The sequence below is a fragment of the Labilibaculum sp. genome (assembly GCF_041595635.1).
Taxonomy (GTDB): Bacteria; Bacteroidota; Bacteroidia; order Bacteroidales; family Marinifilaceae; genus Labilibaculum.
The window spans coordinates 1-45,385 of record NZ_JBFHJW010000032.1 but is presented as its reverse complement, the minus strand read 5'-3'; the positions used below and the strand labels follow the sequence as shown (position 1 = coordinate 45,385).

Sequence of the window (45,385 nt, the reverse complement as noted above, 5' to 3'; positions counted from 1 at the left end):
TACAAATACATGCTTTGATTTTTAATTTTCTTGCAAGCCAAGTTTGGGTTACATACTTTTACGCAAAATTTTTAGAATGAGAATCGATATACTTACTGTTGTTCCAGAGCTACTGGAAAGTCCACTTAACCATTCCATTATTCAACGAGCAAAGAATAATGGCATTGCTGAAATTCACATTCATAACATCCGTGATTATTCTGAAGACAAACACAAAAAAGTAGATGACTATGCTTTTAGTGGTGGTGCAGGAATGGTAATGCGCTTAGAACCTATCGTAAAAGCAATTGAATCACTAACAGATCAAAGAAACTACGATGAGATTATATTTACTAGTCCTGACGGTGATCAATACGATCAAAAAACAGCCAACACCTTATCGATAAAAGAAAACATAATGATTCTTTGCGGACATTACAAAGGAATTGACCAAAGAATTAGAGATCACTTTATCACAAAAGAAATATCCATTGGCGATTTTGTACTAACAGGAGGTGAACTTGCGGCAGCAATAATCGCAGATAGCGTAATCCGCTTAATTCCAGGAGCAATGGGCGACGAGACTTCTGCCTTAACTGATTCGTTTCAAGATGATTTACTCTCTCCTCCTCTTTACACCCGACCTGCAGAATTTAGAGGTTGGAAAGTCCCAGACATCCTACTTTCTGGAGATCATAAAAAAATAGCGAAATGGCAGGAAGAACAAGCTTTCGAAAGAACCAAGCGATTGCGCCCTAAATTATTAGACAAATAAAAAAGAGGCTCTTACGAGCCTCTTTTTTATTATTTTGAAATACTAGCTTCAACTAGTAATTTTCACTTTTAATTTCGAAATAAGCCTGAGGATGCTCGCATGCTGGACAATTTTTAGGAGCTTTTTTCCCTACATGTACATATCCACAATTACGGCAATACCACTCTTGTTCCTCTTCTTTTTCAAAAACAGAATCTTCTTCAAGGCTTTTCAATAGCTTCAAATAACGTTCCTCATGCACTTTCTCCACTTTAGCAATCAATTTGAAAGCTGATGCTATCTTTTTGAAGCCTTCTTCTTCAGCAACACGCGCAAACTCAGGATACAATTCGGTATATTCCTCATTTTCACCACAAGCTGCTGCCTTAAGATTTTCTGCTGTTGTTGCTATAGTACCAGCAGGATAAGATGCTGTGATCTCCACTTCTCCACCTTCTAAAAAACGAAAGAATCGTTTTGCATGTTGCATTTCCTGCTCAGCTGTCTCCAAAAATAAAGCAGCAATTTGCTCATATCCTTCCTTCTTTGCTTGCTTAGCAAAATAAGTATATCGTCCTCTAGCTTGAGATTCTCCAGCAAAAGATTTCAACAAATTCTTCTCTGTTTGAGTTCCTTTAATTGATTGTTCCATTATTTATATTTATTGAATTTGATTTAACTGTACGAATATCCTGATTTTTATTAAGACATAAAATAAGCATTCAATAAAAAGTTCCTAATTTATAATCAATAAAAAATAAGACTAGCTAAAAACCAGCAATCTAAAACACCCCTCATTTAAAACCTTTGCATAAAAAAACATACATTTTTTATACATATGCCCCTATTTTCAATAGCATAATTGAATATTTTTTATACTTTTGAATCGGGCCCCCATGAATATTTAGGGTTAGAATAAAAATTAGTTGATTCAAGCAAACATGCCCCCTTCCTAAAAGGGAGTATGTTTGCCTTTTTTTAAAGAAACAGAAACCACTCTTTATATAAAATTAAGTATTAACCATATTTATTAACCTAAAATCTATTACTATGTTAAAAGCAAGAAAATTTTTCGCACTACTTCTATGTATTCTTGCAGTAAGCGGAAACCTATTTGCACAAGAATCAGAATCTGGTGAAATTTCCTTTGGTGCGGATCTTATGAACAGATACGTATGGAGAGGAACTCAATTTTCAACGGGTCCTGTCATCCAACCTGGAGTAGAATACAGCAAAGGCGGATTTGTGATTGGAGCTTGGGGTTCTTACGCGCAAGATGGTTCTGACGGTGCTGAAGCAGACCTTTACGCATCCTATACCTTTGCTGATGATTTATTTACTGCCACTGTTACCGATTATTTTTTCCCTACAGATGGTATTGCAGTAAACAACAGCTATTTTGATTATAAAAAAGAATCTACCGGACATATCATGGAAGCTACTATCGCTTATAATGGGAGTGACGGATTTCCAATTAGCATTTTAGCAGCCATGAATTTCTGGGGTGCCGACCAAGATGCTGATGGCGATCAACAAAACTCTCTTTACATTGAACTTGGTTACGGATTCACATACAATGATGTTGCCATCGATCTGTTTGCAGGATTTACTCCAATTGATGCCGACGAAAACGAAGGCGAATCAGGATTTTATGGTGATACTGCCGGCTTTGTAAACATGGGATTTACAGCCTCAAAAGAAGTTGCCATTACCGATAAATTTTCCCTACCACTTTCAGCTTCACTAATTGCTAACCCAATGGCTGAAAATCTATTTATTGTATTTGGAGTTTCTTTCTAAGCATAAGAAACTACCACAACACACTCTACCATTTTATTCAGTAAAAAGGCATTCGGAAATTCTGAGTGTCTTTTTTTATTCCACAAAAAAACTGAACCTGATAAAGATTCAGTTTCTGTGTATTATTTTGATTTATTTCTAGGGAATTCGCATAAATTTATGAGCCTGTAGGGAAATATTCCATTTAGGATTGTTCTTTACATACTCAACAATCGGCTTTACATTGTGTACATATCTACTCCATTCCGATTGCAAATACAACAAACAATCATCTCCTACATTCTTAGCTAGCTCCTCGGCCCATTCTAAATCTTTTTCCAGATCGTAAATTATCACCTTCAACTCATTTGCTTTTTCATAAGAAGATGGAACAGGTAATTTATTTCGTTTTGGCGATAAACAAATCCAATCCCACTCTCCGGTTAATTCGTAAGCTCCAGATGTTTCTAGAAAATTCTCGATATTGTGCTTCTTCAACTCAGTACACAAAGGTTCCAGATTGTATAAGGAAGGCTCACCTCCAGTTACAACAACTGCCTTAGCAGGCGATTCAACCGCTTTTCGAACCACTTCTTCCACCGAAATTAAGCGATGCTCATCGGGATTCCACGAAATTTTACTATCGCACCACCTACAACCTATATCACATCCGCCAATGCGAATAAAATAAGCAGGTTTTCCCGTATGGTACCCTTCCCCTTGTATGGTATAGAAATCCTCAACCAGAGGTAAATCTGTTCCTTTATCGAATATTTCTTTGTACTTGTCCTTCAATTCCGTCTTCTTTACAGTGATACAATCCGAAAACTTGGTTGTTCAGCAAATTGGATTGCAAAACTACAAGCTTTTTAATGATTTCAAAATCAAATGCTAAGATTATTACACTGGCGTATTTAAATTGCAGACCAAAACAATGGTGAGTTAAACAATTACCAAATATTAACCTATTAAAGAAGATAGCTAAAACACTTCCCCAAATCACCAATACCAAAGGAACTTATCAACGAATTCACAATTGTGCTATATTCAAAATAAGTTCAAATGATTCAAAAAAATCAAAATTTAGTTCACATACACTCCCAACCGATAAAGAGACATAGAATATTTTGCAACCATTTCACAACGAAAGAAATGTGCTAACAACGAAATAGAATAATTAGATTTTTTTCTCGATACTCCTCCATTATTTTGGCAATTTGAATATTAATCGTAATATTGCAATGAATTAATAAGAAAAAAAATGGGACTATCAAAAACCGAAATATTCACCGACAAACAAAATAAAATTGCACTTTTTGCAAAAGTCTTTGGACATCCGGCAAGAGTGTCCATCTTAGAATACTTATTTAAAAGTGAAACTTGCATTTGCGGAGATTTAGTCAATGAAATTGGATTGGCTCAACCTACAATTTCACAACATTTAAAAGAACTAAAACATTTAGGTTTGATAAAAGGAAATGTAGAAGGAACTAGTGTAGGCTATTGCATTCACAAAGAAAATTGGACAGAAATGAAAACCGTTATTTCTGATTTTCTAAATCAAGACCTGAAACAAAAAGAAGATTGCTGCTAAAAAATTTGAATTTAATAATCGCATTATCGCAATAAACAAATAAACAGATGAAATTATCACAAGTGAAATTAGTACTGAAAGAATTGAAATCCATAGGTTTTCAATTACCAAATGGAGAATTAGTTCCAAAGCACTTTCACGTAACTGAAGTAGGTAAAATAACAAAACACTTTATTGATTGTGGGGGAACTGTAAGAAACGATGAAGTGGTAAACTTTCAACTTTGGAATGCAAATGATTATGACCACAGATTGCATCCAGAAAAACTATTGAATATCATCAAACTTTCAGAAAAGATTTTAAAAATAGAGGATCTAGAAATAGAAGTAGAATACCAAGCAGACACCATTGGAAAATTTGGACTTGATTTTGATGGAAAAAATTTCTTACTCACCAGTAAACAAACTGATTGTTTAGCAAAAGAAAAATGCGGAATTCCCTTGGATAAAACAAGTTTAAAACCAGCCGATTTGAATGTAGTAGGTTGCTGTACACCTAATGGAAACTGTTGCTAACAAAAACTCACATAATAACTTTTAACAAAAAATAATGACAAGACAATCGAACCTATTTCCAGAAATAGAAGAAGTAATTAAGGGATTAAACCCTCAAACTATTTCAGAAGAGCGCAAAGCAGTTCTAAAACCGCTAGTTGATTTTATTCAGTCGAAAGTTTTAAACGATCAGAAAATAAGACTCAACTTTATTTGTACTCACAATTCACGAAGAAGTCATTTAGGACAAATTTGGGCACAAACAATGGCTAATTATTTTGCCATTAAAAATGTATTTTGTTATTCAGGAGGAACAGAAGCAACAGCTCTTTTTCCTATGGTGGCGGAAACTTTGCAGAATTCAGGCTTTCAAATCAAAGCACTTTCAAAAACTGAAAATCCTGTTTACAGCATCAAATACACCGATAATGAGCATCCAATAATTGGATTTTCTAAAACACTAGATGATGATTTTAATCCAAAATCTGAATTTGCAGCAATTATGACTTGTTCACAAGCCGATGGAGGTTGTCCTTTTATTGCCGGCGCCGAAAAACGCATCCCAATCACTTTCGAAGACCCAAAAGCTTTTGACAACACTGCACAACAAGCTGAAAAATACAAAGAACGAAGTCTGCAAATTGCAACTGAATTGTTTTACATTTTTTCTCAAATCAACTCATGAAAATGGCAACAAAAAAATTAAGTTTTCTCGATAAAAATCTAACCTTATGGATATTTGTGGCAATGGCTATAGGAGTTGGACTTGGTTATTTTATACCAAGCTTTCCAAATATCATCAACTCTTTTAGTAGTGGAACCACAAACATTCCCATTGCAATAGGTTTGATATTAATGATGTATCCTCCGCTAGCAAAGGTAAATTATGCCTTACTACCGAAAGTTTTCAGAAATACAAAGATTCTTTCTATTTCCCTTGTTTTAAATTGGATAGTTGGCCCCGTACTAATGTTTATTTTAGCAATTACATTTTTACGCGATTATCCTGAATACATGGTTGGACTAATTTTAATTGGTTTGGCTCGATGTATTGCAATGGTTTTGGTATGGAACGACCTTGCAGACGGAAGCAGTGAATATGGTGCAGGTTTGGTTGCACTAAACAGTATTTTTCAAGTATTTGCCTATAGTTTTTATGCATGGATTTTTATAACAATCCTTCCTCCCTATTTTGGATTTGAAGGTGCTATTGTAGATATTTCAATAGGTACAATTGCCGAAAGCGTAGCCATTTATTTAGGAATTCCGTTTATAATGGGACTATTGAGCAGACAAATTTTAGTGAAACTAAAAGGCGAAGAATGGTACACAAAAAAGTTTATTCCAAAAATTTCCCCAATAACACTAATTGCTCTTTTATTTACAATTATAGTTATGTTCTCGCTTAAAGGTGAATTAATCGTAGAAATTCCAATGGACGTTCTCATTATTGCTGTTCCTTTGCTTTTCTATTTTGCAATCATGTTTATCATTGGCTTTTTTGTAACCAAAGCAACAGGTGCTGAATACGACAAAACAGCATCGGTGGCATTTACAGCTGCTGGAAACAACTTTGAATTGGCTATTGCAGTTGCCATTGCAGTATTCGGACTAAATTCCGGACAAGCATTTGCTGGAGTAATTGGTCCCTTAGTTGAAGTTCCTGCATTAATTATGCTCGTTAAAGTATCCTTTTGGTTGCGAAAAAAATATTTTGGGAAAGCCATGGCTTAAAATCACACACACCCACAATAATTTGAAAGTGAGATGTTTAATAATTCCACAAACTCATAAGTCAAATTACAAAAAGAGCAAGGCATTCAAAGCCGATTTGTTGTAGAAAAAGAATGCATTGAGTAATTGAGCTGGCCACCGCTAGGCAATAAGTCTGGCGGTAAGCCTCTCTCCTTTATACAATTATAAGGAGAGCAAATGGTTCAGAATAATAAGTAACAAAAATTGAAGTCTTAACAATTACCCAACTTCCAAACCAAAAATATTTACAACATTTTTCCGACCATCAATTAGCAAATACCTCTCTATTCTTTCTTGTAGGTTAATTACATTTACTAAAGTGGTATCAACTTGCTTGTATTTTTAAATAAGAATAGCTCGTAATAATCACTTCTACCAAGCTTTACATTTACAATAACTTTTAGCACTACTTTTTGTGTTTAATCATCTTCTTCCAGACTAAATATATCTTCGACCTTACATTCAAAAAAACGAGCCATTTTTAGAGCCAAAAGTGTGGATGGAGTAAACTTTCCCTTTTCTATTGCATTAATAGTCTGCCGAGAAACCTTTATTTTCTCGGCCAATCCTGCCTGTGTAATATCTTTCTTTGCTCGCTCTACTTTTATCAGATTTTTCATATTCACTTAATTAAAAATCTCAGAACTTTTGATCGTTGAATATCAATCCGAGTACCTATACTTTTTATTATAAATAAAAATAAGAATGTAAAAAATAAGATGAAGCTGTAAAATATGAAAACCCTCTGGTCTGAAATCTGGCCCAAAAACATAAAAAACACCAACAAACAACCAAGTAAACAAAAGAGCTTGTATTAAGCTTTTAGAACGCAATAATTGATAAAATTCATCTTCGATCTTTTCTTTCGAAAAAAGATAAAGAACAAAACCTACAATAGAAAGAAACAGACTACTATAAGTAAAGGCATTAGCTTCTTCTTTAGTAAAATAAGGTTTAAATTCATCTCGCTCATGAGTATAATTTGGATCCCTCTGAGTTTTACTAGCATCATAACCTTCATTAAAACCTCTTCGAAAATCATCAGCTCCACCAATAAATGATAAAACAATGGCAATAAACACGAATAAGATTCCAATTCTTTTAAAATAGTTAGGAAAGTAAGTTTTCATAAATAGTACTTAAGTTTAAATTTCCAAAACAATAATAGCAATTCACTTTTAATTCATGAACAAAACAAATGTAAATTATTATTTACATTTTAACAAGTAAAGATTACTATTTGAATACTATATATTACTACTTAAATTTAATTAGCCTACTTCCATTATAAAGATATCCTTTAAAAATAGCCTATCTAGACTTACATATTTGTAAAACAATCTATTTACTCAAGGATGATTTTGTTCGGATAGTTTAAGTCTGGATCAATTAAAATTACCATTGCCTGATGGCCTTTCAATCAGAGAGCTGCACTAATTACCGAATTAGAGCCTGGACAGAGAATAATCTAAGCTCACAAAATTTCACCATTCATAACTATTGAATAAAAATAATCAGGCAAGTAAGAAACTCACTTCGTACGGAAACTGTTTGTTAAGGAACGAATATCAATTCAACTAAATTCTATCTGCAACACAAAATCACTAACTTATTTTGTGTTGGGAAACCATTGTCTCCACTCCATTTTATAAAGCGATTGTGCTTGGCGGGTCTCCTCCGAAGACAAATACAAAGAATCGTTTTCTGCAAAAACAATTCCTTCGGTTTGAGCACCTCCTAAAGGACTCAAATCGATACGGGTGGCTTTTCCCTCAAAAAAGTCAGTCCCTTTGTAGTCGGAGAACAGAACGGAATAGGTTAGGTAATTTTTATAACCAACAAGAGCCATAATTTTTCCATCAGAGCTGATATCGGCACCTGTAACCATAAAATCTACATTGAATTCAGCTTTTACATGTAATTTATAATGCCCTGGTATTTTAGGAGAAACGTACATTCTGGTTTTAAGATCAACCCAATTTTTTGTAAAAAAATACAATGAATCACCATATGCGAAAAAAGCTTCACAATCGAAATTATGATTTTTCCACCCTAAGCCAAAATCTTTCTGATCGGCCCATTCAATACTAATAAAGTCGGCTTTCACTTCGGTAAAAGCTTCCTTTTTGATATCTTCCTTTTTCACACACAAAACACGAAGATCTTTGCGTTCTCCTAAATTATTTCCAAAATCTCCTACGTATAGATAAAGAGAATCATCGGTTACTTCCTCCCAGTCAATATTTACGGCATTAGTAATCGCTACCTCCTGCTTCAATTGTCCCTTTCTGTTGTATGCATACAATTTTGCTTCACAATCGCTATCATTGTTCACCCAGAACAAATCTTGGTAGTAAACCAAACCTGATTGTTCATTCACCTTTGCCGAAAGAGAATCGGAAACTAATATTGGTTGATAAACGATTTTTTGATGCTTAGATAGTTCGGCCTGATTAGTAGTTTGGTTCTGAGAATCAGATTTTGAAGAACAGGAATTACAGGCAGATAAAAAGGACAAAACAAGAAGGGAAAAAACAGCTATATACTTCACAATTGTGGATTTTTTTTAAGATGGCACAAATCTGTTTAAAAATAATGAATTCTCAAAATACAAACTACAATTACTCATTATCTTCCGCAGCAACTACATGTATTTCTTTCTCATAAATAAAAAAAAATGAATTGATTTATTTTAAAATTTTCAAACTACAAGATTCCTGTTTTATTCCTTTTTCGGTATTGCCTTAGGCTTTAAAAACTGAGAAATAAGCTTATACAATTCGGCTCTATGAATTGGCTTGGAGATATACCCCTTGCAGCCTGAAGCGAATATCTGTTTCTGATCTTCGCGCATAGCATAAGCTGTTTGTGCTACAATAGGAATATTTGGTTTCATTTTAAGAATTTGCTCTGTAGCCTTATAACCATTCATCATTGGCATTTTTATGTCCATTAAAATAAGATCTACCTTGGTATTTCTCTCTACAAAATGCACTGCTTCGAGACCATTCTTAGCCCAAATTACGCGCACTTGCATGGGCATTAAAATTTCCTCTATCAACAAATAATTGAATTCAATATCTTCAACCACTAAAATTGTATTTCCTGCCAAAACAGGTGGTATTAGCTCCTCCGTTTTACTTGCACTTACCTTTTCCGGAAGATGAACTACTTTCTTTAGTTTAAAAAAGAAATTTGTGCCTTTGTCTTTTTCCGAAGTAAGCCACAATTCTCCTTCCAATAAATGCGAAATTTCCTTGCAAATAGCCAAACCCAAACCAACACCCGATTGCACACCATACACAGCTTCCTCTACTTGCCGAAAAATTTCAAAAATAATCTCCTGATGTTCTGGTAAAATTCCAATTCCAGTATCTGAAACATAAAAAATAATATCCGAATCTTCAATTTCATAACCATAAGTAATCATGCCCGATTCTGTATATTTTACCGCATTATTCAAAAGGTTGGTGAGCAATTGTATCAATTTTGTTTTATCAGTAGTAATGGATAAATTCTCATTATTCGGACTGCATCTTAATCGAGTGGTTAAATTTGATTTATTGCTCTTTTTTAATTCTGATTTTACATATTGCTGAAGAGTTAAAAACAATTCACGAAGAGAAATCTCTTCCTTCAACACCTTCGCTTCTCGAGCCTGTAGAAGAGATACATCAAATATTGATTCAATAATTCTGAGTAGATATTTTCCACTCGACTGAACAATCCCATTCCATTTCACTACTTTTTCCATGGAAGAATCTGGTTTTACCAAACTACTAAAACCAATGATTGCATTTAATGGAGTTCTCAGCTCATGCGACATAGACGCCAGAAAAGTTGATTTCAACTGATCGCTTTCTTCGGCCTTTTCTTTGGCAAAAATCAGTTGCCGCTCAAAATTACGTCTGCTAATTACTCCTGCTAAAACATCTGTAAAAGCATACAATAAATTGATATCTTCTAAATCCCATTCTTTAAGTTCGAAAACCGAATCGAACCCCACAAAACCTAATAAGGAATCATGCGACAAAACAGGCAAAACCAATATAGATTTAAGGTCATCATGAAAATTACCAAGCTTATTTCTGATTTTAGGGGAGGAAAGTTGAGCCGCTTGTAAATAAATATGTTTGCGTTGATGAAACTTTTTCACCCACCACTTAAATTGTTCAATTGGTATATTTTTAGAATCGGTCATTTGAGAAGATACTCCATCGCGACACCATTCGTTGGTATTGTTGGCAAAACCACTTGCATCAAACAAAAACACATAGGAACGATCTACCTTAGTGAATTCGCCAATGCTTTTTAGGGCTCCATTAATTAAACGATCCACATCTTTAAGGGAAGAACGAATAAAATCGGCAGAAATTCCAATAATTAGCCGTTCAATTTCTGTTTTGTGCTTTAATTTGGCCTCTGCTATTTTTCTATAGCTAACATCACGAACTATAGACTGAACAAATTCTTCGCCATTAAACTCTATAAGGTTTGCATTGATAACAACCGGAAATACTCTTCCCGATTTGCTAACATTCTGTGTCTCAAAATAAGCACTACCCGTATTATGCAAACTTTCCAAAATTTTATTTAGGTTTATTTCGCTATTCTCCTGCATCAAACTTAAATCCCAGGGAGTAAGCTCTGAAAATTCCTCTCGAGAATAACCGTAACGTTCTATAGCTGTATCGTTTACCTCTACAAACTTTTGAAGTCCAGATTTACTCCATGGATAAACAAAAATAGCTTCATTAAAAGAGTTAAACAGAATCCGGAATTTACTCTCACTCTGTATAAGCTTATGCTCTGCGAGCTTTCGATCCGTAATATCAATTATATAACCTTCAATAAACAAGTCTCTATTTTTATCATCCTTAATGGTAATTCCCTGTTCATACACCCATTTAAGGCTTCCATCTTTACATATAATTCTATATTCAACACTAAATCGTTGATTAATATCACTAGCCTCTTTCACCATTTTAGTTATATAATCACGATCATCAGGATGAATCAAATCTACATAAGCAACACTATTGTTGTAGTTTAACTCCTCATGCGAATAGCCTGTTACATTAAATCCTCCAGGGCTAACATATAACATAGTCCACAACTCATCGGCCAAACATCGGTAAACCATACCTGTTAGGTTTCCCATAAGGGTTGATAGGCGTCTGTTTACTTCTTCGGATTTGTGTTGCAAACTTTTCTGCTCGCTCACATCTCTAACCATAGCAGTAATCTCCCTCTCTCCGCTACTACTAATCCGGAATTCAAAATACAAAACCTTTCTGCTTTGAAGTCTTAGTTGATAATTAAAAATCTGAATTTCCCCAGTATCCAATGCCTTCTCCATGGCATGGAGAAATAATTTCGTTAATTTAGCATCGAATACTTTCCGGATATCAACATCCAGAATACAAACTTTATCTTGAAACAATGGTTTTTCCTCTCCATGAAAATCAATGATTTTACCGGTACGTGATATTCTAAGAATTAGGTCGGGAATGGTCTCCAATAAAGCTTTCGATTTTGCCTGAACTTCCTTTATATTTTTGTCGAAATTTAACTTTTCAGTGATGTCTTCAAACATGGTAAAAACTTTTTCAGTTTTGCCCGTTTTCGGATTCAACAAAGGTGTTGCTGTCATGGAAATCCAGATGTAGGTCCTTTTTTGGGGATTATAAACTCCTAAAACCGAATTGGTAACTTCTTTACCTGTTGTCAGTGCAATTTTTGCAGGATGCCTTTCTTTGGTCATCAACGAACCATCGGGCATCAGGTTATGCAGTCGTGGCTCAAAGCTTTCAATATTCAGCAAGTATTCTTTATCAACACCTAATATGTTCGAAGCCGCCAGGTTGCTGTAGGTAATTCTCCCCTCTTTATTTCTTTCTATAATTCCCTGACTTGTTGAATTAAAAAGCAAATTAGCACTCAACATAGACCCTCTTTCAGTAATCGACATTGAAAAATCATCTCTCTCCTTTTTTATCCGTGCCAATGAGCTTTCCAATTGCGCAATCCTCTCTCTACATTTCAAAAGTTTTCTTTCAAATTCATCAGGTGACATATCGTGCTTGCTATCAGACATAGTAATATCAATTTTAGAAAAAAATGCCTAAGCCCAAGTTAATAAATAAGTAGATAGAATTAATTATAAATAACATTAAATACTTAATTAGTAAGCATTTTATACCCAACTAATAACTTACTTTCCGTGGCCAAATATCCTCATGGAATGCTTGTCGTTCTAGATGCATATAACAAAGATGAAAACCAAAATTTAAAATGATGCGTTCAAAAAAATTGTTACTCTTTTTGAACCTCATTTATTGATACTACAACCAAAGCCTGTTTGTACCGGAAATTCTTCTAAAGAATGCTGCGAGAAGCAAACAGAAAAATAGTATCTACAAATTGTAATTGTAAAAGCCGATCACCAGGGTCAGGTTTTTTATCTATAAACTTAGCTTAACTGCCATTATTTTTAATGACGAAATACTTGCCCTATTAAATAAAATATTCAGAAGAATGCTTAATCTCTTTGATCACGAAAGTACTATTTAACACACCAATATTTTTTATTTTGGATAATTTGAAACGCACAAAATCGTGATATTCTTCCAGATCCCGAACATGAATTTTAAGAATAAAATCAACCTGTCCGGCTACATGATAACACTCTTGCACCTCCTGTAATTCTTGAATCTGTGCCACAAATTCATCGATAAAAGCTTCATTGTGATATCGCATGGAAACCTGACAAATGGCTGTTACAGATTGCCCAAGTCTTTTTTTATCAAGGATGGCCACGTATTTTTTGATGAATCCCTGCTTTTCAAGTCGCCTGATTCTTTCATAGACTGGCGAAGTAGTCAAGTTTAACATGGCAGCAATCTCCTTTGCTGTTTTCTTCGAATCTCTCTGAAGAATCCTCAGTATCGTTCTGTCTGTTTGGTCTATATCTTCCATATCAGAAAAAATTACTTTTTTAATAAGTATGCCGAAATATTATAAGCAAAAATCACTAAAATAACGTTAATTTAAAGATAAAATTACTTAATTATTAAAATATAATATGAAGTAATACGGAAAAACTCTTACTTTGCAAGTAATTAATACGGAGAATAAAACGCATATTATTAATCTCGCAAGAGAATTACAAATAACATTACACACCAACAAACACTAATTCGAGCACCTCTTATCCATTCGGAATAAGAGGTGTTTCTTTTTGAGTGCCAATAGAATCCTATTGTTTTTTAGAAAGCACCTCGCCTTACATTAAAAAAACTCCTTACTATCTATTTTTTAAGTGACTCAGATTTTTGTTTTAGAAACTTCGTGAAGTTATGTTTTGAAAAATTTATAATAAAAAATAATTCAAATTCTCCTGAGGTACCATCTTACTTCTACCCGAATCTTTTTGTAGCTATTTCATTTGAATTTAAAAATCATCAAATGATAAATAATCCTTTTTTAATTCTCTATTTAAAAAAAAGCCTTATACTTTTGAGCTTCTCATGAAGTAACTAAAGAGATTGTACCCACTTTCTTGTTACATAAGCATATTTTATAATCAATTAAAATACAATGATATTAACTATTCTACAAATACACGCAGTAACTACACTGTTCATGGGACTGATTTTTATCGTCGCATGCATCTGGTTATTTTGGCCTCAAAAAGGTGGACTGGCTTTGCTAACAAAATTCAGTAGTAATAATAAAAGAGCATTACTAGAAGATGCTTTAAAATTTATTTTTGACTGTGAATACAACAAAAACAATTGCGATGTGAACGGTATTGCTGGTCGTTTGAATATTGCTATGGATGCAGCAGGACAATTGATCGATCGTCTAACCTCCTTAGAATTAGTAGTTCTAAACAATCAAACTGTTTCATTAACCAATGAAGGACGTTCGTACGCATTGAGAATTGTGCGAACTCACCGAATTTTAGAACGCTATATGGCCGACGAAACAAGCATTGCTCCCGCCGATTGGCATACGGAAGCTTGTCGTATAGAGCACCTGGTTAGTGAGGAAGAAGCTGAAAAAATAGCTGAAAAAATGGGGAATCCCGTATTCGATCCACATGGCGACCCTATTCCTACTCCGGAAGGGTTTTTACCCAAAGCCAATGGAATCAATTTAAGTTCCATGAAAAAAGGAGAAATGGGACGCATTACTCATTTAGAAGATGAACCCAAAAGCATTTACGAACAATTAATGGTATTGGGTTTATATCCAGGCATGCAAGTATATGTAAGCGATGTTAACGATAAGAAAATTACTTTTTCTGCCGATGGAGAAGAATGCCATCTAACGCCTCTTTTTGCCGGATACATTACAATTGAGAAAATAGAAAACGAAGCAATTCAAAGCCAAAAACACGAATTGCTATCCTCTTTAAAAATTGGAGAATACGCCGAAGTAATTGGTATTTCGCCTAATTGCAGAGGACAACAACGCAGACGATTAATGGACTTTGGGATTATTCCAGGAAGTTCTATTACCGCTGTAATGAGAAGTGCTTCGGGCGATCCGGTTGGATACAGAGTAATGGGAACAACCATTGGAATTAGAAAGCAACATGCCGAACAGGTATTCATCAATCGCAAAAATTAAAAACATGAACCCTACAAATAATTGTGCCAATTGTCCGGCCCACAACAAGGCAAACCTAGTAAAATTAGGCTTAAATCTGGAGAATATCGATTATGTAATTACCATGGCTGGAAACCCCAACACAGGGAAAAGTACCGTTTTTAATAATCTTACCGGACTACGTCAACACACTGGCAACTGGCCAGGGAAAACAGTTTCTAGAGCCGAAGGTGGATTCACTTACAACGAAAAAAATTATAAAGTTGTAGACCTTCCCGGCACCTACTCCTTACTATCCACAAGTACCGACGAAGAAGTAGCTCGCGACTTTATTCTTTTCGGACGGCCCGACGTTACCGTTATTGTTGTGGATGCAACCCGTTTGGAACGCAACCTTAATTTGGTATTGCAGATTCTTGAATTAACCGATAGAGCTGTTTTATGCGTTAATTTAATGGATGAAGCCAAACGAAACAATCTCGAAATTGATATCCGAACACTCTCCAAAGAATTAGGCGTTCCTGTGATTCCTGCTTCGGCGCGTAGTAAACAAGGAATGGACGAACTATTGCAGGCTATCGAAGAAGTGGCGAGTGGCAAATACATTTGCAAACCTCCAAAAATAAAGAGTCGCTCTAAAAAACTCAATCAAGCCATTGAAAGTCTATCTGCAAAAATTCTGGAAATATATCCTGAACTTCCCAATGTAAATTGGGTGGCCATTCGCATGCTCGAAGGCGATAATAGCATCATCGAAGCTGTTCGTTCTGGAGAAATTGGAAATTTACACGAGGAAGATTTAGACATTCAAAATTAGGGAGTACAAAATGGAAAAAAAATCAACACATTCGAAAGGCGAAGAAATCATAGCCGCTGTCAATTCGGCTCGATGGGAATTAGGTACCGACTTTCACGATTCAATCATTGAATCCATCTATGAAGATGCTTCCCGAATCGCTAAAAAAACAGTCAAACAATTAGGAGAACAAGAGGCCTACAGTTTCGACTTAAAAGTAGATAAAATTGTAACCAGTAAATGGCTCGGCTTTCCGCTGATGTTTCTTTTGCTTGCTATGGTTTTCTGGTTAACCGTGGCCGGAGCCAATTATCCTTCCGGTTTATTGGCAGAACTATTAATTGACACTTGCCATCCTTTGCTAAAAGGTTTGGCCGCATCCATAAACATGCCTTGGTGGCTCGATGGTGTACTCATTGATGGCGCCTACTTATCTATGGCTTGGGTCATTGCGGTGATGTTGCCTCCCATGGCCATCTTCTTCCCTATTTTTACCTTACTCGAAGACTTAGGATATCTGCCACGAGTAGCCTTTAATATGGATAATTTGTTCCGCAAAGCTGGTGCTCACGGCAAACAAGCACTCACCATGAGCATGGGATTTGGCTGTAATGCCGCTGGAGTTGTTGCTGCAAGAGTAATCGACAGTCCAAGGGAGAGATTAATTGCCATCATCACAAATAATTTTTCATTGTGCAATGGACGTTGGCCAACTCAAATTCTTATTGCTTCAATCTTTATTGGCAGCTTGGTTCCTGCACAAATGGCTGGCCTTGTTTCAGCCGGTGCTGTCGTCTCTGTAGCCGTACTGGGTATCGTATTTAGTTTACTAGTCTCCTGGGGTTTAAGTAAAACAGTCTTAAAAGGGGAAGCTTCATCCTTTAGTTTGGAACTGCCTCCCTATCGTCCTCCACATATCTGGCAAACCTTATACACTTCCTTAATCGACAGAACACTAATTGTTCTCTGGCGTGCCCTTTTCTTTGCAGTTCCGGCAGGTGTAGTCATTTGGCTGGTAGCAAATATTCATATTGGTGATTTAAGTTTGGCCGAGTATTTTATTCAATGGTCCAATCCTTTTGCATTGGTCTTCGGTTTAAATGGAGTCATTCTATTGGCGTATATCATAGCAATACCAGCAAATGAGATTGTAATACCAACCATACTAATGCTCACTGTTTTAAGCACTAAAATTGCAGGTGTAGGAGCTGGAACTGGTGTGATGTTCGAATTGGATTCGGTTGCCGATACAGCCAATATTCTAAATGCAGGTGGATGGACTCTGCTCACAGCAATTAACTTGATGCTATTTAGCCTACTGCACAACCCATGTTCTACAACCATAATGACCATTTACAAAGAAACTAAAAGCACCAAATGGACATTGGTATCTACTTTCTTACCCATTGCTTTAGGATTTATAGTGACCTTTTTTACCACTCAAATCTGGTACCTATTTCATTAAATTTCCAACAGATAAAAAGTAAGAATATATCAGACTTTCACTGCTTTTATCATGTAATATACTTTTGCAGTGCACTCCTGTAAAAAGTGCAGCATTTTGTTCCACTTTATTCCCCAATGCTATTTCAGTTAAACTGTATAGTAACAGTTACCTACAAAAAAATGCATTCTGATACAGAATGCATTTTTTTTGTTCATTAAATATTTTACTCCTTTAAGTCGTACGCATCAGTAATTCCTTTTTTCACCGCAGGAATCCCATCAATCATCCATTCAGGAGCAGCTTTTCCTTTTAAATAGTAGTCGAAAAACTGCATGGTTCGAATGGATAAATCCATACGGTTGGGACGTTTTTTCAAGTTATGATCCTCATCGTTATAGGACAATAGCCAGCACGGTTTCTGCAAACGGCGCATCGCCACAAACAACTCAATTCCCTGATACCAGGGCACTGCACCATCCTTATCGTTGTGCATCATTAGCAAAGGAGTTTCAATTTTTGGGGCGAAAAACACAGGTGAATTTTCAATGTACTGCAAAGTACTGTTCCAAAGAGTTCCACCAATACGACTTTGCGTATGCTCGTACTGAAACATCCTACTCATACCCGATCCCCAGCGAATACCACCATAAGCCGAAGTCATATTCGACACCGGAGCTCCAGCCATGGCACATTTAAATAAATTGGTTCGCGTTACCAAATAAGCAATTTGATAACCACCCCAACTTTGTCCCTGCAAGGCCATATTTTCCTTATCAATAAAAGAGTAACGATCCGCAAGGCTCAATGTACCTGTTACCACAGAACTGTAGGCCGATTCTCCCGGATAGCCCACTTTAGGATAGGTGATATCTGGCATAAAAACCAGGTAATTGTTGCTCACGCAATAAGTCGGATTAATAATCGACCAATTGGGCTGAGGCACATAATGACGATACAGATTATCGGAGCTTCTTTCGTAAAAGTAAACCAACATTGGATACTTCTTATTGGGATCAAAATTCTCTGGTTTGTAAAGCAACCCCTGCAATTCTTCGCCATCTCCCGAGGTCCATTTTACCAATTCAACATCTCCCCACAAATAATTTTTCTGCTGAGGATTTGCATCGGATACTTGTTTCTGCTCTGCCATTCGCATCGAACTAGTCCATAAATTAGGATACTCCTTAAAAGTAGATCTCGTCCACATCAAGCGATTCGCCTTTTTCGCTTTTACAGGATCGGAATAGCGAACATTATCCAGTACCAATTCCTTTACTTGTTCATCTTCTTCGAGGGCAAAAAAACCTGCTTTCTTTGTAAACTCTCCAAAAGCACTTAGTAGCAATGGTTTTTTCAAATCCACAAATAACTCATCCTCATCTAATTTCACATAATCGAATCGCAACTTATTTCGTCTTCCGAAACTATTGGTGATGTTTTCAGCTCCTTTCAGTCCAGCTGGATCAAGCTTCCAGAAATCATATCGATCTTTTACGATCACCGACTCATCTCCTTTTGTCCAACCAACAATTCCGTATGGATTTGGATCGCTGGGAGTATCGTGAATTTCATTGTAAAATTTAGTCCTCAGCTTTTTACTTATAGCCAATTTTTTACCGCTCGCCATCTGATAGGTGTACCAAGTACTATCCTGTGTTTCGTACCACAATACATATTTTTGTGCTGGAGAGATGCTCACTTTCGAATTTCTCTTTTTCAAAATCAAATCTCTCTTTCCCGATTTGGTATCCACTACATAATAATCGGTGTACCAATCGTCCCACGATTGCAATTGCTCATAAGGGAGCATTGAAGAACCTAGTGCCAATTTTGAATTCCCATGATCATACAATTCTATCTCAGGCATATCTTCACTAGCTAACTGCAGCAAGCTATTATCCGAAATATTGTAAACCGATAAGTAACTCCTCTTTTTTTCTTTTTCAGCCTTCACCTTTTGCTGCGGTTGCAGCAAAGGATCTTTCCAGCTCCACACATCTAAATGATATTTTTCATCCTCCAACAAACTATCTTTTGCCTCATTTACAGGTTTGGGAGCCACGCCAAAAAACAGACTCTCCCCATTCTTCGAAAAGTAAATATCTCCGTTTTCACTTACTGTCCAATCGGCTTGAATTTCTTTACTTAGCGTATCTACCAAAACCTTTGGCTGGAGCCATTTTTCATTCTGATAGTAGAGGGCAAAAGTTTTATTTTTGACTGTATCAACCGAGAACAAAAAAGAAAGTTGATCTCCACTGATTGACAAAACTGTTTTTTTTGCCTCTCCAACCTGTTTAAAAACAGTGCTAACCTCTTCATTTTTACCCCTGAACCAATTTACTTTCGAACTTTTTACACTGTCGCCTTCTAACTGAACAAAAGCTACAGCATTGCCATTTTCAGATAGCGAATAATCCGATACATCCTGATAGCGAAACTCCTTTTCATTCTGAAAATTTAAAATCACCAACTCTCCCTTCTTGTCTTTCTCCTTATCCTTATCCTTTGTTTTTTCTTTCGCATCAACTATCGGCAAACTATCATTTGCCAAACTATCTTGTTTTTCCATTGGCATCTCACGCAAAAAAGCCATCCAAGTTCCTTCTTCCTTAGGAATTTTAAATGATTTCACATCCGAAAACTTACGAATTAAATTCTCTTTTACCGACCAAATCCCTAAAGAATCTTTAGGCAAATCTTTCTCTTTTACCTTGTTTAGTTTAGCCTTGCGAATGGTGTCGTACTGCGCCTTAATTGAAAAACTTACTACTTCGCTTCCTGGCGAAAAAACTGCCTTATAGCCACGCGAAACAGAATCCAACTTCCCAGTACTCACCTCATACAAATACAAAAAGCCATCCCCTTTTTGTGGATTCACTTCATAAGAAATCCATTCTCCATCATCGGAAATTTGCTGATTTTTGAGGTTCTTCCATGCATCGTAATCGGAATGATTCAATGGAAACTTGTTTGTTTGTGCCTGTAAACTGCCTAAAAACAGACAAAAAAATATGGCTAGTATTGATTCTTTCATACCATTAATATTATTTGGTTATCAAGTACTTATTTATGATCGCTTACAAATGAACCAGGGATTCAGAAGGTCTTCTTTATTGTAGGAAATTTCTTCCTCAGAGTTCAAATGCAAAACCCTTCCTCCTGCAGCCGAAACAATTGCATGACCAGCAGCAATATCCCACTCCATAGTAGGCGCATATCGTGGATATACTTCCGCCTCACCTTCGGCAATCATACACAATTTAAGAGAACTTCCTTTTGATATCAGTTCCACCTCATCATGCTCTTTTTTTATCTTGGCAACAAAATCTCTGGTTTCCTCATTCATGTGCGAACGTGAAGCTACTACACGAATGCTTGTTCTGTTTTGAGCAAGAGGCAAGCTTTTCGATTCTGCCAACAATTGATTAAAATCCCCAGTCCAGTCCTCGATATCATCCATTCGAAATGCACCCAATTCCTTGTCGGAAAAATACAATTGCTTGTACACAGGAACATAAATAATTCCCATGATGGCTTTTCCATTTTCTACCAAAGCTATGTTAACTGTAAACTCATCATTCCTTTTGATAAATTCCTTGGTTCCATCCAAAGGATCTACAATCCAGCAGTATTCCCATTTGTTACGTTCTTCGTAAGTCAACTTCTCACCCTCTTCACTCAAAACAGGCACATCTAACTTATCTAAAACAGCCACTATTGACTGATGGGCTCGCTGGTCAGCAAGAGTTAAAGGACTATCGTCAGACTTGATCTGGATTTCAAAATCATCGGTATTATAAACATCTAAAATTTCTTTACCTGCCTTTAGCGATGCCATAATAGCAGTAAAAAGCAATTCTTTTCGTTTCGTAAAATTCATGTGTGTATCAAATAACAATCCCTAGGGATGGAAAAATAAGCATTAGTAAAAATAAATAAGTGATAGAATTAACACAGTAACCAGCATGTAAATAATGGTCAATGGAAATCCTATTTTGAAAAAATCTTTAAAGGTATAGCCTCCAGGACCGTAAACCATTAAGTTGGTTTGATATCCAATAGGAGTCATAAAGTTTGCTGCGGCAGCAAAAGCAACCACTAGCACAAAAGGCTCAGGATTTAAGTGAAGATTTAAAGCTATTGTCAGCGATATTGGAAATACAATAGCCACAGCGGCTTTATTGGTGATATAGGCTGCAAGCACCGAAGTAATTAAATATATGCCAAACAAAACGCCCACTCGTCCCAAAGGAATAAAAACTGAAATTAAAATATCAGCAATAATACCAGCTAAACCAGATTTGATCATGGCAGTTCCAAATGCCAATGCCAGAGAAATAATCAAAGCCAAATTAAAATCCACCCGCGCAGCTATATCTTTAGGATTAGACACTTTCATAGCCAAAATAACAATGATCATCACAATCAAGGTCATAAACAAAGGCACAATTTTAAAAGCGGAAAGGATAACAGCCAATACCGTTCCTCCCAATAGTAACCATATTTTATAACCTTCCTGCTTTCTAAATTCTTTCACTTTCGAGATGAAATAAAAATCCTGAACCATGGAAGCCCGATCCACAAAATCGTCTCCACCTAAAAGGAGCAGCACATCGCCCGCACGAAGTTTCACCTCTCCAATTTTACCACTTACTCGCCCCCCATTTCGGTGAATTCCAATCACCGCAGCATCAAAATGCCCACGAAAATTGGCCTCTTTCACCGTTTTCGAAATCAATGTTGAATTGTGCGAAATAACAATTTCTACCACCTCGATGTGTTTTTTATGAGTCAACATTCCAACGGTAGGCAGTGTTAATCCTGAGTTTGGAAGCACTAAATCGGCAATGGTTTCGGTATCTCCGGCAAACAACAAACGATCTCCCTCGGCCAATCGGTAATCAGGCGAAACCGCGGCAATTCTTGTGTCTCCACGGTTAATCTGGAATAGATATAAACCCTTCAAATTTCTTAAATCGGCATCTTCAATGGATTTTCCAATTAAATCTGAATTGGACTTTACGTGAGCTTCCACAATGTATTTTCGAGTGTTTTCGGAGAATTCACCCAAAACATCTTCTTTTGCGGGCAAAAACTTTTTACTCACCAGCAATAGGTAAGCAGATCCAATAAACATCATGGGAATTCCAACGTATGCGAAACTAAACATATCCAAAGAATCGAGAGCCGGAATTATTTGCTGATCGATAACCATACCGTTAACAATCAAGTTGGTTGAAGTACCAATAAGGGTAATACATCCTCCTAAAATGGCTGCATAAGACAAAGGAATTAATAGTTTTGATGGGGATATATTGTGTCGTTTGCTCCAGTTATGCACGTAAGGCATCATAACAGCAACCAAAGGTGTATTGTTTAAAAAAGCTGAAAAACCACCTACCAAAAATATCATGCGAGCCATAAATTGCCGATAGGAAGTTGCTTTTTGAAAGACCTTATCAAAAAGAGTTTCAACAATCCCCAAATCGCGAATAATGTCGCCAATAAGCAGCAACATCAGAATCACAAATACCTGATCATTAGCAAATCCGGCTAAGATTTCGGAAGGAGTTAATATTCCACAAATCCCCAGAACTACAACTCCTATCAGGAAGGTAAAAGCGGGGCCAACCCATTCTTTATAAAAGGATATGAGAATAAAAACCAACACGATTAATACAATGATCGCATCAAATGAGAGCATAAGTAAATTTTTGGATTGAATTCAAAGTACGAAGATACAAAAATACTATCAGCAGAAAACTCCTTTTTCTATGTTTGCAATTAGAAATTAATAGACAGCTTTATTTTATAAACTAAAAACAATTAATTTTAAGCCTTCCAAAATGAATTGAACATGAATAATTTCAAAAGCAGCTATTTCCAAAAAGAACATAACAATCACAAAATAGAAATTCATTACAAGCAAATTGAGCTAAAAAAAGAAGAACTCATGCCCTATTTACAAGCCGATAAATTTAAGGACTACTGTAAAAATGGCTGCCCCAATTACGCAAAAAAATGGACCTGTCCTCCTCACTGTCCTTCCTTCGAGACTTATGCCCAAAATTATTCAAAAGCCACTATCTACCTATTTTACACTTCTCCTCATCAGTTTACACAAGCAGAAGATAAGGCCCAGGAAGCTTACGACTTTATCAAAGAAGAACTGCAAACTTACCTCCGTAAAAGAGAACCTTCCGACGGCAAACTGATTGGCGCCAATAGTTGTGAAATATGCAAAACCTGCAAGCTTGTTTCCAGGAAAGAGTGTCATCTTCCCGAAAAGAAACGCTACAATTTAGTTGCTTTTGGTTTTCATGTCAGCCAAATCATGACCGATCTATTTCAGCATGAATTACAATGGGCCAAGCCGAATCAAATTCCTGACTTTGTGAGCAGTGTAGGTGCATTACTCCAAAAATAAAACCGACAAATTCAAATTTCCAGAAAACAGTAAGCGTTCACAGAAATTTACAAGCCTGCGTTCAAACATTTTTTAATTTTGAATAACAAGAGGAACTACAGTACTAAGCAACCTATCATTCTGATAAGCTGTTTTTTCCACGGCTACAATTGGAATTTTTTTATTAACATTAAAACCTTTTGGCACTCTCACCCTTAATTCGCCAACACCACCAACAGTTTTGAGCACAACAAAGCCCTTTGTTCCTTTAGATGGAAAAAATTTCCCCTCAATTAAATTGCCCTGATAAAACTGTACGTTCTTCCGACCATTACTCAATCTAAACCGAAGAACATACTCCTCGCTGCTTTTTAAAAGATCTATTTTTTCCACTTTTATGCTGGGAACCGTTTTTTCTTTTCCGGATTTGGTATACTCTTTTAAGTCTCTACTCAACATATCTTTTTCATAGTAAAGTTCTGATTTTAAGTGGCCATTCTCCCAAAATTTTTTCTGTATCCCATCCTTTTTCCCTTTAAAATAAGTGGTTTCCCGATATACTTTACCATCTTTATAGTACCACTTTACAGCACCTTGTTTCATGCCATCAACATAGGGAATATCGTATTGTTTTTCGCCCGACTGATAAAAGGTTTCACTTATGCCCACCTTTTTATTGTCCTTATAATGAACAATGGATTTTAATTCACCGGTTCCAAAATAATATTTTTCAGTTCCATTTTTTCCTTTGGAATTGGAGGTGTTTACTACTTTATCTTCTTTGCCAGCCACTTCTTCCTTTGCTTTTTTATGGAAGAAATCGCAGGAGGAAAACACAAACAAAACACTAATTAGAATTAAACTATTTTTCATTGATATTGTTTTTTATGAACACAAAAGTTAGTCATTTTTACACTTCTTCTATTTCAGATAACTTTCCGTACAGAACAAAAGCTCTTACTTTATCAAAACCAAGCTCTTGTACCAGCTTTTTATAGCCAGCTATCTGTTTGTTATATTCTTTACGCTTTTTCTTTCCAAATTTAAAATCAATCACCACAGCTTCTTTTCCTTTGTAAATCACTCGGTCGGGACGTTGAACTTTCCCATTTCCAAGAAGAATATCCCGTTCATTCACTACAGTCCAATCTTTCGAAAACCACTCAGCAACCCGGTCATCACTCAGCAATTCTTTGGCAAAGAGGGTGACTTCCTCTGCCTGAATTTTATCCAACTTGCCTTCAAATTGCAAGAGGCTTACTGCTTTGTCAACATCATCACCATATTCAATTACCTGAAACAGCTGATGCAAAATATTTCCACGACTCACAGGCGAGAAAGTCTCTACGGATTCTGCCTCCGAGAAATCAAAATAATCAGCAGAATGCGAGCGTAATTTCAATCGATCGTCAAGCAAAAAAGCCGGATACTCATTTCGCTTCTCTTTTACCTGTGGTTCTCCTTCCGAAGCTCTCATTTTGAGCTCTCCCAGTTCAAAACAAAGTTCCTCTTTCTGCCAATACTCATGCAAGGAAACAATTTTATTTCCATTAAAATCCGATGAATAATTATCTGAATTTTCAAATGCCATGAGCAGTAAATCGGCCACATTTTTCAAATCTCTTTTAGGCGAAAGCGGCGAATAACTAATAAACACTTCCTCGGCTCTTGTTAAGGCAACGTACAAAAGATTCAGATTATCGATATAGGAATGCAATTTCTCGCTAAAATATTCCTCATAGTAAATGGTTTCCTTCAGCCCACTGCCGTAACGCACTGGCAATACATCCAGCAAATTAAAACCTTCCAACTTTGGCTGACACCATAATATATTGGTATGCCTGGCATTGTCCAAATCCCAATTGCAAAATGGTAAAATCACCACTTTAAACTCCAGCCCTTTCGACTTGTGAATGGTCATAATTCGAATGGCATCCTGTTGATCGGAAAGAGAGATTACCTCTTTATTTTTGCGTTCTTCCCAGTAATTTACGAAAGAATTTAAATCAGGAGCATCAGTCTTTGTAAAGCCCAGAACCAGATCCTGAAAAGCCTCTAAAAAAGGAAAATCCTGGGCTCGACGATTAAGTGCAAAGATCTGAATCAGTTTTTCAACCAAATCATACAAAGCCTGTCGCTTTAATTCAGATACATTTGCCGTAAATTCCTGAGGAAAAAGCTCATCGAAAGCATTCTCATTTTTAGAAATGTGGTACAAAGCATCGCTATCATCCAAGGCACAAGCTTTTAGGTAAACCTGATATTCCTGCTTCAGAAAGCCCAAATTAATCTGATCATCGGGATGCACAAAAAAGTTCAGCAGATGAACCAAAAAATTCACCACCGAAGAATTCTTCAAATAAAGCGAATCGTTGGAAATCACATCGTAGTTAATACCCTCTTTGGCCATTTCGCTTGCGCGATAAGCCATTAAAGCATCAGCAACCTGTCCACCCTCTTTCCCGTTGCGAACCAGAATAGAAATGTCTCTGGCCTGATAGCCCATTTCCTGAAAGTGCTCAATTCGTAGCGGTAAATCCTCCAATACCTTCTCAATCCAGTCTGAATCGCTGTCTTTTTCTATAAATTTAGCATTCACATATCCAGGAAATCGATCCTTTCCTTCCGGAAAATGTTGGTACACATCCTGGTAAGCTCCAGCTATTTTCTGCTGTTCATCCTGCAAAGCATCGGCAATTTCGGCAGGAATAGACGCATTAAAATCGTTCTGTAAAATCTGCGACCCCAAGGCAAAAACTGCATTGTTAAAATCTATTACATTTTTAGAACTTCGCCAATTGTAATTCAATGTCATGCCATGAACCCCAAAACCTTCAAAGTCCTGATCCAATTGTTCCGACAAAATTTTCCAATCGCCATTCCGCCATCTGTAAATGGATTGTTTCACATCTCCCACCACCAGGGAATGCTTGTCTTCGGCTAATGAATTGCTCACCAAAGGACGAAAACTCTCCCATTGCATAGACGAAGTATCCTGAAACTCATCAATCATGAAATGCTTGTACACATTCCCAATTTTCTCATAAATAAAAGGCGTGTCATTCTCACCAATAATACTTCTCAGAAAACGGCTCGCTTCCGAAAGAAGAAAGATATTTTCGCTCTCTGAATACTCATTCACCTTCTTCGACAAATCGGTGAGTATGCCTAGGGTATAAATGTAGCTTAGTGTTTTATCGGTAGATTTGTACAACATCGACTGCTCATCGTACTGATTGATGGCTTTTTTAAGCAAATCATTCAATCCTGCACCAAAAGCCTCTGTTACCGCTTGTTTTGTTGTCGAACTGGCTTTCCCAGTGGTCCATTTATCAGGATGATCCACTGCCGATCGGGCTCTAATCCCAGGCTCTAGTTTCCCTTCTTTTCCCAATCCTGCCAAATAGCCAGCAACTCCTGATTTTCCGTAGGAAAACTCACTAACATCCAAAGCATGTTGTGAGATAATCCTTCTGGAATCGTCTCCAATATGGCTGAAAAAAGCCTCAAATTCATCCTTTATTTCTTTCAAGGTTCTGCGGTAGGAAGCCAGGAATTTTTTATCTGAAAGCTTATGAATGAGTTGATCCGAAAAGTTCTTAAAATCTTCTTTAAACACCTCATTCCCTACCTCCAGAATTTCTTGCTTAAAATTCCAGTTTTTCCCTTCTCTGATTTTCGATTCTGCAAAATCGGTGAGCCAGGTACGCAACTGAGGGTCTGCATCTACATCCGAAAATAGCAAGTCGGCCACTTCGTTTAATACTCTTCGCTGATCCAATTCAATATTATAGCCCATTTGCAGACCAATTTCCCGAGTAAAAGAACGGACTACTTTCTGAAAAAAGCTGTCGATGGTCGTCACCGAAAAACGAGAGTAGTCGTGCAGCAAGCGATTTAAAATTTCCCGCGCCCTTTCCTCCACTTCCTGAGCATTCAAATGATATTTCTCCTTCAAATCCCTGACATAATTAGAAGGAGCCGATTTCGAAAGAAGATAAATCTCTTTGATGATTCGGGATTTCATTTCATCCGTAGCCTTATTGGTAAAAGTTACGGCAAGTATGCTTTTGTAATTTAATGGATCTTCAAACACCAAATTTAGGTACTCTTTGGTTAAGGTGTAGGTTTTTCCCGACCCCGCTGAAGCTCGATATATGGATAATTCGGACATTGTTTATTCGATAATTTAACCCGAAAATAGTAATAATAATTCTGCTGAGGAATCATTCCTGAAATAAAATAATCAATTCGCAGCAATCCCTACCAACAATCCAAATACACCTAACAATCTGTATAATTTTTAGTTAACCTAATCGATAGATAAAACAAGGAATAGAAGCTAACAAATTCACCCCATTTAAAAATACAAAGCAAAGCTTATAAGAAAAAACAAACCATAGTGTACAAACCAATGCTAACTAACTTAATAATTAAAAGCAAAAGCACTTAAAACAGACCTCATTCATCATAACAAACTTTTATTGACTTCGTCTTTTATTTTACCTAACTTTTCATTCACTATCAATAATATTCACTTTAAACCACTCAGTATGAAAAGATTTTTTACGCTTGTACTATGTTGTATTTTAATTATGCCATCGGCCTTTTCTCAAAAAAGAGAAGTAGACTCGGATGGAAAATACAAAGGCATTATTCGAATTAAATTTACTCCCTCATCAAAAGAAAAAGTAAAAGAATTGCATCAAATGCTCATCGACAGAAGTAAATTAACGAGCAAAAGTACAGAAGAATATGTTCAAACCAACATGCCCAATCTGAACAAAGTAAACCAACAATTTAAGGCTCATAAAATGCGACGCGTATTTCGTGATGCCGGAAAATTTGAGGCTAAGCATGAAGAATTTGGTTTGCATCTTTGGTACGAATTGGAATTCAATTCCTCCACTGCTGTCTCTCAACTAATAAAATCTTATCAGAACATCTCTGAGGTTTCTGTTGCCGAAGGGCTTAATGCAACCAAGCAAATTACAGGAGCCAAAAGCTTATATGAAGAGAACAGTCCGGTAACAACAGCCCTCCCCAGTGGAACCAACGATCCTCTTTTTGTGGATCAATGGCATTACGAAAATACGGGCCAAAACGAAGGAACCCCTGGAGCCGATATTAGCCTGCTCGATGCCTGGACCGTTGAAACAGGAAATTCAAGTGTTATTGTAGCCATTGAAGATGGAGGTATCGATTTTGACCACCTTGATTTGGCTGCCAACATGTGGGTGAATCCAGGCGAAATTGCCGGAAACGGAATCGATGATGACAACAATGGATACATCGACGATATTTATGGCTACAACTTTGCCGACGATACCGGTGCAATTTACGTTGGTGACCACGGAACCCATGTTGCCGGAACAGTTGCTGCCGTTTCCAACAATGGAATTGGCGTGAGTGGTATCGCAGGGGGGAGTGGCAACAACGATGGCGTTAAATTAATGTCATGCAACGTATTTAGTGCCTCCAGCGGTGGCTTTGCTGAAGCCTTTACTTATGCAGCCGACAATGGAGCCGTAATTTCCCAAAATAGTTGGAGTTATTCCTTTCCTTACCAATACGATCAGGCCGTTTTAGATGGTATTGACTATTTTATTGCCAATGCAGGAGGTGAAAATGCAGTTATGGATGGTGGTATCGTTATTTTTGCCGCCGGAAACGACAGCTCTCAAAGCAGATATTACCCTGCCTACTACAGCAGCGTTCTTGCCGTAGCAGCTACTAATAAAAACGATGTTTTGTCCTACTACTCCAATTACGGAACCTGGGTGGATATTTCAGCTCCAGGTGGCGAACTGGAAACAACCAATTACGATCCTACCGCAGTTCTAAGTACATTCCCCGATGATACCTATGGTGTATTTCAGGGAACTTCCATGGCCTGTCCTCATGTTTCAGGAGTAGCCGCTTTGGTGGTCTCTAAATATGCCGGCAACATTACCCCTACCGAATTGTGGACGAAACTAACCACCAATGCTGATCCTATTGATGATTTGAACAACTCTCGTTACGAAGGAAAACTGGGCAGTGGAAGATTAAATGCCTATGCCGCACTTACCGATGATAACCTACCTTCAGTACCATCGGGATTAACAGCAAGTAATGTAACCCAAAGCAGTTTTACCATCGAGTGGAATGCAGTGAGTACAGCAACAAGCTACGACCTTCAAATTCGCGAACAAGATGGCGATTGGGAAAGCATAAACACCAGCGAAATTAGCTATGATTATTCCGGGGCAAGTGCAGCAACTACCTACGAATTTCAGGTAAGGGCCAACAACGAAGCCGGATCGAGCAGCTACTCAGCAATTGCTTCCGTACTTACCGAAGCAGCGCCCACAGCACCCGATACACCGAACAATTTAATGGCTTCAAATGTCACCTACAACTCCTTTACCATTAGTTGGGATGCCGTGACTGATGCCGATAACTATGATCTAAGTGTGAGACCCCAAGGCGGAGACTGGACCTTTATTAACACAATTTCGACGACAACTTACGATTACACAGGATTGAATGCCGAAACCACCTACGAATTTCAGGTAAGAGCCAATAATAGCATCGGTTCCAGCGATTACTCCGAGATTGTAAGCGCTACAACATTGGCTGCTCCTACAGCTCCGGCAGTTCCAAGTAATCTGCAAGCATCAAACATCACCTACAACTCCCTAAGCATTAGCTGGGATGCCGTGACTGATGCCGAAGATTACGACCTGAATGTGCGACCAGTAGGAGGAAGTTGGACACTCATTAATTTGAGTACCACAACTTACGATTACTCTGATTTAATTGCCGAAACCACCTACGAATTTCAGGTAAGAGCCAATAATAGCATTGGTTCCAGCGATTACTCCGGGATTGTGAGCGCAACTACATTAGAGGCTCCCACAACACCCGAAGCTCCCAGCAATATAATTGCTTCCAACATTACCTACAACTCCTTTACCATTAGCTGGGATGTAGTGGCAGAAGCAGATGATTATGATCTTGACATTCGGGAAGAAGGAGGAGACTGGTCTACAATTTCCACGGGTTTAATCAGCTACGACTATAGCAATGCATTCGCTTCTACTAGCTACGAATTCAGAGTACGATCCAATAACGAAATTGGTTCCGGAGACTATTCCAGTATCGGAAGTCTGACCACCGAAGCCATTCCTGTACCCGAAACACCTACCTCTTTAATGGCCTCCAATATCACCACAAGTTCCTTTAATTTAAGCTGGGATGGCATGGAATTCGCGGAAAGCTATGATATTGAAATCAGAGAATTGGGTGGCAACTGGGAACTTTACACCAGCAGTGCAACCAGTTTCGAGTATACCTTTGCAACAGCCGAAACCACCTACGAATATCAGGTTTTAGCTCGAAATAGCAGTGGTTCCAGTGCTTATACTTCCATTCAATCGCTAACTACCTTAGCCGAAGCAAGCACACCTGATTACTGCGATTCCTACGGAAGATCAACACGCTACGAGTACATCGACCTGGTTGAGCTATCAGATATGAGCAACACTTCGGGGGATGATGGTGGTTATGGCGATTACACAAGCCAGATTGCCAGCGTACAGCCTGGAGAAAATTACAATCTTAACTTCTCCATGGCCTACCAATCGAGAACCTACACCACCAACTGGAGAATCTACATCGATTTTAATAGAGATGGAGAATTTGCCAGCAGTGAAATTGTTGTTTCTGGATATTCTGCCAACTCAGGAATTTACACGTCCAACATCACCATTCCTACAAGTGCAACAATTGGGCAAACCAGAATGAGGGTAATGCTAAAACACAGAAGAGCCGTAAAATCGGGCTGTGAAATATTCAGCCTAGGAGAAGTAGAAGATTACACCGTAAACATAAGTAATACAGCTTCTTTATTGGCAAGTAAAAACTCAGCTTTGGGAGTAGAGCTCAGTCAAACACCTCCAATCGAAGAGTTGAAGTTATATCCTAATCCGGCCAAAGACTTTGTTACTTTTTACATTCAGGGCAACATTAAATCGTATGTGAGAATTAGTTCCATGACAGGAAAAACAGTCGACTACCTAACTCTTGAAGAGGAAGAAAATGAAATTAATGTTTCTCATTTGCCAGCTGGCATCTATTTTATCTCCATTGAAGATGGTGACGAAATCATCACGAAAAAGTTGATTAAATTATAAGTGAAACTTCAAAAGTAAATAGTTAGGGACGCCTTCACGGCTTGTCCCTTTCTTTCGTAAAATCCACCTGCCAGTGAAAAAGGCAATGATTGATACGTAACAAAAGCAATCAACAAAGCAGAAATAAAAAGAAGAAACAGGCATTGTTTACAGACAAAAAAAGCGGAAAAATCACTGCGATTTTTCCGCTTCTATTTTATAAATAAAACGATCTTACGATTGAAAAGACCTTCTTAAAATTTGTAAGCAAAGCCAATGCCAATAATTTCTTTGAACTGAATTTTGGGTCCTTTATTGGTTCCGTCGTCATCTATGTAATCTACATCATCATCGTAAACCAAGGATGTGTTCACACTAGCAGTCAAGAAATCATTCACTTTCATGCTCACTAACACTTCCCAAAGCACATCGATATTTCCAAAATTATCGGAGTAATTGGTGAACAAATTCAAATTCGTTTTCAAATTTACATTTTCAGCTACATCCTTCTTGAAACTCATTTTTGTAAAGGCACCAAACTCACCCCTAAACTTATCGCCTGCATCAACTCCAAAAGCACCTGCATCCGATAAATCATCGTCATTCACAATGGTCATTTTAGAAGTCAGGGGCGACAAGTAGGCCGAAAACATGTCGTTGGGTTTGTAATCCATACCCAAAGAAAGGGTGATGTAAGCTGGAGCCAGAAAATTGGATACTTTAACATCATCAACCCCGTCGGTACTTGAGTAATTGTAGCCTTTTGCAAACTGGGTTTTAAAATCGAACAAAGCACTGTAATACCAATTACCACCATTTTTATGACCATATTTGGTGGTAAAATCAATCTTATCGATGCTTTTTCGCACTCCCTCATCGCCCTGCTTCACCAATCCGTATTCCATACTTAGGGTATTTTCCCAACTATTCTTTCCCTTGTTGTAATTGGAGAATAGGTTCATCTGAGCATTGGTAGCAATGGCATTTTCACCACCACCCGACCAATTGGTAAGCGATGTTTGCGAGAAGCTTATGGCAGCCATCCCCCCCTTTTTCCAGTAGGATGTATCCTGTTTTTGCTGTGCAAATACAAATATCGTTGTGCACATCAACAAAAGTGTAAAAATAATTTTCTTCATTTCTTTAAATTTTAGGCTAATTAAAAAATAACAGCTTAGTAATTCCTGTATTAATTCAGTCTAAGTTAAGTCATTTTTCAATTCAAAAAAAATACATAAGTAAGTTTAACTGTTAAATTATAGGCATTTCGTCAGGGACAATTGGCACTAAGCCAAAATTTGAATACTTTTGCATCTTGAAAAACAAGGAATTATTACTGATGAAGAAAAAAGTTGTAATCGGATTATCGGGTGGAGTAGATTCTAGTGTTGCTGCCTATTTATTAAAAGAGCAGGGCTATGAAGTGGAAGCTCTTTTTATGCAGAATTGGAACGATACAGTTGGGTTAAAATCCGAAGAATGTCCCTTTGATGAAGATGTACTATTTGCACAAATGGTAGCCAAAAAATTAGATATCCCCTTTCACTTTGTGGATTTGAGCACCGAATACCGCGCACAGGTAATCGATTATATGTTTGCAGAATACGAGAAAGGCAAAACGCCCAATCCGGATGTGCTCTGCAATCGCGAAATAAAATTTGATGTTTTCTTAAAGAAAGCATTGGAGCTGGGTGCCGATTATGTAGCCACCGGACATTACTGCCAAAAGGAAACCATTGTGAAAGATGGCAAGGAAATTTACCGTTTAATTGCCGGAGCCGACAACAACAAAGACCAGAGCTACTTTTTATGTCAGCTTTCGCAGGAACAACTATCCAAAGCCATGTTCCCAATCGGTCACATCGAAAAACCTGAGGTAAGAGATATTGCCCGGGCGGCTAAATTAGCCTCTGCAGAAAAGAAAGATTCGCAGGGAATTTGCTTTGTTGGCAAAGTAGATTTACCCGTATTTTTACAGCAAAAACTGAAAGCAAAGAAAGGTAAGATCATCGAGATTCTAGCTCACAAAGCCTCGGAAATCATTCCTCAGTCGACTGCTTTGGAAGACATCTCCCAGCCATACCATTTCACCGCCCAAATGGGAAAAGAAGTAGGAACCCACAATGGAGCCCACTTTTTTACCGTAGGTCAGCGCAAAGGCTTAGATGTTGGTGGAAAAGCCGAACCCCTTTTCGTAATAGGAACCGATGTTGTAGAAAACATTGTGTATGTAGGAATGGGACACGAACATCCTTTGCTCATGCGACAAGCCTTATTCATCCCCACAAAGGACATTCACTTTATTCGTGAAGACCTTCGTCCCAGCGAGAATTGTGAGAGAAGATACGACATTCGCATTCGCTACCGACAGCCCTTGCAAAAAGGAACAATCTATTTCAAAGAGGAAGGACTTTACATTCATTTTGATGAGCCACAGCGTGCGGTAGTTGCCGGACAATTTGCTGCCTGGTACCAGGAAGGAGAATTGATTGGTTCGGGTGTAATCGACTAAATAATCTCAAAAAAAAGGCAATCCTTAAGGTCAGTTGAACTTCTGGGATTGCCTCTTTTATTTTTGTTTTACTACAAACTTACTTTTTAAGTTTACGCGAAACGTAAACAAAAAATTCTACGGCCGCAATAAATAGCAAGGTATAGCCGAACAGTTCGCTTCCTTCTTCCACTGCATTCTTCACCCATCTTTGCATTCCCTCCAACTGATCGACCTCAAACAAAGCCATCCATACTTTTTTGGTTCCAAACAAACGAGAGAAAACAAATACCATTAAAAATCCAGCAATAAAGGTTCCAAAAGCTGGTGTGGTAAAGAACTCTTCCAGATTTTCCCAAATCTGTGTTTTCTTCCTAATCACTAAAATTACAGTAAGTACCAGAAGCAACATAGCCACAGGAAACCAGGCACCGTGATAAATCAGATCGAAATAAGCATCCAACTCACGAACCAGAGCCACCAGAGCTCCTCCACCCATTAAATAGGAAATGGCCTTGTGCGATTTAGAAGTAAATCCGGCCAACAGAAAAATTAAACTTGTTAAAAGAAGATAGAACTCCTGCATGTATTCGGTGAGAGAACCCTCGCCAAATTTTAATCCATCACTGGCAAGTGCACCTGCATCGCTTTTAATGATTAATGCTGAAGCAACAACAGGAATGGCGTAAAGCACCACCCGAACAGCTGCAAAAATAACTGGTTTTAAATTCATGTTTATAAGTGTTTTTATTTTGAAGAGAAAAATGGCCTCAGCCTATATTTTAGTTCCTTAGTTTTTAATTACTTCCTCAGCTTTCAGTAGCTGTTCGGGTTTCCCCAAATCAAACCACATTTCCGAATCATCAGTGTATGCGAGGATTTTTTCACTTTTGGCCAATCGCAAATACAAATCGATGATGGAGAATTTTCCTTCCTCAGCAATCAGAGAAAACAAGCGATAATCCATCAAATGAATGCCACTAAAAGCCATAGGCTCCGATTGATTCATATCTTGGCGGGCCAATTTACTTTCTCCGGTTTTGCAATTTTTCCAGCCAGTCAACTGATTTTCCTGATTAAAGTACAAATACCGACTGCTTTCGCGCTTTCGCATGACCATACTCACAAGGGCAGCCGATTTCTTGTGGTAAGCCAGCAAATCCATCAAATTCATGGAGGTGAGCACATCTACATTATAGATTAAAACCGGTGCATGGGGAATAAACAAATCGCAGGCTTTTTTCAGGCCTCCACCCGTATCGAGTAGCTCTTCCCTTTCGTCGGAAATTCGAATATCAAGACCAAAATTGTGCTTCTCACGAAGAAATTCCTCGATTAAATCGGCAAAATGGTGCACATTAATCACAATTCGATCAACCCCTACCTCTTTTAATTTTACAATGGCATGCTCTAAAAGTGGTTTCCCTGCCAATTCGACCAGAGCTTTTGGCTTGGAGTTGGTGTATGGCTTAAGACGAGTACCCAAACCCGCCGCGAATATCATTGCATTCAACATCTTATTCAATTAGGAATTACAAATTAGTAATGAATCATTTACAGGTACAAAAGCTTGCAGTTACTGACTTTTTTTCGTCGGCTTGCAAAGTTTCTTTCCTTTTTTAGCTACCCTGTTGCATTTTTGGCAGACAAAATTTTCTGTCTTGCAAATTTTATCAGCATAATCCTGAGCGGATAATTTACAACGTTTCTTACTCATACTAACTCCCTTCAATTTCTCTTTCGATGTGTCGCAAGCTGATGTTCACATCAAATTTTTCTTTCAAATGTTTTGCCAGACTCTCGGCCGAAAATACAGAACGATGCCTGCCACCTGTGCAACCAAAGCTAACCTGTAAGTTGGCAAAATTCCGACTGATGTATTTGTCAACACTCATGTCAACGATATGATAAACCGAAGCTAGAAACTCATCCATTTCGCTTTTCTCCTTAAAAAAATCGATTACAGGCTGATCTTTCCCAGTCATTTCCACATATTCCTGATATCTTCCCGGGTTATGAATGGCTCGGCAATCGAAAACAAAACCACCGCCATTGGTTGTTTTATCCAGAGGAATGCCACGTCGGTACGAGAAGCTGTTAATTTCGATGTGCAACTTCGCTTTGTCGTCTTTTCCCACTTCTTTCAGAAATTCGGAAGCGATTACCGAGCGCAGGGCTTTCACCAGTTCGGGCACCTCTATGGGGAGATCTATTCGTTGCAGAATGATTTCCAAATTGCGAAGGGCGAAAGGAATTGACTTTAAAAAATGTTCTTTGCGTTCGTAAAAGCCTCTAAATCCGTAAGCGCCCATTGCCTGCATGATTCGAATCATCACATAGCCCTGAAAAAAGGAAGTAAAAGCCTTGGCATCTACTTTCTGCACTTTCTGAATTTCCTGCAAATAGAAGTCCAATAAATCATCGCGTACCTGTTGAGGTAGATCGGCTTTGGCATCGTAAAGCAGAGAAGCCAAATCGTACTGAAGAGCTCCTTTTCGTCCGCCCTGATAATCGATGAACCAAGGTTCTCCATTTACCAGCATGATGTTTCGGGACTGAAAATCGCGGTACAGAAAATAGTCGCGAGGTGCATCCAGAAGGTAATCCGAGAATTTCTGAAAATCATTTTCGAGCAACTGCTCATCGAAAGGAATTTTTGCCAGTTTTAAAAAGTAGTACTTAAAGTAGTGCAAATCCCAAATCATCGATTGCTTATCGAAACTATCACGTGGATAACAAACCGAATAATCCAATCCGTTTTCCCCTTCGAGCTGAAAGCGAACCAATTGCGAAATGATCTTTTTATAGATCAGAACCAAATCGTTAGCGAATCCTTCCCCAATTCGCAGGTGAAGAATGTAATCGAACAAAGTAGTATTGCCCAAGTCCTGCAGAAGGTAGATGTCCTCTTCCTCCTTCTCGGCATATATTTCGGGCACCGATAAACCTTTGGAAGCAAAATGCTTGCTAAAAGTAAGAAAGGCCTTATTCTCCTTTTTATCGGCATTGTAAGCACCAATCACCGTTCTTTTTTCGCCCACCAAACGGATGTATTCGCGGTAGGAACCCGATTGAGGTAAAATTTCCGTTTCAATAACTTTATCGTCTGCCCATTCTTCGAACAATTGAACGAGAGCGACTTTTACTTTTTCTTCCAAATCGTATCTATTTTGATTGCCTTTGCTATTTTCCTATTTACAAATCTACAAAAAGATCTGCTATCCTTACCCTTGCCATTCCATCAAAACTTCGATAGAATGCCAAATAAATTGACATTGAAATGCTAACTTACAAAGAGGTAACACAACAAAGCCTCAACCACCAGGGCAGGCAACATATTTAAAACCTTTATTTTTTTTATTTCGAGAATATTCAAGCCCAATCCAATGATTAATACACCACCTACACCAGCTATTTCGGTGATGATTGCCTCGGGAATCAAGCCGCCAAACAAAGCCGCCAAAAGCGTTAGTCCTCCCTGATAAATCAGCAATGGAATGACCGAAAAGAGTACGCCAACACCCATTACCGCAGCTAATGCTACCGACGAAAAACCATCCATCATCGATTTGGTTAGCAGCAGAGTAGGCTCTTTTCCCATTCCCTCTTCCATGCTTCCCAAAATGGTCATGGCACCCAAACAAAATAGCATGAAGGAACTCACAAAAGCCGTAGAAAAATGAGCATCGGAGCTGCCAATTTTTCTTTTGATGAATTGGCTACCATTGTCGACTCTTTCCTCTAAGCGCAGGAATTCTCCCAGGAGAGCTCCCAGCACCAAACTAAATACCATCAGCAACAATTCGCTGGCTTTAAGCGCCATGCTAAGGCCCAAATACAAGGTAAATATTCCAATGGCCTGAAATACAATTTTAAACATTCGTTCGGGAATTTTGGTCCGGAATAAAAGCCCCAGACTGCCCCCCACAAGAATGGCCACTACATTTACTATTGTTCCTATCATAAAAAGAGGTGTTAAAATCGAAAATCTAAAGTAAAAGAAATATCCGTAAGCTCTAGGGCGAAGAGGAAAAAAAGCCTTGCTAAAAAATATTTTGTCCCACTAAAAGACAATGCAAGTTTAGGGAAAACAAAAATGCCTCCTGCAATTTCGGCAAGAGGCATTCTTTTGGTAAGTTCATCATTTTAGGATCGCAACCATCGGCTAAGGCTTATTTTCCGACTTGTTTTCACTTCATTTCCCGCCCCTATCTGAGCGTAAATCTCACCCCAATCGGGCAAACCTCCATAATTCATATCATCAATATACATGTCGGCTTTTATTTTCCGACTGATGCTCTCGTCGAAGACTTCCTCGGGGTAATTTTTGTTCACCGCATAAAATTCCAGCCCGTGAGAAGAGCAAAACTGAACTGCCTCTTCGAGTTCCTTGCCAGCCCGGTAGGTCCAGAGAATAATTCTGTGCCCATTCTCCTGCAACATTTTTAGGCTGGTAATGGCAAAGGGAATTTCCCTTCCTATGTTGGGGTATTTATGTTCTACTATGGTACCGTCGAAATCTACTGCAATAATCATAAGTAAAGGTAAAAAGTAAGTAAACTAAAAGTCGTTATGACAAATCCTTGAACCTGTTGGTTAATTTTTAGAAAATTTTGAAAAAAGCTTTTGCTTCCAATTTTGCTGCGGACGATCATCCTCGTAGTAACAGTTACCATAAGCATAGCTTCCATAGGAATTTCCGTAGCCAAACTTTCCATAAGTGTTAAATCGATAACTGGTAAATACAGTATCGTTCAGCACCACTCCTATTTGGTTCAGATTTTTGCTATCGTTCAACTGATTGATGAATTTAATCTGATCTTTACTTGAAAAACCCTGTCGCAAAACAAATAAATTGGCATCGGCATGTTTACCCGTTAAAATTCCATCGGTTACCAAAGTTACGGGCGCATTATCCATTACTATGTAATCGAATTCTTTTTTCGCCTCTTCTATAAATTTAGCCATCTCTCTATTTCCCAGCAACTCCGAAGGATTGGGTGGAACAGGCCCTGCATTCACAAAAAACATATTCTGCAAATTGGTAGGCTGAATAATAGACCTATAATCGTTCTTTCGAATTAGGTAGGTCGACAAACCAATTTTATTGTCTACGCCAAATATGGTATGCAAACGAGGTTTTCGAAGATCACATCCCAGGAGCAAAACCTTTTTATTATCCATAGCAAGAATACTAGACAGATTGATGGAGGTAAAGGTTTTTCCTTCCCCGGGAAGCATGGAGTGAACGCTCAATACCTTGCATCCCTTTGTCTCAGAAAACAGGTACTGCAAGTTGGTTCGCAATCCCCGAAAGGATTCTGCAATGCCCGAGCGTGGATGCAAAACAACGGGAATCTCACTGTCGTAGCTGTTACGGGAAATCTCAGCCATCACTGGCAACTTACTGTCCTTCTCAATATCGTCTTTCGACTGAATGGTATCATTAAAATAGTCGCCAACAACAATCAGCAAAAAGGGAATGGCCAAGCCCAATATCAATCCTATTAGCAAATTGATTGTGGTTTTCGGTCCTACTTTTACGCTGGTATCGATACTGGCCGGATCGAGCACCTGAGCATCGGATACATTGGAAGCCATTGTAATAGCTGCCTCGGCACGTTTCTGCAAAAGAAAAGTGTACAATTCGTTGTTTAAGTCGAAACGACGCTTGATATTGATCAGCTTCTGCTCTGTTTTGGGCAGGCTTGCCAATTCTGCATTTATTTGGTCCAATCGCCTGGACAAACTCTTCAGCTCTACCTCGGAATTACTAAGCAGGTTCTTTAAATTTTCATCCAGAGAAGCCAGCGTATTGGCAATTTCGTTATTCACCATCAAAACACTTGGGTTTTTCTCCCTGGCAATAAAGGTAAGACTTGACTTTCGGGAGTACAATTCGGCCAATTTAAGCACCTGTGCATTCAGTCCGGCATCTACAATGCCAACTACCGAAGGGGAAGCAATCAATTTCATTTGTTCTGCATCGCCCATGTAAGCTTTCAGGTTGCGGTAATAATCCAAACGTCGTTCGGCCAGGGCTTTCTCCGATTCCAACTTCTCCAACTTCTCCACCACTAAACCCGATTCCTGTCCCAAATCGATAATGCCATTTTGGGAACGGAAATCAGAAAAATTCTGCCCCGCCAAACTCAATGAATCAACAATCTGTCCCAATTGCAGATCGATAAAACGAACGGTATTCTTAGAAGTTCTGTTCTTTTCCGACAAACCATAATCCATGTACACACGAATCAGTTCATTCAGATAATCAACTTCGCGTGCCGAATTATTCCCCTGAATACTCAAGCTGATTCCATCGGCCTTTTTAGAAGCCAAATTTACTTCTAACTTGGATGAATAGGATTTTGCAAGTCCTTTTAAATCATTGAAAACAAAATAGTAGCTTTCCTCTAAAGGCACAGAAAAACCAAGATTCCGATTTAGAGTGAATGAGAAGTAATCATTTTCAAAAGGCAGACCATAAGTCCCCTTAGCCGTCATATCCAACTCCAAGCTGGCACCGTGAATCATAAAGTCTCCCCTCACTTTCACCTGATAATGCTGCTCATCCAGGGGCACAATGTAAACAGGAACGCCAATTAGATTTTTATCGAGTGAATACTTCTCTAACTCATAGGGATAGTTCCCATACAAGCCAACATCCGTAATTACTTTTGGGTAGAACCAGGAAATTTCGCGATGCAAATTTTCAAGTGCCTGACGATTCAAAGTGTAGGATTTTAACATCAGAATGTGATTCTCGATATTGGTTTTACTGCCCAAATCGAAACCCTCAAACAACTGATCCAGACCCATGCCTTTCGAGTCTTCCTGCACCAAAACGGTACTGCCAATTTTATAGGTGGGTGGTGAAAATTTACTGATCAAATATCCTCCCGAAAGGCCCAAAAAGCCAAACAAGACGAACCAGTACCATTTCGAAAGCAAACGAAAAAGAAACTCCTTTACATTGGTTCCCTCTTCCATTTCGAAATACTCCATCATTTCATTCATATTTTGCATAAACCTGGTGTTAATTTTCTTTTTACCTATTGCGATTCTGTAAATCGACAATCAATAATCTATATTTTTTTGATCTCTTCTCCAGAGATCCTTTTTTTAACTTTATTCCTCCAGCTCTGCTGATCCCGACACTTCGGCATTCGTCATGCTGAACTTGTTTCAGCATCTCCTGCTTCTATTCCTGTCGGACTGCCCTGTATCGGCTTTTGAATTATTAATTATTAATTCATTTGAATTCTTACCTTCTCCAGCTCTGCGGGTCCCGACACTTCGGCATTCGCCCAATCATCCTTTCCCCTCTCCTCTATTGCTGTCATTGCGAAAGAGCCTAAGGCGACTGTGGCAATCTGTTGTTAGCTTGCAGAACCTAATTCTGTATTCATAATTAATAAGCAGATCCTTCGTCGCTGCACTACCCTCAGTACCAAGCTTGCGAGATCTCCGAAGGTCATGACATACGGTGATGAGCTTTTTTTCCTGATGCGAATCCTACCGCTGGCATTCGTCATGCTGAACTTGTTTCAGCATCTCCTGCTTCTATTCCTGTCGGACTGCCCTGTATCGCTTTTGAATTCTTAATTATTCATTATTAATTCATTTGAATTCTTACCTTCTCCAGCTCTGCGGGTCCCGATACTTCGGCATTCGCCCAATCGTCCTTTAGTAAATCAAATTTAAAATCAATACAATGGTCGATAAAGTAGACAAAACCAAAGAGTAAACGGACGAATTGAGTTTCACATTCTTGTATTTATCGGGTTCCACGTACACCACATCGTTGGGCTGAAGGAAAAAGGCCTCGGAAGCAAGAAAGTCTTTTGTACTGAGATCCAAACGGAAGGTCTTACTGCCACTATCGGTAGGTCGCATCACCAGTATTTTCTGAATTCTACCGTAATCGGTCACCCCGCTGGCCATGCTAATGCCATCCAAAACCGTCATTTTGTTGTTGTAGTTGTAGTACACACCCGGCATTTTCACTTCCCCCAAAATAGTCACCTTAAAGCTAAGCAACTTTACTTTTACCGTAGCATTCCTGATGTACTCATCGGCTTTCTCCTGAATTATTTCTTGCGCCTCTTTCAGGCTTTTACCCGCCAAAGCCACTTTTCCAATAATGGGCAAACTAATTTCTCCAGCCAAATCAACCAAAAAACCATTTAAATACTGTCCCGATAATTGTCCGTAATTTTGCTGCGTTCCCGACTGCATTCCCGTTCCATACGAAGGATTGAACATGGCATTTACCTCTGCATCCATCGATTGGATATCCACATACAAATTGTCGTTGGTTTTAATGGTGTACTCCACTAACTTGCCGGGAAGGCCTTCCAGCTCTTCCTGATCATGAGTATCGTTCAGATACACCAAATCTTCACTCGTTTTACAGGAAGTAATCAGTAAACCGCCAATAAGTAGTACTATAAGTAGAAATTGTTTTTTCATTGGGTAGCGAATAAAAATATGTGTTTTTATTAAAATAGGGCTTAGTAGTAGTCAAATTTTGTACAACAAACAAAAAGTATGTTTTCTGCTTCGGAACAAAGATAGAATAAGCTTGTTTTTTTGATCCATGATTTTCATTTTTTTCTGCAATCTGTGTCGGTATTATCAATTCCAAATTGTTATTTGCAAATCCTTCGTCGCTGCGCTTTCCTCGGGATGACGGGCAACAGTGAGCATTTCCACCCTGACCTTTCGACTCTTAGACTCGCTCACCTTTCGCCTTTTCGCTTATCGCCCTATCCCCTACTGTCCATCCCCGGTAATCATCACCTTAATGGTTTTTAGAAAGAGGATGAAGTCTAGTTTTAGCGACCAGGAATCGATGTACTGCAAATCCATTTTCATCCACTGCTCAAAAGGAATGTTGTTGCGACCCGATACTTGCCATATGCAGGTGATACCCGGTTTCATGCTCAAACGGCGACGTTGCCAGCGTTCGTATTGTGCTACCTCCGCAGGAACAGGCGGACGAGGTCCTACGATGGACATTTCCCCACGAAGCACATTCATGAATTGGGGCAACTCATCGAGAGAGGTTTTGCGAAGAAAATTACCAATCCTGGTGACACGGGGATCTTTCCTGATTTTAAAAACCGGTCCCTCCTGCTCATTTTGCTCCATCAAGCTTGCCTTTAAGGCTTCGGCATTGGTCACCATGGTCCGAAACTTTAAACAGGGAAAACGACGACCATTTTGTCCCACCCGCTTTTGGGCAAAAAAGATGGGACCACCATCATCCAGCTTGATCAAAGTGGCAATAAGCAGCATCACTGGCGAGATCAAAAGTAAAATGATTGAAGCCACCAGGTAGTCAAAAAATATTTTAATTTTTAAGGCCAGATAATTCCCCGGCGTATTCTGTACCGTAAGAAAAGGCATCTGATTGAAATAGGAAAGCCGGGAGCGCAAACTCAGCACACTCAAAAATTCCGACTGCATACGAAAAACCACTCCCACTTCGGCACAGGTATAAATCATCTTTTTGATTTCCTCCTGATTCAAAGTCCCCTTGCAATACATCACCTCATCGATGGATTTTCCATCTACCAAATCGGCCATGTTCTCGGATTCGGGAAGCACCGTGTATTTTTTCTCGTATTTGGCCTTGATGTAATCGCTGTCCGACATAATAGCCCATATTCTATAGCCCCAGTCGGCTGTGTTCACCAATCGATCAATCAAATAGTAGGAATCTTTATCGGCAATGATCATCACCGTACGGGTATTGTATCCCTTACCGCGAAAAATTTTCATGATCCGGTACGCAAGCAGCTTGTAAATCAGTAAGGTGAATAGGTTAACCAAAAAAAACAGAGCCAAAACCGATCGGGAAATGGAATTGAAATCCAACATACCCATGCAGACTAGCAGTAAGCCCACGCCTATAACAACCACCGTAATGTATTCTACCACCAAAGCCGAGTACATCTTCACACGAACCAATCGCCCCAAACCAAACTGATCGAGTAGAAAAAACCAAATGGGGAGAATCAAAATAAGAACAACTTTGTATTCTTTCAGATTGCCTCCAACAGGCTTAATGAACTGCTCGCAGAACCACCAGGCTACCAGAAAACAGCCTACCGTAATAAGGCTTTGTGATGCAATACTGAATTTCTCCAGTGTTGTTTCTCGTTGTTTAATCATAATTTCATAAGGGTTTTTAATCTTGTACTTTGTGCTTACTGGTATTTTCTTTCGTATGCAGTCATGAGCTCCGGAGATCTCGCAAGCTCGGTAGCGAGGAGGAACGACGTGGCAATCTGTCTCTATTTTGCAGAACTCTTTTTTGACTCTTCGACTATTGGACCTTTTGACTTCTGTTTCTTCCTTCTCCTCGAGCCGGAGGGGCTCTTAGCTTTTTCCGATGAAAAAGTAAGCAAAAAATCCTCGGTGGCGTCCTCAACCACCCATTAAAGCTCAAAGACTAAACAAAAGAAACTCGCTTCGCTCAGACAGTCTTTTGTTTCACGCCTTTTTCACTAAATGGGTCCCGGTCTCCGGACTAAATTCCGAACCCCATTGAATCAATATTGTGCGTTGAGAGCACACTTCTCAAGGAATATTTAATTTGTGAAAATTTGTGGAATTTGTGGTTTATATTTTTTTAAGCCCTTTAGGGGTTTGGGGTTCAACCATACGTAATCATCATCCTACGGACTTTTGACTTTTGAACTTTTTAACCTTTAGACTTTAACCTTTATCCTTTTTTTCGCCCTTTCGCCTCTCCTCTATTGCTGTCATGACCTTCGGAGATCTCGAAAGCTCAGTAGCGAGGAGGCACGACGTGGCAATCTGTCTCTATTTTGCAGAACTCTTTTTTGACTCTTCGACTATTGGACTCTTCGACTATTAGACCTTTTGACTTCTGTTTCTTCCTTCTCCTCGAGCCGGAGGGGCTTTTCCTTTTGCTTGATAAAAAGGAAAGAAAAATCAAGACCTCGACAATCGGTGACCCATCACGCTTTGAAAGCTAAACAGAATCATATTCCCTCGTGCCTCACTCCCGGAATTCTGTTCTTAACGCTTTCTGCTCCTATGGGGCCCCACCTGCTTTGTCGATGTCGAGCTGCCCTGTTTCGG

The 45,385-nt window shown here is 38.4% G+C and carries 33 protein-coding genes; 12 read left to right on the top strand and 21 right to left on the bottom strand.

Annotation, left to right across the window (positions count from 1 at the left end; translation table 11 throughout):
* The first annotated feature begins 76 nt into the window (after positions 1-76).
* Positions 77-754 carry a tRNA (guanosine(37)-N1)-methyltransferase TrmD gene (gene trmD, locus ABYT26_RS10575; RefSeq protein ID WP_372753640.1) on the top strand — a complete coding sequence of 226 codons (678 nt, stop codon included), beginning with the start codon at positions 77-79 and terminating at the stop codon, positions 752-754.
* Positions 755-806: 52 nt separating this feature from the next.
* Here the strand turns inward: trmD and rbr are convergent, their stop codons facing one another.
* Positions 807-1,385 carry a rubrerythrin gene (gene rbr, locus ABYT26_RS10570; protein WP_372753638.1) on the bottom strand — a complete coding sequence of 193 codons (579 nt, stop codon included), beginning with the start codon at positions 1,383-1,385 and terminating at the stop codon, positions 807-809.
* 398 nt (positions 1,386-1,783) lie between these two features.
* Between rbr and ABYT26_RS10565 the strand changes: the two genes are divergently transcribed.
* Positions 1,784-2,533, top strand: a complete 750-nt coding sequence (locus ABYT26_RS10565) for a hypothetical protein (protein WP_372753636.1) — start codon at positions 1,784-1,786, stop codon at positions 2,531-2,533.
* Positions 2,534-2,671: 138 nt separating this feature from the next.
* Here the strand turns inward: ABYT26_RS10565 and ABYT26_RS10560 are convergent, their stop codons facing one another.
* Complete coding sequence (locus tag ABYT26_RS10560; protein ID WP_372753635.1) at positions 2,672-3,307, bottom strand: 7-carboxy-7-deazaguanine synthase QueE; 636 nt, start codon at positions 3,305-3,307, stop codon at positions 2,672-2,674.
* A 466-nt stretch (positions 3,308-3,773) separates the two neighbouring features.
* On the opposite strand from ABYT26_RS10560, the gene ABYT26_RS10555 reads away from it, so the two are divergent.
* Genes ABYT26_RS10555 through arsB form a run of 4 tightly spaced genes read left to right on the top strand, consistent with a single transcriptional unit; the run spans position 3,774 to position 6,334 of the window.
* The gene (locus tag ABYT26_RS10555) at positions 3,774-4,106 is read left to right on the top strand and encodes an ArsR/SmtB family transcription factor (protein WP_372753633.1); all 333 of its coding nucleotides are present in this window, start codon (positions 3,774-3,776) and stop codon (positions 4,104-4,106) included.
* Positions 4,107-4,153: 47 nt separating this feature from the next.
* Complete coding sequence (locus tag ABYT26_RS10550; RefSeq protein WP_372753631.1) at positions 4,154-4,621, top strand: DUF6428 family protein; 468 nt, start codon at positions 4,154-4,156, stop codon at positions 4,619-4,621.
* Positions 4,622-4,655: 34 nt separating this feature from the next.
* Positions 4,656-5,285, top strand: coding sequence for a low molecular weight phosphatase family protein (locus tag ABYT26_RS10545; RefSeq protein WP_372753629.1), 630 nt, complete (start codon positions 4,656-4,658; stop codon positions 5,283-5,285).
* 2 nt (positions 5,286-5,287) lie between these two features.
* Entirely contained in the window at positions 5,288-6,334 is a 1,047-nt protein-coding gene (arsB, locus tag ABYT26_RS10540) for an ACR3 family arsenite efflux transporter (RefSeq protein ID WP_372753627.1), read from the top strand.
* A 440-nt stretch (positions 6,335-6,774) separates the two neighbouring features.
* Here the strand turns inward: arsB and ABYT26_RS10535 are convergent, their stop codons facing one another.
* From ABYT26_RS10535 to ABYT26_RS10515, 5 genes are all read right to left on the bottom strand, one after another.
* Positions 6,775-6,975, bottom strand: a complete 201-nt coding sequence (locus tag ABYT26_RS10535; protein ID WP_372753625.1) for a helix-turn-helix transcriptional regulator — start codon at positions 6,973-6,975, stop codon at positions 6,775-6,777.
* A gap of 42 nt (positions 6,976-7,017) precedes the next feature.
* A complete protein-coding gene (locus ABYT26_RS10530) occupies positions 7,018-7,485 on the bottom strand; it encodes a hypothetical protein (protein ID WP_372753623.1) in 468 nt (155 codons plus the stop codon).
* A gap of 479 nt (positions 7,486-7,964) precedes the next feature.
* Positions 7,965-8,906 (bottom strand): hypothetical protein, encoded by a 942-nt coding sequence (locus ABYT26_RS10525; protein ID WP_372753621.1) that lies wholly within the window; start codon positions 8,904-8,906, stop codon positions 7,965-7,967.
* 171 nt (positions 8,907-9,077) lie between these two features.
* Positions 9,078-12,452 (bottom strand): PAS domain S-box protein, encoded by a 3,375-nt coding sequence (locus ABYT26_RS10520; protein ID WP_372753619.1) that lies wholly within the window; start codon positions 12,450-12,452, stop codon positions 9,078-9,080.
* A gap of 419 nt (positions 12,453-12,871) precedes the next feature.
* Positions 12,872-13,333, bottom strand: a complete 462-nt coding sequence (locus ABYT26_RS10515; protein WP_372753617.1) for an Lrp/AsnC family transcriptional regulator — start codon at positions 13,331-13,333, stop codon at positions 12,872-12,874.
* 621 nt (positions 13,334-13,954) lie between these two features.
* Here ABYT26_RS10515 and ABYT26_RS10510 point away from each other — a divergent pair.
* The 3 genes from ABYT26_RS10510 to ABYT26_RS10500 are packed head-to-tail and all read left to right on the top strand — an operon-like array spanning position 13,955 to position 17,232.
* Positions 13,955-14,992, top strand: a complete 1,038-nt coding sequence (locus tag ABYT26_RS10510; protein ID WP_372753615.1) for an iron dependent repressor, metal binding and dimerization domain protein — start codon at positions 13,955-13,957, stop codon at positions 14,990-14,992.
* Positions 14,993-14,996: 4 nt separating this feature from the next.
* Entirely contained in the window at positions 14,997-15,788 is a 792-nt protein-coding gene (locus ABYT26_RS10505; protein WP_372753613.1) for a FeoB small GTPase domain-containing protein, read from the top strand.
* Positions 15,789-15,798: 10 nt separating this feature from the next.
* Positions 15,799-17,232, top strand: a complete 1,434-nt coding sequence (locus tag ABYT26_RS10500) for a nucleoside recognition domain-containing protein (RefSeq protein ID WP_372753611.1) — start codon at positions 15,799-15,801, stop codon at positions 17,230-17,232.
* 205 nt (positions 17,233-17,437) lie between these two features.
* Here ABYT26_RS10500 and ABYT26_RS10495 read toward each other — a convergent pair whose 3' ends face one another.
* Genes ABYT26_RS10495 through ABYT26_RS10485 form a run of 3 tightly spaced genes read right to left on the bottom strand, consistent with a single transcriptional unit; the run spans position 17,438 to position 22,921 of the window.
* Positions 17,438-20,251 carry an alpha/beta hydrolase family protein gene (locus ABYT26_RS10495; protein WP_372753609.1) on the bottom strand — a complete coding sequence of 938 codons (2,814 nt, stop codon included), beginning with the start codon at positions 20,249-20,251 and terminating at the stop codon, positions 17,438-17,440.
* Positions 20,252-20,284: 33 nt separating this feature from the next.
* The gene (cysQ, locus tag ABYT26_RS10490) at positions 20,285-21,097 is read right to left on the bottom strand and encodes a 3'(2'),5'-bisphosphate nucleotidase CysQ (RefSeq protein WP_372753607.1); all 813 of its coding nucleotides are present in this window, start codon (positions 21,095-21,097) and stop codon (positions 20,285-20,287) included.
* A 42-nt stretch (positions 21,098-21,139) separates the two neighbouring features.
* Positions 21,140-22,921 carry an SLC13 family permease gene (locus ABYT26_RS10485; protein WP_372753605.1) on the bottom strand — a complete coding sequence of 594 codons (1,782 nt, stop codon included), beginning with the start codon at positions 22,919-22,921 and terminating at the stop codon, positions 21,140-21,142.
* A 153-nt stretch (positions 22,922-23,074) separates the two neighbouring features.
* On the opposite strand from ABYT26_RS10485, the gene ABYT26_RS10480 reads away from it, so the two are divergent.
* Complete coding sequence (locus ABYT26_RS10480; RefSeq protein ID WP_372753603.1) at positions 23,075-23,644, top strand: DUF2284 domain-containing protein; 570 nt, start codon at positions 23,075-23,077, stop codon at positions 23,642-23,644.
* 72 nt (positions 23,645-23,716) lie between these two features.
* Here the strand turns inward: ABYT26_RS10480 and ABYT26_RS10475 are convergent, their stop codons facing one another.
* Entirely contained in the window at positions 23,717-24,496 is a 780-nt protein-coding gene (locus tag ABYT26_RS10475; RefSeq protein WP_372753601.1) for a toxin-antitoxin system YwqK family antitoxin, read from the bottom strand.
* Between the two features lie 37 nt (positions 24,497-24,533).
* Entirely contained in the window at positions 24,534-27,797 is a 3,264-nt protein-coding gene (locus ABYT26_RS10470) for a UvrD-helicase domain-containing protein (protein ID WP_372753599.1), read from the bottom strand.
* 379 nt (positions 27,798-28,176) lie between these two features.
* On the opposite strand from ABYT26_RS10470, the gene ABYT26_RS10465 reads away from it, so the two are divergent.
* The gene (locus ABYT26_RS10465; RefSeq protein WP_372753597.1) at positions 28,177-31,800 is read left to right on the top strand and encodes a fibronectin type III domain-containing protein; all 3,624 of its coding nucleotides are present in this window, start codon (positions 28,177-28,179) and stop codon (positions 31,798-31,800) included.
* Between the two features lie 233 nt (positions 31,801-32,033).
* Here ABYT26_RS10465 and ABYT26_RS10460 read toward each other — a convergent pair whose 3' ends face one another.
* Complete coding sequence (locus tag ABYT26_RS10460) at positions 32,034-32,918, bottom strand: DUF3078 domain-containing protein (RefSeq protein WP_372753595.1); 885 nt, start codon at positions 32,916-32,918, stop codon at positions 32,034-32,036.
* A gap of 200 nt (positions 32,919-33,118) precedes the next feature.
* Here ABYT26_RS10460 and mnmA point away from each other — a divergent pair, with 200 nt between their 5' ends.
* Complete coding sequence (gene mnmA, locus ABYT26_RS10455) at positions 33,119-34,291, top strand: tRNA 2-thiouridine(34) synthase MnmA (protein WP_372753593.1); 1,173 nt, start codon at positions 33,119-33,121, stop codon at positions 34,289-34,291.
* Between the two features lie 79 nt (positions 34,292-34,370).
* Here the strand turns inward: mnmA and ABYT26_RS10450 are convergent, their stop codons facing one another.
* The 8 genes from ABYT26_RS10450 to ABYT26_RS10415 form a co-directional block, all read right to left on the bottom strand.
* Positions 34,371-35,003 carry a hypothetical protein gene (locus tag ABYT26_RS10450; RefSeq protein WP_372753591.1) on the bottom strand — a complete coding sequence of 211 codons (633 nt, stop codon included), beginning with the start codon at positions 35,001-35,003 and terminating at the stop codon, positions 34,371-34,373.
* 57 nt (positions 35,004-35,060) lie between these two features.
* Positions 35,061-35,774, bottom strand: coding sequence for a nucleotidyltransferase family protein (locus ABYT26_RS10445; RefSeq protein ID WP_372753588.1), 714 nt, complete (start codon positions 35,772-35,774; stop codon positions 35,061-35,063).
* 214 nt (positions 35,775-35,988) lie between these two features.
* Entirely contained in the window at positions 35,989-37,428 is a 1,440-nt protein-coding gene (locus tag ABYT26_RS10440) for a phosphotransferase (RefSeq protein ID WP_372753586.1), read from the bottom strand.
* 125 nt (positions 37,429-37,553) lie between these two features.
* Positions 37,554-38,234: a DUF554 domain-containing protein gene (locus ABYT26_RS10435; RefSeq protein WP_372753584.1), complete on the bottom strand. Its 681-nt coding sequence runs from the start codon at positions 38,232-38,234 to the stop codon at positions 37,554-37,556.
* A gap of 182 nt (positions 38,235-38,416) precedes the next feature.
* On the bottom strand, positions 38,417-38,806 hold the full coding sequence (locus ABYT26_RS10430) for a BT0820 family HAD-type phosphatase (protein WP_372753582.1): 390 nt from the start codon (positions 38,804-38,806) through the stop codon (positions 38,417-38,419).
* A gap of 60 nt (positions 38,807-38,866) precedes the next feature.
* A complete protein-coding gene (locus tag ABYT26_RS10425) occupies positions 38,867-41,296 on the bottom strand; it encodes a GumC family protein (protein ID WP_372753580.1) in 2,430 nt (809 codons plus the stop codon).
* 660 nt (positions 41,297-41,956) lie between these two features.
* Positions 41,957-42,742 carry a polysaccharide biosynthesis/export family protein gene (locus ABYT26_RS10420; protein ID WP_372753578.1) on the bottom strand — a complete coding sequence of 262 codons (786 nt, stop codon included), beginning with the start codon at positions 42,740-42,742 and terminating at the stop codon, positions 41,957-41,959.
* A 303-nt stretch (positions 42,743-43,045) separates the two neighbouring features.
* Complete coding sequence (locus ABYT26_RS10415) at positions 43,046-44,449, bottom strand: sugar transferase (RefSeq protein WP_372753576.1); 1,404 nt, start codon at positions 44,447-44,449, stop codon at positions 43,046-43,048.
* Positions 44,450-45,385 lie beyond the last annotated feature (936 nt).

Excerpts from the sequence above, each read along its gene's own strand:
- trmD (WP_372753640.1), top strand. The coding sequence starts at position 77 with ATGAGAATCGATATACTTACTGTTGTTCCAGAGCTACTGGAAAGTCCA.
- rbr (WP_372753638.1), bottom strand. The coding sequence starts at position 1,385 with ATGGAACAATCAATTAAAGGAACTCAAACAGAGAAGAATTTGTTGAAA.
- ABYT26_RS10565 (WP_372753636.1), top strand. The coding sequence starts at position 1,784 with ATGTTAAAAGCAAGAAAATTTTTCGCACTACTTCTATGTATTCTTGCA.
- ABYT26_RS10555 (WP_372753633.1), top strand. The coding sequence starts at position 3,774 with ATGGGACTATCAAAAACCGAAATATTCACCGACAAACAAAATAAAATT.
- ABYT26_RS10550 (WP_372753631.1), top strand. The coding sequence starts at position 4,154 with ATGAAATTATCACAAGTGAAATTAGTACTGAAAGAATTGAAATCCATA.
- ABYT26_RS10545 (WP_372753629.1), top strand. The coding sequence starts at position 4,656 with ATGACAAGACAATCGAACCTATTTCCAGAAATAGAAGAAGTAATTAAG.
- arsB (WP_372753627.1), top strand. The coding sequence starts at position 5,288 with ATGGCAACAAAAAAATTAAGTTTTCTCGATAAAAATCTAACCTTATGG.
- ABYT26_RS10535 (WP_372753625.1), bottom strand. The coding sequence starts at position 6,975 with ATGAAAAATCTGATAAAAGTAGAGCGAGCAAAGAAAGATATTACACAG.
- ABYT26_RS10530 (WP_372753623.1), bottom strand. The coding sequence starts at position 7,485 with ATGAAAACTTACTTTCCTAACTATTTTAAAAGAATTGGAATCTTATTC.
- ABYT26_RS10520 (WP_372753619.1), bottom strand. The coding sequence starts at position 12,452 with ATGTCTGATAGCAAGCACGATATGTCACCTGATGAATTTGAAAGAAAA.
- ABYT26_RS10515 (WP_372753617.1), bottom strand. The coding sequence starts at position 13,333 with ATGGAAGATATAGACCAAACAGACAGAACGATACTGAGGATTCTTCAG.
- ABYT26_RS10510 (WP_372753615.1), top strand. The coding sequence starts at position 13,955 with ATGATATTAACTATTCTACAAATACACGCAGTAACTACACTGTTCATG.
- ABYT26_RS10505 (WP_372753613.1), top strand. The coding sequence starts at position 14,997 with ATGAACCCTACAAATAATTGTGCCAATTGTCCGGCCCACAACAAGGCA.
- ABYT26_RS10500 (WP_372753611.1), top strand. The coding sequence starts at position 15,799 with ATGGAAAAAAAATCAACACATTCGAAAGGCGAAGAAATCATAGCCGCT.
- ABYT26_RS10495 (WP_372753609.1), bottom strand. The coding sequence starts at position 20,251 with ATGAAAGAATCAATACTAGCCATATTTTTTTGTCTGTTTTTAGGCAGT.
- cysQ (WP_372753607.1), bottom strand. The coding sequence starts at position 21,097 with ATGAATTTTACGAAACGAAAAGAATTGCTTTTTACTGCTATTATGGCA.
- ABYT26_RS10485 (WP_372753605.1), bottom strand. The coding sequence starts at position 22,921 with ATGCTCTCATTTGATGCGATCATTGTATTAATCGTGTTGGTTTTTATT.
- ABYT26_RS10480 (WP_372753603.1), top strand. The coding sequence starts at position 23,075 with ATGAATAATTTCAAAAGCAGCTATTTCCAAAAAGAACATAACAATCAC.
- ABYT26_RS10475 (WP_372753601.1), bottom strand. The coding sequence starts at position 24,496 with ATGAAAAATAGTTTAATTCTAATTAGTGTTTTGTTTGTGTTTTCCTCC.
- ABYT26_RS10470 (WP_372753599.1), bottom strand. The coding sequence starts at position 27,797 with ATGTCCGAATTATCCATATATCGAGCTTCAGCGGGGTCGGGAAAAACC.
- ABYT26_RS10465 (WP_372753597.1), top strand. The coding sequence starts at position 28,177 with ATGAAAAGATTTTTTACGCTTGTACTATGTTGTATTTTAATTATGCCA.
- ABYT26_RS10460 (WP_372753595.1), bottom strand. The coding sequence starts at position 32,918 with ATGAAGAAAATTATTTTTACACTTTTGTTGATGTGCACAACGATATTT.
- mnmA (WP_372753593.1), top strand. The coding sequence starts at position 33,119 with ATGAAGAAAAAAGTTGTAATCGGATTATCGGGTGGAGTAGATTCTAGT.
- ABYT26_RS10450 (WP_372753591.1), bottom strand. The coding sequence starts at position 35,003 with ATGAATTTAAAACCAGTTATTTTTGCAGCTGTTCGGGTGGTGCTTTAC.
- ABYT26_RS10445 (WP_372753588.1), bottom strand. The coding sequence starts at position 35,774 with ATGATATTCGCGGCGGGTTTGGGTACTCGTCTTAAGCCATACACCAAC.
- ABYT26_RS10435 (WP_372753584.1), bottom strand. The coding sequence starts at position 38,234 with ATGATAGGAACAATAGTAAATGTAGTGGCCATTCTTGTGGGGGGCAGT.
- ABYT26_RS10430 (WP_372753582.1), bottom strand. The coding sequence starts at position 38,806 with ATGATTATTGCAGTAGATTTCGACGGTACCATAGTAGAACATAAATAC.
- ABYT26_RS10425 (WP_372753580.1), bottom strand. The coding sequence starts at position 41,296 with ATGCAAAATATGAATGAAATGATGGAGTATTTCGAAATGGAAGAGGGA.
- ABYT26_RS10420 (WP_372753578.1), bottom strand. The coding sequence starts at position 42,742 with ATGAAAAAACAATTTCTACTTATAGTACTACTTATTGGCGGTTTACTG.
- ABYT26_RS10415 (WP_372753576.1), bottom strand. The coding sequence starts at position 44,449 with ATGATTAAACAACGAGAAACAACACTGGAGAAATTCAGTATTGCATCA.